Origin of the sequence: Nostoc sp. 'Peltigera membranacea cyanobiont' 213 (assembly GCF_002245975.1) — a bacterium.
GTDB lineage: Bacteria > Cyanobacteriota > Cyanobacteriia > Cyanobacteriales > Nostocaceae > Nostoc.
On the sequence record NZ_NOLI01000061.1, the window covers coordinates 1 to 44,331 of the forward strand.

Genomic DNA, 44,331 nt, shown 5'->3' on the forward strand with positions numbered 1-44,331 from the left:
CCCCTGCTCCCCCTGCTCTCTTATCTTCCCACGCTTCATGAATAGCAGCCACAACATCCAAATACAAAGGCTCCCCAGCGCTACCTGCTTCTTTGGTGCGGTCGAGAACTGCGATCGCTTTTACACTAGTTGGTAAGGCTGCAACAAACTTTTGGACATCAAAGGGGCGATAAAGTCGCACTTTCAATACACCAAGTTTTTCACCACGGGCGTTAAGATAATCTATGGTTTCATGGACGGTTTCACAGCCTGAACCCATAAGAACGATAAGGCGATCCGCATCTTTAGCACCGTAATATTCATAGATTTTATAATGCCTTCCCGTGCGTTCTCCAAACTCATCCATGATGCGCTGGACAATTTCTGGACAAGCGCTGTAGTAAAGGTTCGCGCCTTCCCGTCCTTGGAAGTAGACATCGGGGTTTTGAGCAGTACCACGCAATACGGGGCGATCTGGGGTGAGGGCGCGGCTGCGGTGGGCGAGTATGAGATGATCGTGGATTAGCGATCGCAAATCTCCATCTGAAAGCAGTTTGACTTTCTGGATTTCATGTGAAGTGCGGAAGCCATCAAAGAAGTGCATAAATGAGACTCGCGTCTCTAAAGTAGCAGCATGGGCGATGAGAGCAAAATCTTGACTTTCTTGCACCGAAGCCGAACACAGCAGGGCAAAACCAGTAGCCCGAGCCGCCATCACATCGCTATGATCGCCAAAAATTGATAAAGCGTGGGTAGCCAAAGAACGGGCTGCAACGTGAACCACGAAGCTACTCAATTCACCAGCAATTTTGTAGAAATTGGGAATCATCAACAATAATCCCTGAGATGCCGTGAAGGTGGTACTCAGGGAACCTGTTTGCAATGCCCCATGCACGGCAGCTGCGGCTCCCCCTTCGCTTTGCATCTGCACAACGCTGGGAATAGTACCCCAGAGGTTAGGACGACCTTCGGCTGACCAAGCATCTGCCCATTCACCCATTGCTGAAGAGGGGGTGATAGGATAAATGGCGATCGCTTCATTTAATTTGTAAGCAACACGGGCGACAGCTTCATTCCCATCAATGGTTGCAAAGGTTTTGTTCATAATCTGATTTTTGTCCCCGTCTCTCAGTGTAAATAGAAGAGCAGAATTCAGGAGTCAGTCATCAAAGTAATTTTTAATTGATCGTGACGCTTGCAGACTCGCTAACACAATTTGTAGTTCCATCAGTGTTATTTTTCGTACTCTTAGATCCCCCCTAACCCCCTTAAAAAGGGGGGAATCGGAATCAAAGTCCCCCTTTTTAAGGGGAGCCACTGCGGTCTTGGGGTCTCCCCAAGTGGAGCATGTGACGTGGATTTAGGGGGATCTAAAACTTTGGATACCGACAAGATGACTTGTTCATTCATCCTCTTAATTACGAATTAGTTTTGTACCTTACTGAATGACAAACTGCTGTATAAATAGCCAGAGCTAGGAAGTCAGGGTAATAAAATTTTAAAGTCAAAGAGTTCTCGGTAGAATTTACCATTATTGAAATGATGATTTATTAATGGCTTTCGGCTCTTTAATTAACTTTAAATAAATACTTCATATATTAGTATCTCATCCTAAATCCCGCATCTATTAATATGTATTAATAATGTACTCAATAGCCAAAAGACTTATTAGCTAAGGCTTTCAGTTAATAGATTATTTTTTGTGGGGTATAGGGTCGGGTTTCTGTCTCGTTTTCATCCCCGTTAGGGGAAGTGGTTATGGAAAGATAGGGTAAGTTTTAAACTTTTCAAGGTTCTGAGGAGTGGTGTCGATGGACTTCAACACTTAGCTAAAACAGTAAAATTTGTTACTAAAATCTGTCAAGCATTTAATAAATAAATTAATAGTTGTAAGCGGGGATGTCGTGAAATGGACATTCACCAACATCTACCCACAAGCGGCTAACTCTGAGCATCCAGCGCATTAATTAGCTTGACTTCATCAGCAAAATTCGCCCATCGGACAAAGTGAAATGGCCCGGCGATGGAACCCCACAGACGCTCATCAGTGTCTAAATCCCTTCCCCGGTCGAGGCTGAAAAATTCTTTACCGTCAATCTCAAATTCATTATCTAGATAAGTATTTTTGCCGTCACGAACCACAATGCAGCCTTTACCGGGTTCAACCCTGCCTTTAAAGCTATTACCTGTCCACTCTACAACCATGTTGCAACCTGACATTTTTTCCAATTGGTCAACGGATAAATCTTTTAAACGTTCAGGTTCACGAGATGCGCCGTAAAATTTTTGTTCTTCTTTAAGGGTGTAGTGTTCAATAATAATGTGGTTTTCTGCCGGAATCAACTTCATTACCCGCATCCGGTAGGGTTGATTGAGCATAAAATCATAAGCTTGTTCGAGAAACAAACTTACCCCTGAGAACAATTCCAAGGGAATGGGACGGATACACACGCGAATGTGGGCATAAAAAGGCGGATTTTCAAAAGCTTGTTCTTGATTACTAAAATCAGCTGCCATCCACCGGGCTAAGGTAGCAATATCAGTAGAATGAGTCACGTCGCTTCGCTCCGAATTCAAAATTCAAAATTCAAAATTCCCAAATTCTTCTTTGCGCTCTTTGTTTTGTTTACTCTGCGTCTGGAGTGGCTAAATAATTTTTTTTACACCGCAGAGGCGCGGAGAACGCAGAGAAAAAACAAGAGATTTTATCAGTTCTTTTGAAAAGGCAAGTTATAGATATTACGCTGCTTAAAATCCCATTGCCTCGGCGACTGCGCCCAATTCGGCTGCAATCCCCTGTTTAAATTGACTGTGATTGTGTTTAATAGCTGTATCTGGGTCTTTTAGACCATTGCCTGTGAGGACACAAACCACTGTCGCCCCTGTCGGAACTTGGTCTTTTACCTGCAACAACCCGGCTACAGAAGCGGCGCTAGCGGGTTCGCAGAAGATGCCTTCTGATGCTGCCAAAAGTCGATAAGCGTCGAGAATTTCTGCATCGGTAACGGCGTGGAAATTTCCTTTACTTGCGGTTTGGGCTGCGATCGCTAATTCCCAGCTAGCGGGGTTGCCAATGCGAATTGCTGTCGCGAGGGTTTCGGGATGCGCTACGGGCTGACCGTGTACTAATGGGGCTGCACCTGCGGCTTGGAATCCCATCATTCGAGGCAAGCGATCGCACTTTCCATCTTGATGGTATTGACAAAAGCCCATCCAATATGCTGTGATGTTTCCTGCATTCCCAACGGGGATGCACAACCAGTCTGGGGCATCACCCAAGGCATCGACAATTTCAAATGCTCCTGTTTTCTGCCCTTCTAGGCGGTAGGGATTGACCGAATTTACCAATGTTACCGGATAGCTTTCGGCCATCTCGCGGACAATTTCTAGCGCTTGGTCAAAATTTCCTTTAATTGCCAATACTTCTGCACCATATAGTAATGCCTGGGCTAACTTGCCTAGTGCCACATAACCATCGGGAATTAATACAAAGGCATTCATTCCCCCACGTCTGGCATAGGCGGCGGCGGCGGCTGAGGTATTACCCGTGCTGGCACAAATTACTGCTTTTGCCCCTGCTTCCTTGGCCTTGGAAATTGCCATAGTCATCCCCCGGTCTTTGAAGCTGCCGGTAGGGTTTAGACCATCATATTTTACAAAAACCCGTACTTGTCTGCCAATAAGTTCTGCGATCGCTGGCACTGGTATTAGAGGTGTGTTTCCCTCCAGCAGAGTTACCACCGGTGTTTGTTCGCTCACAGGCAAGTATTGGCGATAGGCTTCTATCAGTCCAGGCCAGGGTTGGCGATGAGATTTAGCAACAGATAGGCTCAAAGTCACGGGATTTAAAATTTCTTAATGTAAGGATTGGATATTTAGAGAGAGTGGCAAATGGAAGCATCGCATGGGGAAGAGGAAGAAAGTGGATTTTTCTTTGCCCTGTCCCAGCCCCTTAATTGCAAAAGAATATTACTTAAGAATATTATTTTTTGTGGTGCAGGTGTTTCACTTGCCATTTTTATTTAGAATACCAGTTAAATACGCAATGCGCTGTCTCTCCTTGGCAGTAGCCTTGGGCAAGTACCTGCCCATTTAATCTTGCTTGGGCTTCGTAGTTCTGGGAGGGCTTTCGGTAAGCGTGACACTTTGACTGTTACAAAAATGTAAGTACAACGGGGTAGTGTTTTATTTGGAACACAACCATTCTGTTCACCGTCTCTTATGATTGAACCGAAAACCTATTAGAGTATTTGATTGAAAATACACAATATTTTAATAAAGCTTAAAAGAGCATTATTATATTATTTCTAATGGTGTGAATTAAATTGTGGATTTAATTAATGATGCCTACTTGTTTATCTAGTGTTTCCGATCGCGAATCCCAAGCTAACTGGGTCAGTAAGCTAACCAAGTCTTATTATCAGGACGATCAGCAAGCTAAATTTATGCATTTACAAGCAGAAGTAGACTCTCTCTTGCAGCAGTTGGAAAACTTGAAGCACCAACGTTTAGCCGACACAGAGACTAGCCAAAAAGAATAAGTCAGTTTTGGAAATAGCGATGTCTACGACGGGCTACGCCTACGCCAGTGCCTCTTTAATTTAAATTTGAGTAAGGGGCGTGCTATTCAAAGCGCTGATTTTTCTCTGACCAGCGCCTCAAACTGTAGTTCTGAGCATTTTCTACTAGCAAAGCTAAGGATTGCACGTCTGAAAGCCTGGCGATCGCAGAGAGTCTTTGTAAATCATTTCCTGTAAAATCAGTGTAAATGACTTGATTGCGATCGGACAAAATTATAGTCCGGTCACGGTGTTGCTCTGTATTTCCCCCCTGAATTTCTGGTGGAGACTGATTCAAAGATGCGATTGCTGCTGCTGAGATAGTCAGTATGATTTCTGGTTGAGCGTTATTTGTTAAATCAATCACTTGAACGGGCCAATCACCCAACTTTTGCTGCATCTGCTCAAAGCTAGGAATAGCACCAGCCGGAACTTCACCAGATTGCTGTAAAGATTTCCACAGACTCGATAATATTACCTTCACCCCTTGGGGATTTTGTTGATACAGTTCTTGTAGGGTGATGGGAGATGGTTGTATCCATTCTAGTGCTGCATTTGTTAAGGCTAAAGGTTTGGGTTGAATAACATCGTTTTGATTCTCTGGAATTTTTGGCCCCATAGCTAATAGGCGCAAAACTTTACCCTGTAGTTGTACCGCTTTTATAGCCGCGATAGTAATTTTTTGTTCTCCATTTGGCAACCAGACTATAATCTGGATTTCCGGGTCAGAAGTGATTCCCAAAGTTTTCCAGAAAAATTTGGCGGTATCAGTTTTGGGTGGCTTCAAATTCGCAAAGGGTGAATTTAGCCAGCTTTTACCGTCATTGAATGCACTTACCTCTACCTGATACCAAACTTGGTTATCCGTGAGTTTCAAGTCTGCTGGAGAATTGGGTTGCAGCCACTCGGTGCTAGTAACTTGAGTAATTGGTTGCACTGTACCGACAATTTCACTAGGGTGAGTAGAGGATATTTGTGATTTTGCATCCTCACCATTGAGTCTTGCTAACAGACCCTGAATATAGGCAAGATTATCTTTTGTAATTTTTGGTTGCGCTTTTAACCAAGAATTAGCATGTTCTTCTCCCTGCTGAACAGCTAAAATCAGCACGAACCAAGCTTGCACCTCTAGTCTATTTGGGTTCACCCGCAACGCCTGAGCAGTTCGATTCCATAACCGGTTCTTATCCGCTTTCAGTAGAGTAGCAATTTCTTGGACATTATGTGGTGACGCTTCAAACACCTCTAAAGCTTTCTCCCAGCGACCATCAATCAAGTTTGCTAGTACTTCTTGACTAGGACTTGCCCATTTTTTCTGGGCTTGGATTTTAGTAAGTTGGGAATGCAAACGAATCAAATCCATTTGCGCTTGCGCCGCCTGTGGAAAAACTCCTTTGTGCTGTTTCTTGATGAATTTCAACCATTCAAAGGCTGGTGTCCACAGTCCAGTACGGGCAATTGCTAGGGCGTTTTGGTATGCAGAATCCTTGAGGGCTGGTGATTTGAGGCTAATCGCCTCCAATTCAATTGGTTTGAGTAATAACTTCACAGGCTTGACTTCGTAAACCTGTAAATGCGGTTCTAAACCTATTGTTTCATCAACAACTAACTCTTTTGTCGCATCACCAGTTACCTGTTGCCATTTGGGTAATTGTCCGTTGGGACTTGTCCAAGACAACATTTGTATTAAATTGGTGCGTTCTGGATTGTAATATACAATGTGACCGTAAGCGATCGCACCAGTTCCTTGTTGGCGTTTACCCCGCAAATTAAACCAAACCCCTGGTGATGGTGTCCCACCGTCAAACCGTTGCACTTCAGTTAAAGGTAAGGGAACGCTGATATCTTGCAGTTCTAATGTTCCATCAAGTGAGGGAGAAATTACAAAGGATTCTTCTGGCCCAGTTACAGATAATTGAGTCGTTAGGTAGTAGTAATTTTCTGACTGAGATTTAAACTCTAACTCTTTTGAGCGCTCGTAAACCCTGAGTTCCACAAGCTTTTTACAATCAGATTGACAATTAGCCCGCTGCTGCCAAACTGGTAGTAAAAAAGAGTCTTTTGCATCCTGACGTAAAGGTAGATTTTCCCCAAATATTTGGTTTTTTTGACTCAAATCGAGTTGAATTTGTTTGAGGGTTTTGGGGCGTTCGTGCTTGCCAAGAGAGATTTGGGCCCATGCAGGTAAAATTTTATTTAGCCAGCTTACCTGGTCTGGATTGAAGATGAAGAGAACACTAATCCAGGCAAAAGCCATAACTAGACTAGCACTACTCAACAGAATTGCGATCGCTAATGTTGACGACAACCAACTTCCCCGTTTTAGCTTTTTCTGGGGTTTTTTAACGACGCGTTTTATCACACCTGCATGAGGTTTATTTTGTTTTGAGGTTTTTGGTATCGGCTTGCGTGGACGATTTGCCATAGATTGAGGATTGGAGATTGGGAATTAGGGGTTGGGGATTAAAAATTGGGAATTAGGGGATTAGGGATTGAGAAAACTTTTCCTAGTCCCCAGTCACCAATCCCCAGTCCCCAGTACCTAGAGAGCCAGTCCCCAATACCCTGTTATACTCGTCCTTTCAGAAGTTGCCCAGAAAGATTTAAGTCTCATTTTCGACAAAATACGTAAATTTTCCCATGTGAATGTTAGACAACAGCGAATACACTCTTCACTTGAGTATGTGAAGAGTGTAAAAAGTTGAAAGGTAGACTTATTAGCCGCAGTTATCGCAAAACCTGGATGCTCGCATGCTTACTAATTGCGGGAGTAAATGGCGTTGCACAAAAAGTACTAGCACAGGAGTACACAGACACAGTAACTACTCAAGCGCACGAGAGTGAGAGTACAGATTTAAATTCTCCTCCCCTCTCCCCCATAAATCCGATGGCGCAAGTTACATCGGTTTCTCAACTCAAGGACGTACAACCCAACGATTGGGCATTCCAAGCATTACAGTCTTTGGTGGAACGCTATGGTTGTATAGCTGGCTATCCAGATAGTAGCTATCGCGGTAATCGCGCCTTAACTCGCTATGAATTTGCCGCCGGGATAAATGCTTGTTTAGATAGAGTCAACGAATTAATCACTACAGCCACCAGCGATTTAGTCACCCGCGAAGATTTAGCAATATTACAAAAATTGCAGTCAGAATTTGCCCCAGAATTAGCAACTTTGCGGGGTCGTGTCGATAGTTTAGAAGCCAGAACTGGCGAAATTGAAGCTAACCAATTCTCAACAACAACCAAACTCAGTGGACTACTAATAGTCGGCATTCAAGGACGCACTAACAATCGTGGTGATGTTAATCCTAGAGATGGACAAAAAGATACAAATGATGCAGGAACAAACACTGATGTTATCTCCTTAGCACAACTATATTTAACTAGTCAAATTACTCCTAGTAGTTACTTGTTTACAGGTCTTTTAGCTGGTAGAGGTACTAGTGCGCCAAGATTTACCAATAGTGTTTCTCGGAATGATGTTTTACTTGGCTACGAATTTCCTACAGATAGCTTGATTGTAAGTGACCTTAATTTTCATTGGCTAGTGACAGATAAATTAGCAGTGATGGTGGGAACAGAAGGTGTAAGTATGCCTGCTGCTTTCCGAGGCCCAAATCGAGTAGAAAGTGCAGCAACAGGGCCATTATCTTATTTTGCCCAAAGAAACCCAATTTTAAATATGGGATACGGTCACGGCGGTATAGCTATTGATTGGCAATTTTCTAAACGCGCTAGTTTGCAGGCAATTTATACTGCTTATCAACCAGGAAACCCCGGTAAAGGTAGCGGTTTATTTGATGGAACTAGAACTACAGGAGTGCAATTGCTGTTGACACCAACTGATACTCTCGATTTAAGTTTGTATTACGTTAACAATTACTCTTCAGATGGTTGTTTATTAACTTTTGTTGGTGATGAATGCTTAACTGCGGTTAATACAACTACCGGGAAATCAGCGCCATTACAAACCAACGCCGTAGGTGCGACTATAACTTGGCAAGTTTCTCCTCATCTGAGTGCAGGTGCATGGGGTGGTTATACTAAATCTTATATTCCTGGGCAATCAGGAAATGTGGAGACGACGAATTATATGGTGTTTCTGAATTTCCCTGATTTATTGAAGAAAGGAAATTTAGGCGGAATTTATGTCGGTCAACCTCCTAAAATCACCAGTAGCGACCTACCTGTAGGGAATAATGTCCCTGATTTTATTAATACCGGCTTAGGACGTGCAGGTGGACAACCAGGGACAACCACTCAAATAGAGGCATTTTATCGTTTCCAGGTAACAGATAACATCAGCATTACACCAGGAATAATTCATCTATTGCAACCTGGTAACACACCAGATAATGACTCAGTTACTATTGGCATTCTGCGGAGTACTTTTAGTTTTTAATTTTGTTTGTAGATAAACATCATAAAACTGACAGCATTTTTAAAGTAGGATGACCAGTCGATAAATTAAGCTTTTTGGTGATTTTTACGTAAGTTATGGAGATATAAAAAAAGGTTTGGCGGTGAACCAAACCTCTCTATAAATCCAGTGCATAACAACATCCCGAATTAATTTACTCATTATTATATTCATAGGGCATCTTCCTATAGGATGTGTGCAAATATCCTCAAACCTGATGGCCTAATTTTCGAGTATAATCTAATACCTAAAAAAGAAAACTAGCTGTAAGGTGATTTTTCCAGCAAGCAAAATAAAAGACGGGATGATTTATCCCGTCCAAATAGCTTGAAAGTGGCAATGCACCTTGGACTCTGCAAAAAATTATCACAAATAAAACTTAATATGTAAGGCTAACAAATAATATAGGACTCCTATTTGATTTTTGAACAAAATTAGGTATTGTAGGCTGTGTTAGAACGAAGTTCCTAACGCACTATCTGATATTATTTGTATTTCAGCTAATACATCACATGTTAATTCTAATGTGATGCCAAAAAATCAGCAATAAAAAAGACGGGGGTTAGCCCGTCTTCTGTATAATAAGTAAAAACATCTTGGTAATTTCTGCAATATATCAAAATCCTTTAATCACAATCTGCCAAATTGCCAAATGCTCACCAATAAAACACGAATATTAATTTCTCTGTAATTGGATATTTTTATAAGCTATAAATTTTACTCTCAGTACAAATTAATAGCTGCTTAAAGGGTAAGTAGATGGGCGTGAATAAATATAATATGTTCCGTCATTGCGAAGCGTTGCGATTGCTCCGCAATGATATCTTATATTTAATTATGCCTGCCTACTTATAATGATGAACCCTAACAAAAACATGCTTTTATATTATTAATCAATGTCACATAGGGCGTGCCAATTCGGGATATAAAAAAGCTGCGACTCCGAATAGCCTATTGTAGACATCGCACTATTCAGTTGGATATACTTATGATTTCTCTAGATATAAAAAATTACTGACGGCGAAGTTCATCATGAACCTAAGTATAGTTGATGAAAAATTGCAGATAGAATTTACCTTTAAAGAGCAACTACTAGCTGTTCGCTTGAATAAACTTTGGCAAATATCACTAGCCCATATTGAACAAGTTACAACAGCCGAACCCCAAAGCAATTGGCGAGAATTGCGTGCCCCTGGTAGCTTTATTCCTGGAGTGGTTAAGGCTGGAACTTATTACACTAACCGAGGTAAAGAGTTTTGGTATGTGAATCGAGAGACAAATTATTTAACTATTCAATTGCGAGATGAATCTTATAATCGGATTATCTTAACTATTGATAACAATGAGTCTTGGCAACAAAGACTTGCTCAAATAATTGCTGCATAGTTAGCTCATTCAAGTATCTACACTAAATTTTCCGGCATTGCATAAATGCGGCATGAGTTTCTGGTTGAAACCATTGAAAATTCGTTACAAATTGGGCGAAATCATCCCATGATTCAGCAACGCCAATCTTCCTTGCGAAATGCTACCGCGATTAAGGGAAGCAGCAGCCCTCTTATAATAGCCATTCCCAGTCTAAGACTGGGAATAAGGTAATCTATCACAGGTTTGTCTAGTCAGGTTTCTATTTTATTTACTGTTCTCTCTATTAACCACCAGCAACAGCAGGAACAATACTTACTTCATCGCCATCTTTCAAGGCTGTGTTAATACCATCTAAATAGCGAATATCTTCGCTATCGACGTAAAAATTTACAAACCGACGTAGCTTGCCTTCTTCATCGCATAATCTGGATTTAATACCAGGAAAGCTTTGTTCTAAGGATTCCAACAATTCAGCAATGGTGCTACCGTTGGATTCTAGACTAGCTTGATTATGAGTCAAATTTTGAAGAGTCGTAGGAACTAAAACTGTTACAGCCATAGAAGTACAAAATGAGGAGTGAAAAGTGAGGAATACAATTAAGAGTTAGGAGTTATGAATAAAAAACTCATAACTCACAACTCATAACTAAACGAGGACTTGTTGCCATTCCAAGCGATCCAGAGTCCGCGATCGCTCTAGAGCGCGTTCAAAACTATCAAGTTTAGCATCAATAGTCAAGGGTTCTCCAACATAGCCTTGGATTGCTTCTTGGGTTTTCAAACCATTGCCGGTGATGTAAATCACGGTAGTTTCATCTGGATCGATTTTGCCAGCTTCTACCAGTTTTTTCAGCACGGCTACGGTTGTACCACCAGCCGTTTCTGTGAAGATGCCTTCGGTTTCTGCCAGCAACTTGATGCCATCAATAATTTCTGCATCATTGACTGATTCAATATTACCACCAGTTTTCTGGGCTAACTCTACAGCATAAATGCCGTCTGCGGGATTACCGATCGCTAGGGATTTCGCAATTGTATTCGGTTTCACTGGCTTAATAAAGTCGCGTCCTTCTTTGAAGGCTTGAGCGATGGGCGAACAACCCTCAGCTTGAGCGCCACTGAAACGGACGCTCTTGTTTTCTACTAAACCAACTTCGATAAATTCTTGGAACCCTTTATAAATTTTGGTAAATAGCGAACCCGAAGCTAAAGGAGCAACCACATGATCGGGTAATTCCCAGCCTAGTTGTTCCGCAACTTCAAAACCTAGCGTCTTGGAACCTTCAGAGTAGTAAGGACGCAGGTTAATATTGACAAAACCCCAGCCATGTGTATTAGCAACTTCCGAACAAAGACGATTGACTTGATCGTAGTTGCCTTTGACAGCCATCAGCGTGGGACTGTAGATCAGGCTACCGATAATTTTACCGGCTTCTAAATCTGCGGGGATGAACACACAGCAATCTAAACCGGCATGAGCTGCGATCGCAGCTGTAGAATTTGCCAAGTTACCAGTGCTAGCGCAAGAAACAGTAGTGAAACCCAATTCTCGCGCCCTTGATAGAGCGACTGACACTACCCGATCCTTAAAGCTTAAGGTGGGCATATTAACGGCATCATTTTTTATATAAAGTTTATTTAGACCCAGGCGACGGGCAAGACGGTGGGAACGAACTAAGGGAGTCATCCCCGTTCCCACATCTATAACATTGTCAGTTGCGACAGGCAAAAAGGGACGGTAGCGCCAAATTGAATTGGGCCCAGCTTGAATTGTTTCACGAGTGACGGTCAGACGCAGGGCGTTGTAGTCATACTTTACTTCTAACGGGCCAAAACATGACTCACAAACATTACTGGCTTTGAGTTCATATTCTGCACCACATTCCTTACACTTTAAGGCTTGAAAGTAGGCAGTGCTGGTTTGGGTTAGGTTTTGGGTTTTGATTGCCTGAGTCATAAACTAGCTTTCCCTGTTTGTCTGTCGGCTGTCGCCTGATAGTAACACGAGCAAAAATACCAGTCAAACATACCCGATAAAAATTGTCGGGTATATTTGGTATTTAAATGAATGATCCTTGTAAACCTTTGATACAAGCAATCCCTTTGTTTAGTATTTACACTTACGAGTTTAGTGTTGCAAAACATGACAATAGCATTAATTACTCAGTCTTAACACTGACTGATTGTATGAGTAAATTGCATTTTATTATGATTAATTTGCATCCAAATAAAGAACTATCCCATTTAAGCGATTTAGATCGGTTAGTTAACCTTCTATTTTTTTATCTAAATGACTCCACAGGGTTGTATGCATATATGGCAGCAAAGACTCAAAAGTATTTTCAGATATAAGTTTCAGTATTTTTAACACCTCGATCGAAACCCAAAAATTGCTATGTGTGTTGCCAAAATGAAGTTAATTTTTCAGCTTCGATTGCACTGATGCAGCGCCAGAGAAGTTACTTATTTATACGGAAGATTTTTTTTGCTGTAAAAGCTACATTGCTATTTACATTTAGATTACAGAAAAAAACATAGTAACAAATTACACATATTTGCGATTATTAGCCTTGAGCCTCAAACATTAAGCGGAAAACAAGTAGGCAAATTATTTCTGCTTATTGCTGCAATGTAGTCTTTAAGGAGTGTCAATAATTTAACAGGTCAAAATATACGCTCCCCGAAAAATTAAGGTTTCGGGGAGATGTAGTCGGTAATTCTTTAAAGAATTGTCGAACTTTTTACTGTCTCAAAACCCAAGATTAAAAGCAAAGAAATAAACAACTTTTATGGTATATCGAAATAAATCTATCACCAAGCAGCGTCAGCTTTACCAATCTCTAGTAGCAACAGCATTATTAACTGGTAGCTTTTTCCAATTTGTTGCACCTGTATTAGCTGACGGAACTACTGCGGGTACATCTATCAGTAACACCGCGACAGCGACCTACGAAGATCCTAACAGTCCCGGGACAACAATTAATGCCACTTCTAATACTGTAGTTGTCACTGTAGCAGAGGTTGCTGGTATTACCGTTACAGCATCTGGTGTAACAGATGCCACCACTAGCCCTACTAATACAACAGTTCAGGTTGGCGACCTACTAATCTACACCTACAATCTGACTAACGTAGGTAACGACCCGACCAAATTCCACATTCCTAACCAAGCGACAACAACTGGGCCGGGTACAGTTTCTGGCACACTACCAAATGGTGGTACAGCTAATAGCCTACAATATAGCACCGACGGCGGTCAAACATGGACAAACATCCCGCAAGGCGGCGTAGACACACCCTCGGTTCCAGTTGGTGGTACTGTATTGGTGCGTGTACCGGTTACTGTCCAGAATGGCGCTCAAACCAACGACATAATCACCGTTACCCTTGGTAATACCCCTGGTGATGCTCAAAACCAACTGCGGAGTCCTGATGGTGGTGACGTGTTCACCGTAGATAATCTCGATGGTAGTGTTACTGGTGAGGTAACTGGGGCACCAGTTAATGGTACGCGAGAAGCTAGCGCCACCGAGCAAATTAAGGTTGGTTTAACGCTGAAGACTTATGCTTTAGCTACCATTCTTAAGGTTCGCAGTGGCTATAACAATGCTGGAACAACTGCGATTACAGATGACAAGCTGACTTATGATTTGAGTTTGCGCGTTGAGTCTAACGATCCCACAGGGCAGGGAATTACGCCAGCAGCTTTGACAGGTACAAGCATCAATGTGAATGGTGCTGCTGGCAACTATATTTTAGTTTCCGATGCGATTCCTGCGGGTACAAATTTGGCAGTAGCACCAACTGCACCTCCTGGTTGGCAAACTGTTTATACTACTAGCCCAGTTACAACTAATGCTAATACAGCTAGTTGGACTACGACAGCACCAGCCTCTCTGGCCTCAGTTACTCGCGTTGGTTTTATCAATAATCCAGCGACTATTACTTCCATTGCTCCTGGTACAACGGTAAATGGCTTCTCAATTCAGCTAGCTGTTAAATCAACTGCAACTTCACCCTTAACCGTCGCTAATATCGCTCAATTATTTGGTCAAACACCTACCAACAATTTTCCAGTGTACGACGAATCAGGCGACCAAAATCCCAGTAACTACGACGGTTCCCCAGGCAGTATGACACCTCCTGCGGGTACTGATACCAATAATGATGGTATTCCCGATGCTTTACCACCTGCTAGTGTTGATGATGGCTATATTAATACTCCAACATCTCCAGAAACTGGAACTGACACGGGTAATAACAACAGTGGTACTGGTACTGGTGGTGAGGCGAACGTCTTCACAGTGCAAGCACCTGTTGCTTCAGCATTACTCAACGGGCCGCTGAATGCCCCGGATGCCACTGGGCCATCGGGTGGAACCGACGATGACTTCACGAACAAATCTTCTCTCGTTCCTGCTGGTACAGCACCTGGTAGTACACTCGATCCTCAATCAGTTGGTTTCACAAACACAATTAAGAATAGTGGTACTGATGCAGGTGTATTGAAGATAGAGCCAACGAAACCAACAATTTCGGGAGATTTACCGAATAATACAAAGGTAACTATTACCTATAATAGTCAGTCTGCTGTCTATACCTACAATAATGGAGTTTTCAGCATAACTGGTACAGCAATTACAATCCCCAATGTTGCTCCTGGTGCAAGTATCAACTACGGTGTGGAAGTTGATTTACCTCCAGGCACGCAGTTATCTACTGATATTAACAGAGGCTTCCCAGTACCCATCACTGCTTCTATTGACAACTACACAACGGATACCAACGGTGATGGAATCAAGGATAGTGGGAACGATAATAACTTTGATTCATCCAACATTACTATCGATCGCGTTTACACTGGTTTCTTGAAACTGCTGAAAAAGTCACGAGTCTTACAAGGAACTGGGCCTGTAGTTCAGGGGAATGACGGTACATTCAGTATCGATCCGAAAAAGCCTGCACCGGGAAATATTATTGAGTATCAAATTCAGTACACAAATATTTCCGATCCTCAATCTGGAACCGGTAACGTGATTTTGAATGCCAACAAAGTTGTGATTATTGAAGATGGTACGCAAAGCCCCAACAACTGGGCACTAGACAACGATGCCAGCGGTCAAATTGATACTAGCAACATTGTTGGTTCAGCTAAGGATTCTGGAACTGCAACTATCCAGTTTTTCAGTGGTAATCCAGCTAATACCTCTGGCATCGACCAAACCGGAACTACCGTAAACGCAGATATTACCAAGTATGTAGATAGTGTAACTGGCGCGATCGCACCGGGTATTCAAAGAACATTTACCTTCCAACGCAAGGTGAACTAATTCGTTGGGAATGGGGAATGAGCGATCGCTGCAATTAGTTTACCTCAATCCCCAACCCTCAAACAGCAAGCAAATAGGAGAGTGACTATTTCTTGGCAAAAGCAGGGAAAGATAAGTCGACAATTAGCATTCTGAAAGTTTTTTGAGGTTATTTGTATGAAGCGTGTTTCTCTTGCAGGTTTAGGAGCGTTCGCTCTCATTGCTACAGTTTCATTTATCGGTCAAATTCCAGGAATCGCAAATGGATGGCACTCAGACAGTGCTGTTGCTCAGAATATCAAAACTCAAGGGCAAATACAACTGCGTTTAGAAGTAGAAAAGCAAGTGGTAGCCCAAGATCGGCAGGGTAAGCAAAGCCAGAAATGGGAACCTTTGAAAGGTCAAGCTGTAGTGCGTCCAGGGGATGTGTTGCGATATACCTTGAGTGGCGAAAATAAGAGCGATCGCTCAGTGAAGAATTTAACTCTTAATCAACCTATTCCTAAAGGAATGGTCTACGTGCTGAAATCTGCAAATGTCCCCAATAATGCCAAAGTTATTTACAGCATTGATGGTGGGCGCAGCTTTGTTGAAAATCCCACTGTGAAAGTTACTCTTCCTGGCGGCAAAGTGGAAACCAAACCAGCACCAGCCATTGCTTACACCCATATCCGTTTGCAGATTCCGTTACTTGCAGCTAAGACAACGGTATCGGCGACTTATCAAACCCAAGTGCGCTAATTGGGTTGGGGATTGGAGATTGGGGAAGATTTTCTGGGAACGCTAATTGGGTGCTATGGCTCCGAAACGAGATTTACACCATTTAAAAATTCTGGATTTCCAGAAATAAATAAGTGCTTTTATTAACAACAAGCTTGACATTTCAGAGGAGATGTGTTTTGTGAGCCGTCTTCAAAACCAAAAGCAAATTACTTCTTGCAGTAGCTGGTGGCGACGGTTAACAGCTACTGTTCTTCTGGGAAGTTTTTTGCATACTATTACACCTATACCAGCGATCGCGCAGCAGACTAACAATCTAGCTGCATCTTTGCCGTTAATAAATCAAGCTACTTATACTTATACAGACTCTGTTACTAATTATCAATATCAAGGAACTTCTAGTCAGCTTAATGTTACTCCTAGCCGATTATTCGATCCATTAGGGCGGATTTTAGGTTGCGCTGGCACTATTTTATCTGACTATACAGGTTTTTCAGTTGGTGTATACGAACCTAACTCTAGCGACCCAACGGGCACAGAATTGGGTAGCTTGGTTTCTTTGACTCGAACAGAGTTACCCGATATTTCTAATAACAACGTTCCTGGCGGGAAATCGCCAAATACAGAGAATAGTAACCCTTATTTCGTTACAAATAACCCTGCGGGTGTCTACAATTTCCTACTCGATCCGAATAAGGGTCAAATCGATCCAGGTAGAATTTACATTTTTGTAGTTAATCCACCACCAAATTCTATCTACAAACAACGGCGAATCAAGATTGAAATCCTTGGCAGTACTGGCACACAAGGCAATCAGGTCGTGCGATATGTTGCTACTTCTCTGGATGGTCAACCAATAAGTACCACAGGTGAAACCAGGGTAGAGCAAACAGTTGTTTTAGTTCCGAATGCAGAGGTTGTGGGACTAAATTTATTAGCCTTTGAATTCACCACAAATTTGTGCCAAGCCAATCAGTTGCAGATTATCAAAACAGGCGATCGCGCTGCTGCTGAACCTGGAGATACGGTAATCTACCGTCTGTCGGTAAAAAATCTCGCTGATGCTAGTTTGAATAATATATTTATCACCGACAGCCTACCTTTAGGATTCCAATTTTTACCTAAATCTGTGCGGGGAGAGTTGGATGGTCAAGCAGTTACTCTCACCTCAGAAAGCAATGGGAACACGGTGATTTTCAGGACAGACGTAACGATTCCCACTGATAAAGTCTTGAATATTGCCTATGCCGCTCAACTCACAGCTGATTCTCTGCGCGGTAATGGTCGTAATAGTGCGATCGTCAATGGTCAACGAGCTGATAACCGTTTTAGCACCAAGGATGGCCCTGCAACCCATCAATTGAAAATTCGTTCAGGAATCGTCTCTGACTGTGGCACGATTATCGGTCGCGTCTTTGTTGATAAAAACTTTGATGGCGAACAACAGCGTGGTGAGCCTGGAATCCCCAATGCAGTGATTTTTTTGGAGGACGGAAACCGCATCACTACAGATCCTAATGGTTTGTTCTCCTTAGCTAATGCCTTACCTGGATACCACACAGGTGTACTAGACCTCAGCAGTGTACCCGGTTACGCCCTAGCTCACAACGAAAAATTCCGCGAACGCAATAGCCAATCTCGCTTGGTGCATTTAGAACCTGGTGGTTTAGTACGCATGAACTTCGCAGTTACCCCCACATTTCAGGAGCCAGTCAAGAAATGAAACCCAGACTGCACTGTGCAACTAGATTTAACCTGAAGATGATGGGGGTAATGCCAGTAATATCTCTCAGCTTGGTTTTGTATCCTGCCATAGTCAAAGCAGAACCAGCCAATGAAAACCTCTTTTTCCCTTCGCAAGCAGACAAGGGTATAGAACAGAATAAAGTTGCTGAAAAAAGCATAGATTCAAATTCTCCTCATCTGTTGGGAAGTTCCGAGCAGCAGTTTCTACCTTTTGAAACGGAAATACAACCATTTGAACCAGCAACTTCTGTTGATTTAGCCAGAGAAGATAAAAAGGACGAAGGCCAAAACAGTGAGGGACAGTTGCAAAGTTCTCCAACGGAAATACAACCATTTCAACCAGCAACTTCTGTTACTTTACCCAGAGGCTTACGCAAAATAGCCGGAATCGCTGAAGTCAAAGAGAAAATTCCCCCTCCCTCCATTTCTGGAGCAATCAAAATCCTGACTCCAACGGCTGAGAGTGTTGTAGATGTACAAGCTACCACAGTAATTTTGCAATTCCCTGCTGGTAGTCAAGTGGAATTGCGGGTAAATGGCGTTTTGGTAGACTCTTCTCTAGTAGGACGGACGGAAACTGAGGCCAATACTAACTTGGTAACGCAGACATGGTATGGTGTCTCCTTAAAGGAAGGTAATAACACCATCTCTGCACAAGCAGTTGGAGGAACAGAACCCCCGGTAACAGTGCAAGTTGCAGTCCGAGGAGCGGCACAGCAATTAACCTTAGAAACAGTTGAGTCCCGCATCCCGGCGGATGGACGTTCTACAGCCACAATCAGGGGTCAACTCATTGATGCAAATGGCAATCGCTCTAATCGTGATGCTGTTGTCACTTTGATCCCTACTGCTGGGGAGTTGGTTGGGAAAGACTTCAAACCCGATGAACCCGGATTTCAAGTTGAGGCGAAAGGGGGGCAATTTACTGCGATTTTACGATCGCAATTAAAAGCGCAAACTGTGACAATTCGGGCGATCGCAAATGATTTGGAAGCCTTTACCCAATTGCAATTTGAAACTTCACTGCGTCCCAGTTTGGTAACAGGGGTAATAGATTTACGGTTGGGCGCGAGAGGGACAAATTATTACGGCAGTTTTCGTGATTTTCTCCCTCCTGACAAAGACAACGGCACGCAATTAGATTTCCATTCAGCGATATTTGCCACTGGTGCGATCGGGGAATGGTTGTTTACAGGTGCATACAACAGTTCTCGTAATCTGAATGAAGATTGCAACTGCGATAATCGCCTGTTTAGAACTTACCAATCCAGCGAGCAAAACTATCCTGTCTACGGCGATAGCTCGAAAGTTGATGTAGTGGCTCCTTCTATTGACAGTGTATTTTTGCGTTTTGAGCGTTCAAATGGTATCCCCGGCTCCGATCCTGATTATGCCATGTGGGGTGACTACAACACAGAAGAGTTTGCAAGGCGATCGCAGCAATTTACTTCTATCACCCGTCAACTCCACGGCTTTAAAGCTAACTACAACTTAGGAAACTTACAAATTTCCGGCTTCTATGGCAACAACTTAGAGGGATTTCAACGGGATACCATTGCTCCCGATGGTACTAGTGGTTATTACTTCCTCTCTCGCAGAATATTACAAGCAGGTAGTGAAAATGTCTTTATCGAGTTAGAAGAACTAAATCGCCCTGGAACTGTACTAGAACGCAAACAGCTTAACCGAGGCCCAGACTACGAAATCGATTACGATCGCGGTACTTTATTATTCCGCGAACCGATTCTTCGCACAGATATCGATCAAACTGGACAAGTATTGGTACGCCGGATTGTTGTTACTTATCAATACGACGACCAAAACTCTGATAGCAATATCTTTGCCGGTCGTTTGCAATATAACCTTTCCCGGAAACTCAATCAAGAAAGTTGGATAGGAGCAACTTACCTCCAAGAAAATCATGGGGTGCGTGATTTTCAACTCTACGGTGCAGATGCGCTGATCGCTTTGGGTGACAAGGGGAAGTTAATCGCAGAATATGCCCATTCCATGAATGATTCTGATGTTGTGGGAAAAGTCAGTGGTGATGCGTACCGATTGGAAGCTGAGGGAGAAATTGCCAATGGGATTCAAGGTCGAGCCTATTATCGCTTTGCTGATACAGGTTTTGTCAATAATGCCACTATTAGCTTTGTCCCAGGACAAACCCGTTATGGGGCGCAGGTTACAGCTAGACTCACCTCAAGTACCAATGTCAGGGCGCAATATGACCATGAAGACAATTTTGGGATTGCTCCCCAACCCCTAGACACCTTTGAAGAACTGTTTGCACCCCGTTCTGAGGCTATACCTGGAAGCCAAGTTGATAATTCTCTGACGACGATTTCGGCTGGGATTCAACAACGCTTGGGTAGTGCCACTTTGGATGTAGATTGGATTCATCGTCGTCGGGAAGACCGAATCGCTGACAACGCCTTAAGTAGTAATTCCGATCAATTGCGATCGCGTTTCACAGTTCCCATCGCTAAGAACCTGACTTTCCAAGCTCAAAATGAACTCAGTTTATCTTCCCAAAAAGATACAGTTTACCCAGACCGTACCATCTTAGGATTGAATTGGGCATTAATTCCTGGTGTCAGTGTCAGTCTGGCTCAACAGTTTTACACTGGCGGTCAATTTTCGGGTAATTCCATCACCAGCTTAAGTGTCAATGGCGAACACAAACTCGGAACCGATACTACCTTGACTGGTCGTTACTCAATTTTAGGTGGTGCTAATGAACTGACTACCCAAGGAGCAATAGGTTTAAATAACCGCTGGACTATTGCTTCGGGATTGCGGCTGAATTTAGCTTACGAACACATATTTGGCAACTTCTTCGGACGAACTGCGGCGGGTCAACAATATGCCCAACCCTATGCCTTTGGTCAATCAGCATCTGCGATCGGATTTGAAGGTGGAGATAGTTACAGTGTTGGGCTAGAATACTCTGATAATCCCCAGTTTCAAGCCAGCGCTCGTTACGAACATCGCACTTCTTCTGGTGGTAGCAATACAGTAATTACCGCAGGTGCCGCAGGTAAAATTTCTCCGGCTCTCACAGCTTTGGTACGCTATCAACAGGCAAACTCTTCTAATCAAAAGCTGTCAGGATTGGGAGATACGGCTAACCTGAAGTTGGGTTTAGCTTACCGCGACCCCAATAGCGATAAATTTAATGCTTTATTACGTTATGAATATCGCCAAAATCCGGCGATTATTCCTGACACCATCCTGCTAGGCAGTGGTACAGGTTCCCAAGACCATACCTTTGCCTTAGAAGCTATTTACGCCCCTAACTGGCAATGGGAATTCTATGGTAAGTATGCTTTGCGTAACAGTACTTCTTATTTGGCTAACGATTTAGTTGGTACGAGTACGGTTAATCTGGGACAATTACGAGCTACCTATCGTTTGGGATATAGCTGGGATTTAGTTGGTGAGGCTCGTTGGATTGGCCAATCTAACTACAGTGAGACAGGTTTTGTGGTAGAAACAGGCTATTACCTCACTCCTAATTTGCGCCTTTCGGCTGGATATGTGTTTGGAAAAGTTGATGACCGAGATTTTTCTGGGACACGTTCCGCAGGTGGAGCATATTTGGGTTTCACGGTTAAACTGGATGAATTGTTTGAGGGCTTTGGACAACAAAAGCCGGTGCCACGTCAGCAACCAGAATCCACCGTGCAAAGCCTGATAAAGAAATTACGACAGTGAAATTTTGCTTCTCTTGGCAAATTACTGTCTTTTGATTTTTCTTTTTTCAGAGTGATAAAAGAGCGGTAGCCTCACGATTAAACTGGCATGACTTCTCGCACTTCAACTGGTTCACCTGTCAAGCTAAAAGGGCGAACTTCAGTAATTTTTACTTTTACTAACTGCCCTTTCAATTCTTTAATGTCACCACTGAAAAATGTCAACCGATTACCATCAGTGCGTCCCATCACCTGGGTTTGATCTTTGGGGTTTTGGTCTTCTACTAAAACGGATTCGATGCGTCCAAAGTAACGTTGCGATCGCTCTGCTACTTTCAAGTTTCCCAAATGATTGAGCCGTTGGAGGCGATCGCTTTTAATTTCTTCACTTAGTTGATTGTTCCACAAAGCGGCAGGTGTCCCTGGACGCGGCGAATATGCTGCTGTATTCAACATATCAAAACCAATATCTTCCACCAGTTTCAGGGTATTTTCAAACTGTGCTTCTGTCTCCCCAGGAAAACCAACAATCGCATCAGCACTAACGGAGGCATCTGGCATATATCGCCGAATGGTATCGATAATCCGCCGATATTTCTCATGGGTATAACCGCGCGACATCGCCTTTAAAAGTTCATTATCCCCAGATTGAAAGGGAATGTGGAAGTGTTTGCAGACTTTGGGCAACTCAGCACAAGCCTTAATCAATCTCTCTGTAAAATAACGGGGGTGGCTAGTAGCAAATCTTAATCTTTCAATCCCTGGCACATCATGGACGTAATAAAGTAAATCTGTGAAGTTGTTCAGATGCCTACCTTCTGGCGTTGTTCCTGGCAAATCTCTGCCGTAAGCATCAATATTTTGACCGAGTAGAGTAATTTCCTTGTAACCTTGCCGTCCTAATTCTGACATTTCAGCGCGTATGGCTGACGGTATGCGAGATTGTTCGATACCGCGCACATTGGGAACCACGCAGTAGGTGCAGCGTTCGTTACAGCCGTAAATTACATTTACCCAAGCTGTTACCTTACTATCCCGTCGCGGTTGGGTGATATCTTCAATAATGTGAACCGACTCGGTTGCTACAACTTGGTTGCCATTAAACACCGACTCCAGCAAATCTTTAAGGCGGTTGGCATGTTGTGGCCCCATTACCAAGTCTAATTCTGGAACTCGTCGCAACAGCGCTTCGCCTTCTTGCTGGGCAACACAACCAGCAACAATCAGCGTTAAATCAGGTTGCTCATGCTTGCGCTTCGCCTGTCTGCCAAGATAGGAATATACCTTTTGCTCGGCATTATCTCGAATTGTGCAGGTATTGTAGAGAATCACATCTGCATTATTCGGGTCTTCAGACCATTCAAAGCCCATATCTTCCAAAACGCCAGCCATGCGCTCTGAGTCAGCTTTATTCATCTGACAACCGAAAGTAGTGATGTGGTAGTGGCGTTTAGAAGTGGTCATGGTCAATTCTGCTTAATTAGCTAATGTATATAAGGTTTATTTCTATTCTATAACGCTCTTAGAAGGATGTTTTAAAAGTCCTTGTCGGTATCAAAATGTGGCAACCAGTGACTCAGACACGCATTAAGAGAAGGCAAAATGGCGGCGATATTCTCACAAAAGACTTGGAGATGTCATTAGACATCTCCTAAAATAGTCAAAGCCTTTGTGTGGCTAGAATGTAGTCCTTAACCGGTTTGCCTCTTGAGGATTCTTCTCAATGTAATTCAGTATCTCACTCATACTTTAGTGTCAAAAAACTTCCCACGATCTTCTTTTACCACAAAATATACTATTTTGGATATGTCTAATAGGTTCTATAATGCAAGCGTTACAGACCTCTTTTGATCGCAATGACACGAGTGCAACTTGTTTATCCAAAAATTCCAGATAGCAAAAATTGTCCTTGGGAACGCTGCATAGCTTTTGAGAAATATGATGGTACAAATCTTCACTGGGTTTGGGAATTGGAACTTGGGTGGTATGCCTTTGGTACGCGTCGGGATCGGTTTGATTTAGATGATATGGGAATTGCACAATTCAACAAAGCGCATCCAGGTTTAGAAGAAGCTCCTGAGATTTTTAACAGAGACTTTGCTAATCCTTTACAAAGAGTATTTCAAGAAAATTTAAATTATCACTCGCCGGAAATTACAGTATTTACAGAGTTTTTTGGGACTAACTCCTTTGCCGGGATGCATCGAAAGGATGACCCAAAACAACTAATTCTCTTTGATGTACAAACTGATAAATGTATTATTGCTCCCGAACGATTTCTCCGAGATTTTAATTACCTAAACATTGCCCAGGTTATTTATCGCGGTAAGCTAACAGGTCAATTTATTGATGATATTCGAGAAGGAAAATATGGTGTATCAGAAGGTGTTATTTGTAAAGGAGGTGGCAGCGATAGTAATAACCTATGGATGGTGAAAATTAAAACATCTGCTTATATGAAAAAATTACAGCAAGCTTTTAAGGATGATTGGAAGACATATTGGGAATAAAGCAAATTGCACTATCCATTTTCCCTATTCGGACAACGGTGAATTTCTATTGCTTCCGTCCGTATGCATACCCTGTTCCTTTCCTCCTCTGCACCCAAGAGCCTCAATAATTTTCCTTATCAAGGATGCCATTTGGTTCAGAGTCAATTTCACAATCTTGATTTATGTAAAAAATTTTTCTTGCGGAACCGAATGCCGTGTTTTAGCCTAGTCATCGCCCACAACTCACACAGCCAAATCGTGGGCTTGTAGCAACGGATAAGAAATAATTATGCCGCAGGAGGATATAAGTAGAACAGGGTAAATAATTAAAGGTTTGTAGTGAGAACTTTAGTTCTCAAATCAGGACTAAAGTCCTTGCTACGAACTGATTTTCGCTAAAATTACATTACTTTACATAGTTTGTTTTTTTCAAGTCGTTCTACTTATGAGGCAATTAATAATTAAGAACTATTTGTCAGCATTCCGAATTCAGTTATCTTGAAATTATCTGTAGGGCAGTATTTTGAGGTTGTTGATGGGACGTAGTTTACTGCCGCACGTATTGCACTGGTTCTAGAAGAGGAAAATACCAATGCCAGAAAAATCAGGACTGTTCACACCATTTAGACTAGGTTCGCTCGATCTGACCAACCGCATCATCATGTCTCCCATGTCCCGTCTCCGAGCTACTACTGACTGTGTACCTACCCCGATAATGGTCGAATACTACACCCAAAGAGCTTCGGCGGGACTTATTATTACCGAAGGAACGCATCCTTCTCCAATGGGGCGCGGTTACACAACCTGTCCTGGGCTGCACAACCAGGAGCAGGTTGGAGGCTGGCGAAAAGTGACAGATGCAGTTCATGCTGCTGGAGGTCGGATATTTGTGCAACTGATGCACGCTGGACGGGTGTCACACTCTTCCCTATTACCTAACCACGCCCGACCAATCGCACCTTCGGCTATCCCGGTGGTGTCCGAAGAAGTTCATGTTTGGGATGGCAAAGTCCCTTTCGAGATACCCCGTGCGTTAGAGTTGTCCGAAATACCCGAAATAGTAGAGGAATACCGCAGAGCGGCGGAACTTTCTATTGAAGCAGGTTTTGATGGTGTGGAACTTCATGCAGCAACTGGATACCTACCCAACCAGTTCCAAGTCAGTGGCTCCAACCAACGCACCGATGCCTATGGTGGCACATTGGAGAATCGAACTCGCTTTACGCTCGAAGTGGTCAATGCTCTCTGTAGAGTTCGGGGAGCAGAGCGGATTGGAGTCAAGATCGCCCCTGGCTTCACAGTCAACGACACATTCGATGACAATCCTGCTGAAACTTACACTTATGTTGCAAAAGCACTTAGTCCACTCGGTTTGGCATACTTGCACGTTGGGTATAACCAAGGTTATGCCAGAGGAACTGCACCGAACTTCAACCCTATCGATCTCCTCCGTACCGTTTATCAAGGAACACTGCTGGCTGTGGGTGGTTTTGACCGACAACAGGGTGATGAAGCAATTACAAACGGGCGGGCTGATGCCATAGTTTTCGGGCGACCATTCATCTCTAACCCTGACTTAGTGGAGCGGCTACGACTCAATGCCCCTCTAAGCGAAGGTGATGTCAGGACGTTCTATGGTGGTAGTGAACATGGTTACACAGACTATCCAACTCTGTTGCAACTCCATTGAACAGTATGTCTGGATTCATGGTTAATTCCGCCAAATAATCTGATTTAATCACTTTGTACTCTTGGGCAATCATTCCAAAAGTCCTGCCAACTACACCCAGGTTTAGCTAACACTGCCCTAATGTCACTAACCGCTTGGGTATTTCTAATTGCTCGGCTCGATTGCGATCGCAATTGGTGTCGGTTCGCTTCCCAAGATTATCGCCGCAGCTTCGAGTGCCTGGGTATTGTTCATCGCGCTGGCGAGATTCTTCAATCCATGCCCATGAGTCGTAAGCATTCTTGGGCATTTTCTGATCGCAAAAAGGGAATGGTATAGTTGCAGAGAGGAAGTCAATCCCATCATTTTAGCAGTTAATTTTTTTCGTTCTTTATTTCTGCTAAAATTTTGTCAAGTCTATCGTTTGCGTCCTTAGCAAGTTGAATGCAACGTACACTTGAAACCAAACCTCCAGCAGCAGCAACAGTTCCTTCTGGAATTTTATTTGACAAAATTAGCCCAGCCCCTACAAAGCCAATAAAGAAAGATACTGTGGTGGCAATCAAGGACAGGTTAAAACTGTAACGTGCTTGGCGCAAGCGTTCTTGGGTAATGAACAGTTTGATTGTGGAATGATCTCTAGGAGTTGGTTCGTTATTCATGGATTATGCAGAGGATTTAAATTTCATACTTCCGATCCGTTTGGTTTCATCAACCGCACCCTCAATATTCAGCATCTGGCAATACATAACTTGGCTACGACCTTAAAATCTTAAGATTCAATACTTCTGCTTCTAGTTCATAGTAATGCCAATCAAACTAATAGTTTTGGCCTCCTAGTGCGTCGCAATACATTTCAGTCAAAGTCAAGGATATTGTAGGTTGGATAGAGCGGAGTGCAAAACATTAAGCTTCGCATAAGTGGAATTTTATTGCTCAATTCAACCTACATGGATATTGATTTTTAGCCTTAACTGAACGGTATTGAATCATTAGCCATCTATGAGATGCCGCTCAATTTATTTTTTTAGTAAAGACTCAATAATTATGGCGGTGGCAAACAAACATATTAGAATAATAGTCAATTTTGCCAACAAGTCTGCAATCACAGGTAACAGCATTTGAGTCACACCCCCTAATCCCAAAATACCAGAAATAACAAAGGTAATCGCCAAGCCAAATACAAACAGTAGCAAGTATTTTAAAAATCTTGAAGCTAACCGAAATAAGAAGTTGTTTTTGTTTTCTTGTTGAGTTTTCATAGTTATGCTCTCCAAAAATTTGCTAACTTTTTCTATCAATCAATCACCCCTGAAAATATAAGGCAGGAAAAGTTTATCTAACTTTTCCTGCCTTGTAAAAATCACATTTATCATGGCTAGGGGTTGTACATTTTTGACTGTATTTTCTTCGTCTTGCTATTGGTTAGTCGTCACAACTATACCTACGCTTTACTTAATTTTTGAGAAGAATATCTAATTATTCAGTTTTTTGCTGATACTTATTCAATTGTGTTAGGATTTGGAATTCACTTGTAGCGTAATTAGATTTCTTCTCGTCCATCAACCAATTCTGTAAATCCTCGTTATTGATGACATATCGATAGTGGGTAGAACCCATGATAGTCACCACAATTTGACCACGCTTAATTCGTTCGCTTTTTACTTCTATGTGACCGAATCCAGTCTCATGCCAACAAGTAAGAAGAATTACCAGCAGCCGAGTCACAATTCTGTCAACTTCATTCGCTTCGCTAGTTTCTCTGGGCATAATTACGCAACCTTATGCTATACCAGTGCTAGACTCTCAGTTAAAAATTACAAATGTGTCAACCGTTCAATTGCTAAAAAGAAAGGTGTCACCTTTGCGAACAGGAATCTACCAGGGGATTTGCTTACATGATTGAGTGAGCAGTTTTTAATTGTGTTTTTTCAGGAACTAAGTGTCGTAATCTGTGACAACTATCTCATGTATAGAACTATCTCATACCGATCCGATTACTGTCAAGCAGTTAAGTGATAAATTTTATTTGTATGGCTGGAGTCAAATACGTGAGTAGAGTGTAGATTACTCAAAGCTCTTTGGTTAAAGGCTCCTTAGCAATCAGCACGTTACTATATTCCACATTCCCCATCAATTGAGGATCTCAAAAAATCAAGATTTCCGTACAAGTGACAAGTGTCACAAAAGCTTTTAGATTGTAAGCTATTCTTAGTCACTAAATCGGATGTTAGGTGGAAAGCCGCCAAACGATATGAATCAACAACAGTTGAATGAAACCTTCGATAAACTAACGCCACGTCGCCAAGAGGTGTTGCGTTTAGTTTTGGCTGGGGAGTTAGACGAAGCGATCGCTCAAGTTCTGGTTATTCAGCCAGCGACAGTCAGAAAGTACCTAGAAAGACTATATAGAGCATTTGATGTCACTAAAAAATCCGAATTAGTCACATTATTTGCTAAATACAAACCAGAACTCATTAATGGAACCTCCGATCGGATAGTTCCTGTGGCTGAGAAAAGCTCCTCCAACAGCAAACAAGATTTAGGAGAAGCACCGGATACTGTCACTTTTTACGGACGTACCGAGGAATTAGCTACTCTCCGACAATGGATCGTCAACGAACGGTGTCGGATTGTGGGGTTGCTGGGAATGGGTGGACTGGGAAAAACCGCTTTATCCGTGAAATTAGCGGCACAATTAAAATCAGATTTTGATTATATTATCTGGCGTAGTCTCCGGGAGGCTCCCAAGTTAGAGACAATACTGAATGGGATCATTAAATTTTTGTCGAATCAAGAAGAAATTAATCCTACAGGTAATATTCATGAAAAAATCACCCAGCTGCTGGAACACTTAAGGTCTTCCCGTTGTTTATTAATTTTAGATAATTTTGAATCAATTCTGGCAGATGGCTCCTATGGAGAACAATACCGTGATGAATATCAAGACTATAGTATTTTAATTCAGCGGATCGGGGAATTACATCACCAAAGTTGTTTAGTATTTACAAGTCGGATCAAACCGAAAAAAATTGCTATGCAAGAAGGTGAAAATTTGCTAATTTCTTATTTACCACTCCAAGGTTTAAAAGATTTAGAAGTAATGAAAATCTTGGAAAATAAGAAACTTACTGGTACAGACCAGGAAATGCAAAAGCTAGTAAGATTATACAGTGGTAATCCTTTAGCCTTAAAAATAGTCTCTACTTTTATTCAAGATTTATTTAGCGGGAATGTTTCGGAATTTTTATCTCAAGAAATTACCTTGACACCATTTGTAGGGATAGAAAGTTTATTAGAGCAGCAATTTACCCATCTGACAGAATTAGAACAAGAAATTATGTACTGGTTGGCAATTAATCGAGAGCCAGTATCTGCTTTGGAGTTATTTGAGGATATTACCGAAAAACCAATATACTTTGATGTAATTAATGCCTTAGAAAACCTGAAACGATACTCATTAATTGAAGCCGTTGATGGTAAATTTACGCTACAAAATGTCGTATTGGAATATATGACAGGTATTCTGATTCGGCAGGTAAGTAAAGAGCTAAATTCTGGACAGACGCAATTTTTTAATAGATTTGCCTTAGCCAAAGCTACTGCTCAAGACTATGTAAGAAATAGCCAGATGCAATTAATTATTAAACCAATTGCTAAAAATATTAATGACTTAGATACAAAACTAGTTAAATTTTTGGAGGAGCAAAAGCAAAAAATTATAGATTTACCAAAAGGATATCTTGTGGGTAATATTTTAGATTTATTACGCTATCATAACTACAATTTATCTGGGCTTGATTTATCCAATTTCACGGTATGGCAGGTATATTTAAGAGGAGCCGATTTACGTGATGTAAAATTTGTTAATGCAGATTTAAACAAAACACGGTTTACAGAGTCCTTTGGGATTGTTTTAGCAGTGGCGTATAACTCGAAAAAATCGATGATTGCCTTGGGTGATACTAAAAGTGAAATTCGCCTTAGAGATGCTAAAGGTCATCAACTTTTAACTTTAGAAGGGCATACAAATTGGATTAGATCGGTGGCTTTTAGTCCTGATGGAGAAATCTTAGTAAGTGGTAGTGACGATAAAACCGTCAGATTATGGAATACCACAACTGGTCAATTTTTGAGATCGTTACAAGGACATAAAGAAAGAGTCTGGTCAGTAGCATTTAGCCCAGATGGAAAAACAGTAGCTAGTAGTAGCGAAGATAAAACAGTTAGATTATGGAATGTTCATACTGCTGAATGCTGGAAAATTCTCGAAAAACATACTCATTGGGTACGTGAAGTTGCTTTTAGTCCTGATGGCAAAATTTTAGCTAGTGGTAGTAGTGACAGGACAGTAATTTTGTGGGATGCACACACAGGAAATTACATAAGAACTCTGGAAGGACAACATACAGCGCGGGTACGTACAGTTGCCTTTAGTTCTGATGGTAAGATTTTAGCCAGTGGTAGTGATGACCATACCGTTAGGCTCTGGGATATTCATAGCGGCAAGTATCTCCAAACTTTAACAGGACATAGGCAAAGAGTGCGATCGCTAGCATTTAGCCCACAACCAAATTCTCGCATTTTGGCTAGTGCCAGTGAAGACCATAAGGTAATTTTGTGGGATATTGATGCTAAAAAACGCTACCGGACTTTATCAGAACATACAGAAAAAGTTTGGTCTGTTACCTTTACCGATCCTGAAGGTAAAACTTTAATCAGTAGTAGCGATGACAAAACTGTGAAATTTTGGGATACTCATACAGGTGAATGTCTCAAAACTCTTCAAGGTTACACAGATTGGGCTTGGTCTTTAGTTTTTCATCCCAGTAGTAACATCTTAATTAGTGGCAATGACGATAAAACTATTAAACTCTGGAACTTAGATACAGGTGAAAGTAAATCTTTGGCAGGGCATACCAATAGAATACGCGCAGTTGCCTTGAGTCCTGACGGTAGTATGATTGCCAGTGGTAGTGACGACCAAACTATCAGATTATGGGATACTCAAACTGGTCAACATCGCAAAACTTTAGTAGACCATTGCGATCGCATTTTGACTGTGGATTTTAGTCCAGATGGTCGTTATTTAGCCAGTGGTGGCGATGACAAAATATTAAGAATATGGAATATTCATTCAGGTGAATATCGCCAAACTCAAGAGAATCATAAAAACTGGCTCTGGTCTGTAACTTTTAGTCCAGATAGCAGCATCTTAGCTAGTGGTAGCGAAGACTGCACAATCAAATTGTGGGATGTAGATACAGGTAAATGCCTTAAAACTCTCTTTGGTCATGATGGATGGGTGCGGTCTGTACGTTTTAGTCCAGATGGTAATACCCTTGTGAGTGGTAGCGAAGACCACACAGTTAAGCTCTGGGATGTAACTACAGGTAAGTGTATCCAAACCTTGAAAGGAGAAACTGGTTGGGTGCGGACTGTGGCTTTTAGCCCTAAAGGTCGTTTTGTGGCAAGTGCAGGGGGAAACCCAATCATTGAAATTTGGGATATCAAAACCGCTAAACTCTACCAAACTTTGACCGGACATCAAGAAAGAATCTGGTCTATAGTCTTTAGTGCTGATGGTCAAACTCTTGCTAGTAGTAGTGAAGATGGCACTATTATACTTTGGGATACAAAAACAGGAGAGTTGAAAAAAACACTCAGGTCTCCCAGACTGTGTGAAGGGATGGATATCACAGGTGCAGTGAATCTCACAGAAGCTCAAATTAAAACTTTAAAAACCCTAGGAGCAAAGAAAAACGATGAGTAGAAGGTCTCGAAAGGCGTTGATTGGCATTACAACCTACGGTCGGCAAGAAGCATTACCGTTTTCTTTGCCAAGTGTTTATATAGATGCAGTCCGCGCCGCTGGTGGTACTCCCATATTATTACCACCAGGTGAAACTGACCCGGCGATATTATTAGAGCCTTTGGATGGTTTAATCATGTCCGGTGGTGGAGATATTAATCCTGTGTGGTATGAAGGTTTAGATCATCCCAGCATTTATTCTATAGATAGCGATCGCGATGCTTTTGAATTGCAATTAGCCAAATATGCTATGCAACATCATTTACCTGTGTTAGGTATCTGTCGAGGTTTACAAATTCTCATCGTTGCTTCTGGCGGTACTCTCATTCCCCACGTCCCAGAGGTTTATGGTAATTCAGTATTACATCGGATAGATCCTGAACCTGGAAAGCGTTTACCCACAGAACATTTAGTCCAAATAAATGGAGAAAGCCGTCTAGCTAATATTGTTCAGAATACTCACATATCGGTAGTTTCTTGGCATCACCAAGCAGTACACAAAGTCCCAGATGGTTGGCGTGTTGTAGCCCATGCCTCAGAAGATGGGGTAATTGAAGCAGTGGAACACGAACATCACCCTTGGGCAATTGGTGTGCAATGGCATCCAGAGCTTTCAGTTAACGATCCCCATCATGAAAGAATTTTCCAAGCTTTTGTTCAAGCCACATATATTGAACAAAATTTATTAGCAGCGTAAAAGGAATTAAAGATTGGGGAAGGTGGGCCCCCTCTGGGGATAAGGGAATTGGGTGAAAATTTCCCTCATCTCCTTCATCCCCCAAGTGAGAATTACAGTAAAATGCGCGGATGAGGATGAATGTCTTGCAATAAATTATCTAATCCAGACCAAAATTGATCTAACGCTATAGCCATCATATTTGCTCCCTCAATAGTGGGAGTAAATAATTGTGGTGATTTCTTGAGAGTAATCTTGGTCAATTCTATTGCTTCTTGAGCGTGTCTTTCTTCAACACCTTGGTCAAAACATTCAGTAAAATATGGCTCTTGTTTAATAAATGGAAAACAATCAGCTAGCGCATTCATTAATGCTTGCATCCAATCATAAGCAAACATTTCAACCACACAAAAAGGGCCTAGAGACTGTGGATAAATATTCTGCACTAAAGATACAAAATTTGCAGTAGTAGGGTCTAAATATTTTTGTAATTCATCTAAACTGCCAAACTCTTCATCTGGGATAGTCAATTTTGCTCCCAAATTAGCAAAAGCTTGACTTAATTGATAATGGTGAATCCCGCCATTTTGCCAACTATCATCGTCACTAATAATTCTGAGCTTCCGCTCTCTGAGCGCAGGACTATTTAAGTGCGGTATAAAGTAAACCATGACACGAGTCGCATGGCAGGCTGCTTGGTATCTGAGGTAAATTTCTCCTAATAAATCGGGAGAACGAAGTTGTTCTGGTGGTAACAGAGCTAGACGAGAGAAAAAAGGATGTTTGGATGGCAGATATGCTTGGTAAAGCTCATCTAAAACATCTTGAAATATTTGTTCAATATTTTGAGTTTGCATAAGTAGGAAGGCGTAAATAATTAAAGGTTTGTAGTGAGGACTAAGAATTTATTAATCTTTAAAGTAATTAAGGGAAAAATATACTCTAACACTAGAGTATAAAATACTATTAGGATTTGGGTCAGGGCGATTTTTGGGGTCAAATTGTTCAGTAAAACAAAGCGATTGTGCCTCGCGATCGCAATTGTTTTTAGTCTAAAAATGCCTAGACGCGCATCAACCCCACGACTTTGGGCGCAGCAACTCGCAAACTCATTTGCTCGCAACGCACAGTTAACCAAGGCTGACCTAAACCTATGCCAGAAAAAGGACTTTCGGTGGGGATTTCAAGGTTAGAACCAATCAAACCCAATACAGACTCAAATTTAGTAGGGAATATCAGCAAATCAGCACCCTTGATGCTGAAACAAGAGGCACTTAATCCCTGTCTCCATGCCAAACTTTGTCGATTATACTTAAAACTACACAGCTTCTGGTTTCCCCGATCTACAGTCACATGCTCTCCTTGCTCCCAGGTAAACTCAGCTATTTCCTTTGGTAGTCCCCAAATTTCTCGACCGCCAGCCACCGAATCAGCATTATCTACATAAATGTGAGAAATCCAACCGCCGATTTTTCTCTGGTAATTAACCAAAGCTGGGGCAATAATTAACTCACTATACTCCAGTGCCGAGCCTGACCCATAATTAGATAAATACACGCTAGCGAGAGTTTTTCCAGGACATACAGAAATAATTTCTAACTCCAAGGGAATCAAAGGGCGTACTAGGTCAATATTTACCAAATGCAGAGTTTGAATAGCGTAGCCTTTAAGTATCCAAGGTGCTTGTGGATATGGCATAAGGGTGTTAGGAGTTGAGAGTGAGAAGTTATATCATATCCGGCAAATTACTTGTGATATGTCATTGCTTCCTTCCACTTCGTACCCTTCTCCTCGGAGACGCTACGCGAACGGGAACGTCAAGGGCGAACGCAATGACAATTGTTTAAGCGGACATGATATTAGGAATAAAGTTAAGAATTAAGATCAAGAATTGGCAATATTGTTTGTCCTAATTCCCGTTTCCAACTAATCCGATTTAACCCAATCGGTAGGGAGTTCGTCTAGGAACCTTTACCCTTCAACGATCCTAAAACCTAGATAACATCATATTTTAGCGGAGATGCTGGTTCTTAACTACCAATAACAAAAAAATTCCCACCCAGGCATTTACCTGGATGGGTAATATAATACGGGACAAAATAATCTTCCCGAAAGAAGTAGGGAAATTATTTGCTCTCTGTAAAATCAGCGTCAATCACATCGTCGCCGCTACCAGAGCCAGAAGAGGTGGAACCACCATCTTGAGGTTCAGCACCAGGTGCAGCACCCGCACCAGCTTGTTGATAGATGTTGCTACCAACGGCGAATAGAGCTTGTTGCAATTCTGGAGTGAGCTTTTTGATTTGCTCATCGTCTTCTTTAGCAACTGCTTCCCGCAGTTCTTTCACCAAACCTTCGACTTTGGTTTTGTCAGCATCGGGAACTTTATCGCCCAATTCTTGTAGCTGCTTTTCAGCTTGGTATGCTAAGGAGTCAGCTTGGTTCTTGCGTTCAATCTTCTCACGCTTGTCTTTGTCAGATGAAGCGTTTTGTTCAGCTTCTCTTACCATCCGGTCAACGTCAGTTTTATCCAGGGTGGAAGCGCCAGTTATGCTGATGGACTGTTCTTTACCAGTACCTTTGTCCTTAGCGGTGACGTTAAGGATACCGTTAGCGTCAATATCGAACACCACTTCAATTTGAGGAACGCCACGCGGTGCAGGAGGAATACCATCTAGGCGGAAGGTTCCCAAACTCTTGTTGTCGTTAGAAAATTCGCGTTCACCTTGAAGGACGTGAATTTCTACGTTGGTTTGACCATCCACTGCGGTGGAGAAGACTTCCGATTTCTTGGTGGGGATTGTTGTGTTGCGGGGGATAATTTTCGTCATCACGCCGCCCAATGTTTCAACACCCAAAGAAAGCGGTGATACATCTAACAGCAAGATGCCAGTGACTTCATTATTCAATACACCTGCTTGAATCGCTGCACCAATTGCTACGACTTCATCAGGGTTAACGCTTTGGTTAGGGTCTTTACCCAATACCTGCTTCACAATCTGGTGGACTGCGGGAATCCGGGTAGAACCACCAACTAATACCACTTCATCAATATCGCCTTTGGTTAACTTGGCATCCCGGAGAGCGTTTTCTACAGGGATACGGCAACGGTCGATTAAGTCAGAACAAAGTTCTTCAAATGTGGCACGAGTCAGGGTTGTATCCAGGTGCTTGGGGCCATCCTGGGTAGCGGTGATAAATGGTAGGTTAATTTCTGCTTGGGTAACGCTAGAAAGCTCAATTTTGGCTTTTTCTGCGGCTTCAGTCAGACGTTGTAAAGCTTGTTTGTCTTTGCGTAGTTCAATGCCTTCGGCTTTCTTGAACTTTTCAGCTAAGAAGTCAACTATTTTTTTATCAAAGTCGTCACCACCAAGGTGTGTATCCCCAGATGTGGCTAGTACTTCAAAAACTCCATCTCCTACTTCCAGCACGGATACGTCGAAGGTACCACCACCAAGGTCAAAGACGAGAATGGTTTCGTTACTCTTCTTGTCAAACCCATAAGCTAGAGAAGCAGCAGTCGGCTCGTTGATAATCCGCAGAACTTCAATGCCGGCAATTTTCCCAGCGTCTTTTGTCGCTTGCCGTTGGGAGTCGTTAAAGTATGCGGGAACAGTGATTACAGCTTGGGTTACAGTTTCACCCAAGTATTTGCTGGCATCTTCAACTAGTTTGCGAAGAACCTTTGCAGAAATTTCTTCAGGAGCAAACGGTTTACCAGCTATCGGACAATCTAATTTGACATTGCCGTTGCTGCTGAGAACTTTGTAAGAAACTTCAGTTGCTTCGTTACTTACTTCATCGTAGCGGCGACCGATAAAGCGTTTGACTGAGTAAAACGTATTTTCGGGGTTCATCACCGCTTGGCGTTTGGCGATTTGGCCAACCAAGTTGTCGCCATTTTTCGCAAATGCCACTACTGATGGCGTTGTCCGAAAACCTTCAGCATTAGCAATTACTGTAGGTTTACCACCTTCCATCACTGCCACGCAGGAGTTCGTTGTTCCTAAGTCAATTCCAACTACTTTTGCCATTTTAGGTGCTGGCTCCGTATAACTACAAATGAATGAATGAGAATAAAAAGGACTAAATTTTGAACCAACAGGTCAATAAATCAGCCAATTCAGCATGAATACCTTTGATTTGGCTTTCCTGGGGTTAAAACTCCAGACTATGCTGATATATATACTGAAGCTTAGTGGTAGCCAGTCCATGAAGGGTGGTTTCCCGAACCTTGCTTGGGACGGTTAAACTAACTAAATTGTGTTTTTAGTTGGTTCATGGATCAATTTGCCTTCACTCTGTCTAATGTATGAGAATTAATACTTTCAGTAATTAGGGTGAACCGTAACGTCAGAGTGGTGTTTGCCGTCTTTAGAGGTAATAAACTACAGAAGTACTGAGAATTGGGGATTGGAAATTGGGGATTGGATAAAATATGACTCAGCACTTAGCAGTTACTCAAGTCGAGAGAAAAGAGTTTCCCAATCAATTACAGGGGGTCTTTGTCCCTGGTTGACTAGTTCAAAAATTTTTCTGGAAGTACTTGGCTGAAAAAGGCATTCCACGCAAGCGTTTGCTACATCAATGCGGCTGGTATCACCAGAAAGTGTATCCCCAGTGCCTACGACCACACCGTATTTACCCCCTGTTTTTGCCTTTAGCAGTGTGTTGAGGTCGTATGAGGTATAGGGCCCGTCAATCAAGCGTCCTGGACGGATGATGGTGTAGGGTAATCCTGAATTAATAATGGATTCCTCGCCCTTTTGTTTGGCATCCAAGACACCAAAAGCATTAAGAATACTAAAAGGAAACTGATTTTTACGGAGAATTCCACAGGAAGAGACGAAAACGAATCGCTTCAAATTTCTGGGTGCTGCTGTAACTAGGTTGCTGACACCTTGGGCATCAACTTTAGCCGGACTATTCTTTGCTTTTGCTTCGCTAGATTTAGGGTTAAGGAAAGTGATTCCCCATTCAAGCAAGTTTGGGGTTTGGTCAAACTCCCATCGCGCAGAGGGAAAGGCGGTGGTTCCAGCACAACTGATGATGTGGGTAACATTTTGCGTTGCAGCTGGGAGTGTAGCTGGCTGACGGATGTCACCAATGGCAATTTCCACTCTTTGGTTAAACATTTCTTTAGCTTTTGCGGCATTGCGTGTCAGAACGCGAACTTTCCAACCCTTGTCCAGGAGTTTGCCTACTACCAGTTGCCCTACTCCACCAGTAGCACCAGCTACTAGTACCAAATTTTCGACTGAAGTTTCAAAAGAAGTCATAAATTGCCTTTGAGATAGTCTATTTTTAATCTACTCAAAAAATGCGATCGCGTTGGCGCAGCCTCTCGTAGAAAAGCAAAGCTTGCCGTACTCCTACGGGGAAGCAAGCTATGCGAAGTGTGCCAAGATAGACCGAGCTTAAAGATTTGCCTAATAGCAGTTGATTTTGTAGCTTTCAGGCACACATGTGGGAATTTTAAAATCAGGGCAAACTCCCCAAAACTTGGCCCGCACTTGAGGTTTCGAGCAAGGAATGAAAATTAGTCAAAAATTAATTGCGGGTATTTTAGGAATGGCTACTCTCTCAGTAATTGTTGGTGCGATTAGCGCTCATCAACAATTGAAAATAGCTAAGTACCTTGCTCAACAAGAGGCCGAAGAGGTTGCTGGACTACTGGGATATTTTGTAAGTCATGAGCTTGAATACCACGAAATGCGATCGCGTAAGGAAATGCTAGCCCACTTACAAGAGCATGTTCAATCGCTACACAAGCAACGTCAGCGCGATCTGGAGATTGTCGACCGCAATAAAATAATTTTGGCAGATGTCGTTGCAGAAGATATCGGTACGCGATTAGATCGCGATCGCAATAATGAAGTTGGTAAAACTATTCAAGATGATATACCCAGAATATATATTGAGGTCAGTCCTGAGTACCCACAGGGCATTCAATTGATTGCTGTTGCTTTTAAGACTAGCAAAGGTGAAACAATTGGTGCAGTCATTCTGGAATATACACCGCTTTATAAAGCAGCACTAGCAACAGCCGAAAAAAATATTGTTGTGACATCGGTTATCAGTTTGGCTTGTGGCATCCTGGCATTATTAGCAGGCTATTTGATATCTATAAGTATCTCAAAACCGATTAAACAACTCCAGCAAGCTTTGCTATATCTGGCTGAAGGGAAGCTGGATACGAGAGTTAGTATTCACTCTCAGGACGAAATTGGCGAGTTAGCTACCTCGTTGAACAAAATGGCGGACGATTTGCAACATTCCAGAGATAAGTTAGTCAATGCTAACGAACAATTACGAGATGAAATTACCGATCGCCAGCAGGCAGAAGTAGAACTTCAGCAAGCTCTGAAAGACCTGCAAAAAACCCAAATCCAATTAATTCAATCTGAAAAGATGTCCAGTCTGGGTCAACTAGTTGCGGGAGTTGCCCATGAAATCAACAATCCGGTTAATTTTATCTACGGCAACCTCGAATACGCTGATGATTACACTCAACAGATGTTGCTGTTAATTAAGCTTTATCAAAAATACTACCCCTATCCAGAGCCAGAAATTCAAAATGCTAACCAACTGACCGATATTGATTACCTAACAGAAGATTTGCCTAAGATATTAACCTCAATGAAAATGGGGGCTAAACGCATCCGAGAAATTGTTCTCAGTCTCCGAATCTTCTCTCGTTTGGATGAAGCTGAGTTCAAAACAGCCGATCTGCATGAAGGAATTGAAAGTACTCTGCTAATTTTGCAACACCGACTCAAGGCACAAAATAATCGTCCTCAAATTCAAGTGGTCAAAGAATATGGCGAAATGCCTAAAATTCAGTGTTTTGCAGGGCAAATGAATCAGGTATTTATGAACCTTTTGGCAAATGCAATCGATGCTTTAGAAGAGGCTTTCCAAAAAGAACTTTGTCCAAATCCCTTGATTCGCATTTCTTCTCAACAGGTAAATGAATTAGCCGTGATTCGGATTGTTGATAATGGATTAGGAATTCCAGAAGTCATCCAGTCGCGCTTATTTGACCCTTTTTTCACTACGAAAACAGTTGGTAAGGGGACTGGTATGGGATTATCGATCAGCTACCAGATAATTGCTGAAAAGCATGGTGGATCTTTAAAATGTATTTCATCACCAGGACAGGGTGCAGAGTTTGCGATCGCAATCCCGATTCGAGCCGGCAAATCAGCACAATATCAATCTGCGATCGCGACGATCGGGTAACAGGGTAAATATAAGGGTTTTTGAAAAATAAGTGCGTAGGCGTAGCCCGTTGTAGACATCGCCATATAGGGGAAATTGCGCCCGAATTGTTCGGTTCTACCACTTTCAATAGTACACAAATGGCTATAACCTCGTAGGTAGTAGTGAAATTTCTACCTTAAGACGCTGTTAGTCGCTCTTGAATTAGGGGGTGAAAACCTGTGTACGAATGGATATTGCCAAGTCTAAACGAAATCTTAACTGAAAATCAATCAAGTGTGACTGAATGTTCGCCTGGTAAAGCAGAGCGGCAGTGGCGTGTCAGCCTAGCTGCGACAGAACATTTGCTATTAAATACTTTAGCAGGTACTTCAGTTGATACAACCCAAGGATTAGTTTTAGCTGCACCCGCACCCTTATTTAGTCAGCCAAAACTGACTCAAAGCTTAGAAACAGTAACTTTTACGGCAAAACCATTTAATCCCTTGGCACTGATGCCATTTCAGATGCCAGATAAGATGCCTGGGTTGGACTACGCCAACGCATCTATAAATGAAGAGGTCGCTCCTCATGAATCAGTACTTCCCTTATTACCTGCCGATCCGCTAGGGACAGAGCAGTTTTGCTTAGTTTTTACAGATAAATTTAGATTAGTCCTGGTTTTAGCAACCCACAAAAACGGTAAAAAAACCTTTTCATTTTCTTTTGAGCCAGAAGTAGTACAGCAAGCTTGGCGATCGCTAGGAACCAGGGTAATGCTGGCTAATCCAGAATTTTTTGCCCATCTAGATGCATTAGTAGAACAGTATTCCCCGGTAGCACCAGACTACCGCATCATGAATCAGTTTAGTCAGTTGTTGCTTCAGGAATTAACAGAAGCAGAAGAGACTAGGGAGTGGGGAATAGGAACTAGGGACAAAGAAGACAAAGAGAATAACCCATGTTCAATGTCCAATGCCCAATCCAAAAATCCTGATGTAGAATTGCTTCAAGCTTTCGCTCACGAAGTCCGCACACCTTTAACAACGATTCGCACGATGACCCGTCTGTTGCTGAAGCGGCAAGACTTAGATCGCAGCGTGGTCGATCGCTTAAAAGTTATCGATCATGAGTGTACTGAGCAAATAGACCGCATGGAGTTGCTATTTAAGGCAGCAGAACTAGAAACTACAGCCTCTACAAAATCGTCAAAAACTCAACTCACACCGATGTCTTTAGATCAAGTGTTGCAGCAAAGCATTCCCCGATGGGAACAAGCAGCACATCGGCGGAACTTAACTTTAAATGTTGTTTTACCCCAGCAACTACCAACTGTGGTCAGCAATCCCATGATGTTAGATCAGGTACTCACTGGTTTGATAGAGAATTTCACTCGCAGCTTACCTTCTGGTAGCCATATTCAAGTACAAGTTATCCCGGCTGGAGATCAACTGAAGTTACAATTATCCCCCCAATTTGGGTGCAAAGATTCGAGTAAAGCCGCTACACCTGCAACGCCACCAATTCGCAAAGCCCTTGGTCAATTGCTGATGTTCCAACCAGAAACGGGTACGATTAGTTTGAATATCGCCGCGACTAAGCATTTGTTTCAGGCGATCGGTGGAAAATTGATTGTCCGCCAGCGTCCACACTATGGGGAAGTCTTGACGATTTTCCTTCCCTTGGAAGTTAGCAATCAACATAAATCAGGAGCAAAAATCTAGGAGTGAAGATTCATAAACTATTTTTTTAAATTATAAATATTCACCTAAACTAACGTGAGTTTAAAAGACTTCTCCTTGCTTTGAACTAAATTTCAAAGCAAGGAGAAGTCTTTTTATGCGGGTAAAACATAATCCATCGAACTCAGATGAAATTAAACAGTAATTAAAACCTCGTACAGACCCAAAATCGTTGGAGATCCCCCTAAATCCCCCGATAAATTGGGGGACTTTAAGAGACTTTTGCCCCCCAATTTATCGGGGGGTTGGGGGGATCAAAAGGCTCTGGGGCAACTATAAGACTTGTGTGTACACCGTTGCTTACTAAAGGGAGGGGAGACAAACCATAGCTTTGGCGAGGTGGGGGTTCTTCGGGTCTAATAAACAATCAGGCGGACATAATATAACTTGCCATCTTTAAAAATAGATGCCAAAAATGTATATAAATTCTGGCTAAGAGCTAAGTATACATTTGGGAAAAAATCAACAGGAAAATTATGGCAAGTTTTGAAGTAATCGAACGAGAAAGCTTACGTTTAGTCAAGGTAACTTTGCAAAACGAAACAGTAAAGACTGAATCTGGTGCTATGTACTATATACGCGGCAACATTCAGATGCAATCTAAACCTCCTTCAGCAGGCGGATTTTTAAAATCCTTAGCGACAGGAGAAAACATTTTCCGTCCTACATATACAGGTACGGGTGAATTATATTTAGAGCCGTCTTTAGCGGGATATCACATTCTAGAATTAGACGGTAGTGAATGGATTTTAGATAGTGGCGCTTATTGGGCTAGTGATGGCGCTGTAGAAATAGGAATTGAACGAAACAAGTTTTTATCAGGCTTAATTGGTGGCGAGGGCTTGTTTCAAACAAAAGTCAAAGGCAGGGGTAAAGTGGTAATGGTAGCACAAGGTCCTGTAGAAGTAATAAATTTACAAAATGACCGATTAGTTGTCGATGGAAATTTCGCTATTGCTCGCACAAGTACTGTACAATATCGCGTTGAAAAAGCTACCAAATCTCTTTTAGGCTCGATGACTTCTGGAGAGTTTCTTGTCAATAGTTTTGAAGGAACAGGGACTGTATTGCTTGCTCCCATACCTTATTGGCAAGTCATGATGCTCCGCCAAATTACCGCCGTAATCCCAAAAACTTCTAGCTAATAATTATTGGTAAGCAGGGGAAAAGAAGGAATTAAAAACTAATTGTTCACAATAGAGATAATTAGCTAGTGACTAAATTTTAATTCCTTTTATTAACTTTATGAGCAAAATAGATTATGCCTAAATTTGTGATGCTTTTTTTGGTTAACTTTAAAAAAGGCAAGGTTGTATAGCACCACAAAGTTACTTAGGGGATAATCAAAACTCATCACTCCTTTTGGATTGCGATCGCTCTTGGGGTATTGTTAACAGTCGCCAGTTGTACTGTAAATGTGGAACCTTCATATAATTTACTTTTCACAGAAATAGATCCGCCACAGCGCAGCAGCAATTGCTGTACTATTGTCAACCCCAAACCAGCACCACCATAATCTTCAGTTGCTGCTGCACGCACCCGATAAAATCGGTCAAAGATTTTAGGAATCTCACTTTCGGCAATACCGATACCCGGATCGCGGAATTCTAATTGGACATAATCGCCTTGAAGACGGGCACGCACCCATACTTCACCGCCATTAGGAGTAAACTTAATGCTGTTGTGCAGCAGACTAATTACAATCTGCCTCAGCCCACCACTCACACACCAAATAGATGGGAGTTCAGTGGGTACGGTGTAGGCTAGCATAATCCCTTTTTCTTGGGCTAGAGGTTGGTAGGTACTGACTACTCCCGGTACAATATCTGAGAGCCGCACCGACTCTAAAGCCGTCCCCTCTAAATTACGTTCTAGTTGCAACAGTTCCAATAAACCAGTAATTAGGGAATTTTGCTGATCGCACTGGGTATTTAACATCTGTAAGTAACGTTGTCGCTGCGGGGGCTTGAGATTAGGAGAATTCAATAACGAAAGTGCTGTCTTCATGTGCGTCAGAGGTGTACGCAGTTCTTGACATAAATTCTTCAGATATTCATCTTGGAGTTGCTCCTTATCGTGCAGTTCTTGATTTAGCTGCTGCAACTTGGTAGTGCGGGCTGTGATGATTTGACGATTAATTTCATCCTGTCTTAGGAGTTGTTTGGCAAATAGTTGAGTCATTAGTGCGGCTTGGGGCACAGTTGGACAAATAAAATCAGCAGGTACAATTGGGGATGATTCTGGTGCAATTGCTTTTTGGATACCATCTAAAACTTGCTGAATTACTCTCCCCTCAACAGTTGTGATAATCAGTAATGGCTGATTTTTATTAGTATTTACCTTTGTGGATATCTGATTTTTGCGTTTTTTAAGTGGTCGATGAGCCAAAATTAAACTGCAAAACTGGGGCGATAAAACCATAAGAAAGTTTTCCCGTCGCAGTTGGCTATCTGGTGGCAGGTGAACGGTGACATGATGAGGAGATGAAGAAGACGAGGGAGATGAGGGAGTATTTTCTTCCCCTCCTCCTTCATCTTCCCCTGCTCTCCCTTTTCCGCTCTCCTCAATCTGGCAAGTATAGATGAGACTAGACGCACCCACTGAGGATTGATAACGTGCTAATTCTGATTGCCAAATTTTTTCTGGTGGTAGCTTCACCCATAAAGTGGCTGCAATTTGCTGCTCAATTAGTAAGTCAATTTGCGCTCTCACCAGTGATAGCAGAGTAGCAGGACTGAGGGACAATGGTTTTGGAGGCACTTGCACTCCCATAACCAGTTGATAAACAGACAGATCCTTAGCCAAAGAAACATTCATGAGTCAAGCATAAAAAGGATGAAGCAATAAATAATTCTGTCTTCGATTTTCACCTTTATGTGTGCATTTTTTACAAAATCCCCACGGAAAGAAACATTAACTGTAAAAAGGGGCAGGGGGCAGG

29 protein-coding genes and 2 pseudogenes are annotated in these 44,331 nt (G+C 42.2%); 15 read left to right on the forward strand and 16 right to left on the reverse strand.

The features are described 5' to 3' along the window. From CDG77_RS17675 to thrC (CDG77_RS17685), 3 genes and pseudogenes are all read right to left on the reverse strand, one after another. Positions 1-1,084, reverse strand: a pseudogene (locus CDG77_RS17675) (pyruvate:ferredoxin (flavodoxin) oxidoreductase); the annotation flags it as partial. 836 nt (positions 1,085-1,920) lie between these two features. Next, positions 1,921-2,535, reverse strand: coding sequence for a chromophore lyase CpcT/CpeT (locus CDG77_RS17680; RefSeq protein WP_094330655.1), 615 nt, complete (start codon positions 2,533-2,535; stop codon positions 1,921-1,923). A gap of 192 nt (positions 2,536-2,727) precedes the next feature. Next, positions 2,728-3,819 carry a threonine synthase gene (gene thrC / locus CDG77_RS17685; RefSeq protein WP_094330656.1) on the reverse strand — a complete coding sequence of 364 codons (1,092 nt, stop codon included), beginning with the start codon at positions 3,817-3,819 and terminating at the stop codon, positions 2,728-2,730. Positions 3,820-3,870: 51 nt separating this feature from the next. On the opposite strand from thrC (CDG77_RS17685), the gene CDG77_RS38570 reads away from it, so the two are divergent. Further along, positions 3,871-4,005 (forward strand): hypothetical protein, encoded by a 135-nt coding sequence (locus CDG77_RS38570; RefSeq protein ID WP_258169580.1) that lies wholly within the window; start codon positions 3,871-3,873, stop codon positions 4,003-4,005. 317 nt (positions 4,006-4,322) lie between these two features. Then, positions 4,323-4,520, forward strand: coding sequence for a hypothetical protein (locus CDG77_RS17690; RefSeq protein ID WP_094330682.1), 198 nt, complete (start codon positions 4,323-4,325; stop codon positions 4,518-4,520). Positions 4,521-4,602: 82 nt separating this feature from the next. Here the strand turns inward: CDG77_RS17690 and CDG77_RS17695 are convergent, their stop codons facing one another. Next, on the reverse strand, positions 4,603-6,963 hold the full coding sequence (locus CDG77_RS17695; RefSeq protein WP_190233995.1) for a hypothetical protein: 2,361 nt from the start codon (positions 6,961-6,963) through the stop codon (positions 4,603-4,605). A 318-nt stretch (positions 6,964-7,281) separates the two neighbouring features. On the opposite strand from CDG77_RS17695, the gene CDG77_RS17700 reads away from it, so the two are divergent. Both CDG77_RS17700 and CDG77_RS17705 read left to right on the forward strand, forming a co-directional pair. Then, on the forward strand, positions 7,282-8,943 hold the full coding sequence (locus CDG77_RS17700; protein WP_094330658.1) for an iron uptake porin: 1,662 nt from the start codon (positions 7,282-7,284) through the stop codon (positions 8,941-8,943). Between the two features lie 1,050 nt (positions 8,944-9,993). Next, positions 9,994-10,347, forward strand: a complete 354-nt coding sequence (locus CDG77_RS17705) for a hypothetical protein (protein ID WP_094330659.1) — start codon at positions 9,994-9,996, stop codon at positions 10,345-10,347. Positions 10,348-10,612: 265 nt separating this feature from the next. Here the strand turns inward: CDG77_RS17705 and CDG77_RS17710 are convergent, their stop codons facing one another. Continuing rightward, a complete protein-coding gene (locus CDG77_RS17710; protein WP_094330660.1) occupies positions 10,613-10,888 on the reverse strand; it encodes a MoaD/ThiS family protein in 276 nt (91 codons plus the stop codon). A gap of 87 nt (positions 10,889-10,975) precedes the next feature. Continuing rightward, positions 10,976-12,286, reverse strand: a complete 1,311-nt coding sequence (thrC, locus tag CDG77_RS17715; RefSeq protein ID WP_094330661.1) for a threonine synthase — start codon at positions 12,284-12,286, stop codon at positions 10,976-10,978. Positions 12,287-13,118: 832 nt separating this feature from the next. Between thrC (CDG77_RS17715) and CDG77_RS17725 the strand changes: the two genes are divergently transcribed. The 4 genes from CDG77_RS17725 (at position 13,119) to CDG77_RS17740 (ending at position 21,821) form a co-directional block, all read left to right on the forward strand. Further along, positions 13,119-15,659: a beta strand repeat-containing protein gene (locus CDG77_RS17725; RefSeq protein WP_094330663.1), complete on the forward strand. Its 2,541-nt coding sequence runs from the start codon at positions 13,119-13,121 to the stop codon at positions 15,657-15,659. 156 nt (positions 15,660-15,815) lie between these two features. Continuing rightward, on the forward strand, positions 15,816-16,379 hold the full coding sequence (locus tag CDG77_RS17730; RefSeq protein ID WP_094330664.1) for a DUF11 domain-containing protein: 564 nt from the start codon (positions 15,816-15,818) through the stop codon (positions 16,377-16,379). Positions 16,380-16,530: 151 nt separating this feature from the next. Next, positions 16,531-18,081, forward strand: a complete 1,551-nt coding sequence (locus CDG77_RS17735; RefSeq protein ID WP_094330665.1) for a DUF11 domain-containing protein — start codon at positions 16,531-16,533, stop codon at positions 18,079-18,081. Then, positions 18,078-21,821 carry a hypothetical protein gene (locus CDG77_RS17740; protein ID WP_094330666.1) on the forward strand — a complete coding sequence of 1,248 codons (3,744 nt, stop codon included), beginning with the start codon at positions 18,078-18,080 and terminating at the stop codon, positions 21,819-21,821. Before CDG77_RS17735 ends, CDG77_RS17740 begins: the two co-directional genes overlap by 4 nt. 77 nt (positions 21,822-21,898) lie before the next feature. Here CDG77_RS17740 and miaB read toward each other — a convergent pair whose 3' ends face one another. Further along, entirely contained in the window at positions 21,899-23,263 is a 1,365-nt protein-coding gene (gene miaB, locus CDG77_RS17745; protein ID WP_094330667.1) for a tRNA (N6-isopentenyl adenosine(37)-C2)-methylthiotransferase MiaB, read from the reverse strand. 392 nt (positions 23,264-23,655) lie between these two features. On the opposite strand from miaB, the gene CDG77_RS17750 reads away from it, so the two are divergent. Next, on the forward strand, positions 23,656-24,309 hold the full coding sequence (locus CDG77_RS17750; protein WP_094330668.1) for an RNA ligase family protein: 654 nt from the start codon (positions 23,656-23,658) through the stop codon (positions 24,307-24,309). Positions 24,310-24,883: 574 nt separating this feature from the next. After that, positions 24,884-25,981, forward strand: a complete 1,098-nt coding sequence (locus CDG77_RS17755) for an alkene reductase (protein ID WP_094330669.1) — start codon at positions 24,884-24,886, stop codon at positions 25,979-25,981. A 19-nt stretch (positions 25,982-26,000) separates the two neighbouring features. Here CDG77_RS17755 and CDG77_RS17760 read toward each other — a convergent pair. The 4 genes and pseudogenes from CDG77_RS17760 to CDG77_RS17775 form a co-directional block, all read right to left on the reverse strand. Continuing rightward, positions 26,001-26,274 (reverse strand): annotated as a pseudogene (locus tag CDG77_RS17760) (hypothetical protein); the annotation flags it as partial. A gap of 60 nt (positions 26,275-26,334) precedes the next feature. Further along, complete coding sequence (locus CDG77_RS17765) at positions 26,335-26,622, reverse strand: TRADD-N-associated membrane domain-containing protein (protein WP_094330670.1); 288 nt, start codon at positions 26,620-26,622, stop codon at positions 26,335-26,337. A 357-nt stretch (positions 26,623-26,979) separates the two neighbouring features. Further along, positions 26,980-27,222, reverse strand: coding sequence for a hypothetical protein (locus CDG77_RS17770; protein ID WP_094330671.1), 243 nt, complete (start codon positions 27,220-27,222; stop codon positions 26,980-26,982). Positions 27,223-27,439: 217 nt separating this feature from the next. After that, complete coding sequence (locus tag CDG77_RS17775) at positions 27,440-27,730, reverse strand: hypothetical protein (RefSeq protein WP_181154266.1); 291 nt, start codon at positions 27,728-27,730, stop codon at positions 27,440-27,442. Positions 27,731-28,214: 484 nt separating this feature from the next. Between CDG77_RS17775 and CDG77_RS17780 the strand changes: the two genes are divergently transcribed. Beyond that, on the forward strand, positions 28,215-31,733 hold the full coding sequence (locus CDG77_RS17780; protein WP_094330672.1) for an NB-ARC domain-containing protein: 3,519 nt from the start codon (positions 28,215-28,217) through the stop codon (positions 31,731-31,733). Then, positions 31,726-32,469 carry a gamma-glutamyl-gamma-aminobutyrate hydrolase family protein gene (locus CDG77_RS17785; RefSeq protein ID WP_094330673.1) on the forward strand — a complete coding sequence of 248 codons (744 nt, stop codon included), beginning with the start codon at positions 31,726-31,728 and terminating at the stop codon, positions 32,467-32,469. The genes CDG77_RS17780 and CDG77_RS17785 overlap by 8 nt, the downstream gene beginning before the upstream one ends. Positions 32,470-32,561: 92 nt before the next feature. Here the strand turns inward: CDG77_RS17785 and CDG77_RS17790 are convergent, their stop codons facing one another. From CDG77_RS17790 to CDG77_RS17805, 4 genes are all read right to left on the reverse strand, one after another. Continuing rightward, positions 32,562-33,305 (reverse strand): hypothetical protein, encoded by a 744-nt coding sequence (locus CDG77_RS17790; RefSeq protein ID WP_094330674.1) that lies wholly within the window; start codon positions 33,303-33,305, stop codon positions 32,562-32,564. Positions 33,306-33,510: 205 nt separating this feature from the next. Next, on the reverse strand, positions 33,511-34,146 hold the full coding sequence (locus CDG77_RS17795) for an acetoacetate decarboxylase family protein (protein ID WP_094330675.1): 636 nt from the start codon (positions 34,144-34,146) through the stop codon (positions 33,511-33,513). Between the two features lie 428 nt (positions 34,147-34,574). Then, positions 34,575-36,482, reverse strand: a complete 1,908-nt coding sequence (gene dnaK, locus CDG77_RS17800; protein ID WP_094330676.1) for a molecular chaperone DnaK — start codon at positions 36,480-36,482, stop codon at positions 34,575-34,577. Between the two features lie 423 nt (positions 36,483-36,905). After that, positions 36,906-37,727 (reverse strand): SDR family oxidoreductase, encoded by an 822-nt coding sequence (locus CDG77_RS17805; protein WP_094330677.1) that lies wholly within the window; start codon positions 37,725-37,727, stop codon positions 36,906-36,908. 253 nt (positions 37,728-37,980) lie between these two features. Here CDG77_RS17805 and CDG77_RS17810 point away from each other — a divergent pair, with 253 nt between their 5' ends. The 3 genes from CDG77_RS17810 to CDG77_RS17820 all read left to right on the forward strand — a co-directional run bounded on the left by CDG77_RS17810 (position 37,981) and on the right by CDG77_RS17820 (position 42,535). Continuing rightward, positions 37,981-39,690, forward strand: a complete 1,710-nt coding sequence (locus tag CDG77_RS17810; protein ID WP_094330678.1) for a sensor histidine kinase — start codon at positions 37,981-37,983, stop codon at positions 39,688-39,690. 200 nt (positions 39,691-39,890) lie between these two features. Continuing rightward, positions 39,891-41,372 carry a sensor histidine kinase gene (locus CDG77_RS17815; protein ID WP_094330679.1) on the forward strand — a complete coding sequence of 494 codons (1,482 nt, stop codon included), beginning with the start codon at positions 39,891-39,893 and terminating at the stop codon, positions 41,370-41,372. 494 nt (positions 41,373-41,866) lie between these two features. Next, on the forward strand, positions 41,867-42,535 hold the full coding sequence (locus tag CDG77_RS17820; protein ID WP_094330680.1) for an AIM24 family protein: 669 nt from the start codon (positions 41,867-41,869) through the stop codon (positions 42,533-42,535). 208 nt (positions 42,536-42,743) lie between these two features. Here CDG77_RS17820 and CDG77_RS17825 read toward each other — a convergent pair whose 3' ends face one another. Then, a complete protein-coding gene (locus CDG77_RS17825; RefSeq protein ID WP_094330681.1) occupies positions 42,744-44,207 on the reverse strand; it encodes a DICT sensory domain-containing protein in 1,464 nt (487 codons plus the stop codon). Positions 44,208-44,331: the final 124 nt, after the last annotated feature.

What these genes read in the sequence shown, in the direction of transcription:
- CDG77_RS38570 (WP_258169580.1), top strand. Translation starts at nt 3,871, where the DNA reads ATGGAAGCATCGCATGGGGAAGAGGAAGAAAGTGGATTTTTCTTTGCC.
- CDG77_RS17690 (WP_094330682.1), top strand. Translation starts at nt 4,323, where the DNA reads ATGCCTACTTGTTTATCTAGTGTTTCCGATCGCGAATCCCAAGCTAAC.
- CDG77_RS17695 (WP_190233995.1), bottom strand. Translation starts at nt 6,963, where the DNA reads ATGGCAAATCGTCCACGCAAGCCGATACCAAAAACCTCAAAACAAAAT.
- CDG77_RS17700 (WP_094330658.1), top strand. Translation starts at nt 7,282, where the DNA reads ATGCTCGCATGCTTACTAATTGCGGGAGTAAATGGCGTTGCACAAAAA.
- CDG77_RS17705 (WP_094330659.1), top strand. Translation starts at nt 9,994, where the DNA reads ATGAACCTAAGTATAGTTGATGAAAAATTGCAGATAGAATTTACCTTT.
- CDG77_RS17710 (WP_094330660.1), bottom strand. Translation starts at nt 10,888, where the DNA reads ATGGCTGTAACAGTTTTAGTTCCTACGACTCTTCAAAATTTGACTCAT.
- thrC (WP_094330661.1), bottom strand. Translation starts at nt 12,286, where the DNA reads ATGACTCAGGCAATCAAAACCCAAAACCTAACCCAAACCAGCACTGCC.
- CDG77_RS17725 (WP_094330663.1), top strand. Translation starts at nt 13,119, where the DNA reads ATGGTATATCGAAATAAATCTATCACCAAGCAGCGTCAGCTTTACCAA.
- CDG77_RS17730 (WP_094330664.1), top strand. Translation starts at nt 15,816, where the DNA reads ATGAAGCGTGTTTCTCTTGCAGGTTTAGGAGCGTTCGCTCTCATTGCT.
- CDG77_RS17735 (WP_094330665.1), top strand. Translation starts at nt 16,531, where the DNA reads ATGTGTTTTGTGAGCCGTCTTCAAAACCAAAAGCAAATTACTTCTTGC.
- CDG77_RS17740 (WP_094330666.1), top strand. Translation starts at nt 18,078, where the DNA reads ATGAAACCCAGACTGCACTGTGCAACTAGATTTAACCTGAAGATGATG.
- miaB (WP_094330667.1), bottom strand. Translation starts at nt 23,263, where the DNA reads ATGACCACTTCTAAACGCCACTACCACATCACTACTTTCGGTTGTCAG.
- CDG77_RS17750 (WP_094330668.1), top strand. Translation starts at nt 23,656, where the DNA reads ATGACACGAGTGCAACTTGTTTATCCAAAAATTCCAGATAGCAAAAAT.
- CDG77_RS17755 (WP_094330669.1), top strand. Translation starts at nt 24,884, where the DNA reads ATGCCAGAAAAATCAGGACTGTTCACACCATTTAGACTAGGTTCGCTC.
- CDG77_RS17765 (WP_094330670.1), bottom strand. Translation starts at nt 26,622, where the DNA reads ATGAATAACGAACCAACTCCTAGAGATCATTCCACAATCAAACTGTTC.
- CDG77_RS17770 (WP_094330671.1), bottom strand. Translation starts at nt 27,222, where the DNA reads ATGAAAACTCAACAAGAAAACAAAAACAACTTCTTATTTCGGTTAGCT.
- CDG77_RS17775 (WP_181154266.1), bottom strand. Translation starts at nt 27,730, where the DNA reads ATGCCCAGAGAAACTAGCGAAGCGAATGAAGTTGACAGAATTGTGACT.
- CDG77_RS17780 (WP_094330672.1), top strand. Translation starts at nt 28,215, where the DNA reads ATGAATCAACAACAGTTGAATGAAACCTTCGATAAACTAACGCCACGT.
- CDG77_RS17785 (WP_094330673.1), top strand. Translation starts at nt 31,726, where the DNA reads ATGAGTAGAAGGTCTCGAAAGGCGTTGATTGGCATTACAACCTACGGT.
- CDG77_RS17790 (WP_094330674.1), bottom strand. Translation starts at nt 33,305, where the DNA reads ATGCAAACTCAAAATATTGAACAAATATTTCAAGATGTTTTAGATGAG.
- CDG77_RS17795 (WP_094330675.1), bottom strand. Translation starts at nt 34,146, where the DNA reads ATGCCATATCCACAAGCACCTTGGATACTTAAAGGCTACGCTATTCAA.
- dnaK (WP_094330676.1), bottom strand. Translation starts at nt 36,482, where the DNA reads ATGGCAAAAGTAGTTGGAATTGACTTAGGAACAACGAACTCCTGCGTG.
- CDG77_RS17805 (WP_094330677.1), bottom strand. Translation starts at nt 37,727, where the DNA reads ATGACTTCTTTTGAAACTTCAGTCGAAAATTTGGTACTAGTAGCTGGT.
- CDG77_RS17810 (WP_094330678.1), top strand. Translation starts at nt 37,981, where the DNA reads ATGAAAATTAGTCAAAAATTAATTGCGGGTATTTTAGGAATGGCTACT.
- CDG77_RS17820 (WP_094330680.1), top strand. Translation starts at nt 41,867, where the DNA reads ATGGCAAGTTTTGAAGTAATCGAACGAGAAAGCTTACGTTTAGTCAAG.
- CDG77_RS17825 (WP_094330681.1), bottom strand. Translation starts at nt 44,207, where the DNA reads ATGAATGTTTCTTTGGCTAAGGATCTGTCTGTTTATCAACTGGTTATG.